The organism is Streptomyces sp. NPDC085927 (assembly GCF_044540975.1).
Classification (GTDB): domain Bacteria; phylum Actinomycetota; class Actinomycetes; order Streptomycetales; family Streptomycetaceae; genus Streptomyces; species Streptomyces hirsutus.
On record NZ_JBITSN010000006.1, the window covers coordinates 64,567 to 122,237 of the forward strand.

The window sequence follows — 57,671 nt, forward strand, 5'->3', positions numbered from 1 at the left end:
GGCCCGCCCGCCGTCTTCGAGATCGGGCGTCCCACCACGCTTTTAACGTCCCGGGGCGCCCCCGCCCCCCCCGCCCCCCCCGGGGGGGCCGGGCCCCCCCGGGGGGGGGGGCGCCCCGTCCCGCGTCTCGTGCGCATACTGAGCCCTGGGGACTGTCTGCCGGGCCCCGACGGGGGCACAGGTACAGCGGAAGTGTCGTACAGGGAGTGCAGCGCAGGTGACGGACGCGGAGGACCGCAAGCCCCGGTCGGACGAGGCGAGGAGCGCCTTCAGCGCTCCGGTCGGGCCGACCGCTCCGGTGGATACGGAGTCGACGACGTCGGAGTTCGCCGTTCCGGAAGGGCTCGCGCTCGTGGGCGCCGGACGAGCCCCCACGGAGTCGGAGACGACGTCGGAGTTCGCCCTGCCCCAGGGCCTGGACGCGCCTCCGCATCCGCCCGCCGAGACGGAGGGTTCGGCGTTCAACCCGCCGCGCACCTACCAGGCCAAGCAGGCTCCGTCGGCGTTCACCCCGCCGAGCGGGATCCCGGCCCTCGCGCTGCACCGGGACGCGCCCTGGCAGGACCGGATGCGCACCATGCTGCGCATGCCGGTGACCGAGCGGCCGGCGCCGGAGCTGGTGCAGCGGCACGACGACGACACCGGGCCCGCCGTGCCGCGCGTGCTCGACCTGACGCTGCGTATCGGGGAGCTGCTGCTGGCGGGCGGCGAGGGCGCGGAGGACGTGGAGGGCGCGATGTTCGCCGTCTGCCGCTCCTACGGCCTGGACCGGTGCGAGCCGACCGTCACCTTCACCCTGCTGTCGATCTCCCACCAGCCGTCGCTGGTGGAGGACCCGGTGACCGCGTCGCGCACGGTGCGTCGCCGGGGCACCGACTACACCCGTCTCGCGGCCGTGTACCAGCTGGTGGACGACCTCAGCGACGACGAGACGCACATCTCCCTGGAGGAGGCCTACCGGCGGCTCGCGGAGATCCGCCGCAACCGGCACCCCTACCCCACCTGGGTGCTGAACGCGGCCAGCGGGCTGCTGGCGGGCTCGGCGTCGGTGCTGGTCGGCGGTGATCTCCTGGTGTTCGTGGCCGCGGCGGTGGGCGCGATGCTCGGCGACCGGCTGGCCTGGAAGTGCGCCGACCGGGGGCTGCCGGAGTTCTACCAGTTCACGGTGGCCGCGATGCCGCCGGCCGCGCTCGGCGTCGCGCTGACGCTGGCGCACGCGGACGTGAAGGCGTCCGCGGTGATCACCGGTGGGCTGTTCGCCCTGCTGCCGGGGCGGGCCCTGGTGGCGGGTGTGCAGGACGGCCTGACGGGCTTCTACATCACCGCGGCCGCGCGGCTCCTGGAGGTCCTGTACTTCTTCACGGGCATCGTGATCGGGGTGCTGGTGGTGCTCTACTTCGGCGTTCAGCTGGGTGCCCAGCTGAACCCGGACGCGGCGCTCGGCCAGTCCGAGCGGCCGCTGTGGCAGATCGCCGCCTCGCTCACGCTGTCGCTGGCCTTCGCGGTGCTGCTCCAGCAGGAGCGGGCCACGGTGCTGCTGGTCACCCTCAACGGCGGCGTCGCCTGGGTGGTGTACGGCGCGATGAGCTACGCGGGCGACATCTCGCCGGTGGCCTCCACGGCCGCGGCGGCGGGCCTGGTCGGGCTGTTCGGCCAGCTGCTGTCCCGGTACCGGTTCGCTTCGGCGCTGCCCTACATCACGGCGGCGATCGGGCCCCTGCTTCCCGGTTCCGCCACGTACTTCGGTCTGCTGGCGATCGCCCAGAACGAGGTGGACGCGGGTCTGGTGTCCCTCTCGAAGGCCGTGGCGCTCGCCATGGCCATCGCGATCGGGGTGAACCTCGGTTCGGAGATCTCCCGGATGTTCCTGCGGGTCGGCTCCGCCGAGAAGCGCAGGGCGGCGAAGCGGACGCGTGGTTTCTGAGACAGGGCCGTCCGGCCCCCGGACACACGGATCCCCGGGGCGCGCGGGTGTCGCGTGCCCCGGGGACGGGTTCGGTGCGGTGGTTCAGTAGCCCTGGTTGTAGGGCTGCTGCCGACGGGGGTCCGGGGCCTGCCCCTGACCGCCCTGTCCCTGGGGGTGCTGCCCCTGGGGGTACTGCCCGCCGTAGTACTGGTCGTAGCCGCCCTGGTCGTTGCCGTACGGCTGCTGGGGCTGCTGGGGCTGCTGCGGGTAGCCCTGGTTGCCGTAGGGCTGCTGGGGCCGCTGGGGCTGCGGGGCCTGCTGCCGGTGCTGCGGGGGCGGCGGCCCGTCCGGGGTGATGCGGCGGAGCTGGGTCGTGGCGTCGTCCATGACCGGCTGGGCGTACTGGGGCGCCTGCTGACCGTACGCGCCGTACCCGCCCTGCTGCGGGGCCTCCGCGTTCTCACCGCCGCGCTTCTTCTTGGCCCGCTCCCGCAGGAACTCGATGATGATCGGGACCACCGAGAGGAAGACGATCAGGATGAGGATCACCCCGAGGTTCTCCTTGATGAAACCGATCTGGCCGAGCCAGTAACCGGCGACCGTGATGCCCGTGCCCCAGGCCACACCGCCGATGAGGTTGTACGTGAGGAAGATGCTGTACTTCATCCGGCCGGCGCCGGCCGTGATGGGGGCGAAGGTGCGCACGATCGGCACGAAGCGGGCCAGGACGATCGCCTTGGGGCCGTACTTCTCCATGAAGTCGTGGGCCTTCTCCAGGTTCTCCTGTTTGAAGATCTTGGAGTTGGGGCGGTTGAAGATCTTCGGGCCGAAGAACTTGCCGATCATGTAGCCGACTTGGTCACCGAGGACGGCGGAAATCGTGATCAGCGCGCACACCAGCCACAGCGGCTGGCTGATGTAGCTGCCCTCGGCCACGAAGAGGCCCGCCGTGAACAGCAGGGAGTCACCGGGCAGGAACGCGAAGAATCCGGACTCGGCGAAGACGATCAGCAGGATGCCGGGAAGGCTGAAGGTCTCGATCAGGTAATCCGGGCTCAGCCACTCCGGGCCGAGCGCAAGGGTGGTCACGGGGCTGTGGCTCCTGCTGGTTGAGGGGGACGGGCGAAGGCTGGTTGCCAAAACTACCAACGCAGCCGTCCCGACCCGGGTTCCACGGGCGTACCCAGGATTGCACCGTTCCCCTTCCCCCACGAAGCTGGGGCCATGGGCATCGAGGAGTACGGCGGTGGACAGGGCCCCGGGACCGACGTCCTGGTGGTCACGACGAACGACGTCCCGGGCCACAGGGTGCAGGAAGTGATCGGAGAGGTCTTCGGGCTGACCGTCCGGTCCCGGCACCTCGGCAGCCAGATCGGCGCGGGCCTGAAGTCGATGGTCGGCGGCGAACTCAAAGGGCTGACCAAGACGCTCGTGCAGACCCGCAACCAGGCCATGGAGCGGCTGATCGAACAGGCACGCGCGCGGGGCGCCAACGGCGTGCTGGCGTTCCGCTTCGACGTCACGGACGCCGCGGACGTCGGCACCGAGGTGTGCGCGTACGGCACCGCGGTGGTGCTCGTACGCGAGTGACCGCGCGGACGGCCGCCCGGCCCCGGGGAAGGGACCGGGCGGCCGTCCGCGCGGTACGGGCTCAGCCGCTGTGCCGGGCCGCGTTGGCGACGATCGCGTCGCGCAGGTAGACCGCCAGGCCGGGACGGATGTTCTCGTACGTCCGCGTGAAGCGCGGGTCGGCGACGTACATCTCGCCCAGGCAGGTGTGCATCTCGTGCCCGCAGTCGTAGTACGCGCCCGTGATGAACAGCCGGTGTTCCTCCGCCGTGTCCATGGCCTCCCCGGAGTCGGCCGGGGCGCCGGCGGACATCAGGTCGGCCATGCGCAGGTGGAGGGAGTCGAGCTCCTCGGTGACGCGCTTCCAGTCGGCCTTGGTGTAGGAGGCGGTCCGCTGCCGGGACTGCCGGCGGGCGTCGGTGTCGCCCCAGCGCTCCCGGACCTCGTCCTCGTGCTGGTCCGGGTCGAAGTCCCCGAACACCTCGAACCGTTCCTCGGGCGTCAGACTGATTCCCATCGTGTGTGCCTCCATGGCGTGCTCCACGGCCGCCGCCATCCTCCGCAACTTCTCGATCCGGGCGGTCAGCAGGTCGTGCTGCCGGCGCAGGTGCGCGCGCGGGTCCGCTTTTCCGGTGGCCCGATCGTCGAGCAGGGCGGCGACCTCGTCGAGCGGGAAGCCGAGCTCCCGGTAGAACAGGATCTGCTGCAGCCGGTCGAGGTCGGCGTCGGTGTAACGCCGGTGACCCGCGTGGCTGCGCTCGCTCGGAACGAGCAGGCCGATGTCGTCGTAGTGGTGCAGGGTGCGCACCGTGACCCCGGCGAAGCCGGCCACCTGTCCCACGGAATGACTCACTTCCGCTCCCTTCTCGGTACGCACTCCACCCTGGGTCCTCACGCCACGTGAGGTGCAAGCCGGATGTCCTCGACCGATTCACGCCGGTCGCCCGTTCATGTCCTCCGTTCGTGCCGTCCGTTTCATGCCCGCCTTTTAGGCCGACCGTTTCACGCTGACCGTTTCATGCCGTTTTGAGCGATTGATCCGTCTATCGTGTGCGCGTGGCCCAGGACAGCGCGCAGCAGGAACCCTCCGCCGCCCCGGCGACCCGGGCACGCGACCTGCTGCCGTCCGTCGTCCCCGCGCTGGTCGTGGGGGTGGCGTGCAGCCTGCTGCTGGTGGGCGTGACCCTGGCGGCCGAGGAACTCCAGGACGTGCTGTGGCAGACCGTGCCGGACGCGCTCGGGGTCGGCAGGTACTCCGTGCTGTGGATGTTCGTCGTGCTGGTCGCCACCGGGATCGTGGTCGGTCTGGTGGTGTGGAAGGTGCCGGGACACGCCGGCCCCGACCCGGCGACGACCGGCCTGGACGCCCCCGTGCTGCCGCCCGTGGTGCTGCCGGGACTGCTGCTGGCGAGCGCCCTGGTACTGGCCGGCGGGCCGAGCCTGGGGCCCGAGAACCCGATCATCGCCGTGAACGTCTCGCTGGCGGTCTGGCTGGGCGTCAGGGCCGCGCCCCGGGCCCCCGAGCGGGGCTGGGTGGTGCTCGCCGAGGCGGCGACGATCGGCGCGCTGTTCGGTACCCCGGTGGCCGCCGCCCTCGTCATCTCCGAGGCCCTGGCGGGGCAGCGGATCAAGGGACGCCTGTGGGACAGCCTCTTCGCACCGCTGACCGCCGCCGCCTCCGGCGCGCTCACCACCACGCTGGTGTCGCAGCCCAGCTTCGACCTGCACCTGCCGCCGTTCGGACGCCCCGGCTGGGCCGACCCGCTGTCGGCGCTCACGGTCGCCTCGGTGGGCGCGCTGCTGGGCATGTGTGCCGTCCGCGCCTTCCCGTACGTCCACGGGGCCTTCCAGCGGCTTCGGCACCCGATGCTGATGCTTCCGGCGGGCGGGGCCGTGCTGGGCGCGCTGGCGGCGCTGGGCGGGCATCTGACGCTGTTCAAGGGGCTCGACGAGCTCGCGGAGCTGGCGGCCGATCCCGGGGGCTGGTCGGCGGGTCAGTTCGCCACCATGACGGTGGTGAAGCTGGCCGCCCTGGTCGTGGCCGCGTCCTGCGGGTTCCGGGGCGGGCGGATCTTCCCGGCCGTGTTCGTCGGCACCGCGCTCGGGCTGTGCGCCCACGCCCTGGTGCCCGGCGTGCATCCGGCGGTGGGTGTGTCGGCGGGGGTGCTGGGGGTGCTGCTGGCCACCACCCGACAGGGCTGGGTGAGCCTGTTCGTCGCCGCCGTCCTGGTCGCCTCGCCGGGCATCCTCGCGCTCCTGTGCATCGCGTCGCTGCCGGCCTGGCTGCTGGTGACGGGACGCCCGCAGATGCAGCTGCGGGCGGACGGGACACCGGTCCGGTGACGCCCGCCCTCCTCGCGCTCCCCGCGCTCCCCGTGGTCCCCGTGGTCCCCGTGGCCGCCGTGGTCCTTCTGGCCCCCACCCGTACGAACTCCCGCACGCATCCCCGTACGCACTCCCGGAGGTCTCCATGCCACTGCACCACGCTCCCCGGCGCGATGAGCGCCCCCTGTCCGTCAACCCCTTCCTGGGCCCGGCCAACCCCATCGGGGACATGACCGAGGCGCCGCCCAAGCACCGGATGCCCGACGCGCCGATGGCGCCCACGACGGCGTATCAGCTGGTGCACGACGAGCTGATGCTGGACGGCAACGCACGGCTGAACCTGGCCACCTTCGTCACCACCTGGATGGAGCCGGAGGCCGGTCTCCTGATGGCGGAGTGCCGGGACAAGAACATGATCGACAAGGACGAGTACCCGCGCACCGCCGAGCTGGAGCGGCGCTGTGTGTCGATGCTCGCGGACCTGTGGCACGCGCCCGATCCGTCCGCGGCCGTGGGCTGTTCGACGACGGGGTCGAGCGAGGCGTGCATGCTCGCCGGGATGGCGCTCAAGCGCCGCTGGGCTCGGCGCAACGCCGACCGGTACCCGTCGAAGGACGCCCGGCCGAACCTCGTCATGGGTGTCAACGTCCAGGTCTGCTGGGAGAAGTTCTGCACCTTCTGGGAGGTGGAGGCCCGTCAGGTGCCCATGGAGGGCGACCGGTTCCATCTCGACCCGCAGGCCGCCGCCGGGATGTGCGACGAGAACACCATCGGGGTCGTCGGTGTCATGGGCTCCACCTTCGACGGGTCCTACGAGCCGATCGCGGACCTGTGCGCGGCGCTGGACGAACTCCAGGAGCGCACCGGCCTCGACGTCCCGGTGCACGTCGACGGGGCGTCCGGCGCGATGATCGCGCCCTTCGTCGACGAGGACCTGGTGTGGGACTTCCGTCTCCCGCGCGTGACGTCCATCAACACCTCGGGGCACAAGTACGGGCTGGTCTACCCGGGCGTCGGCTGGGCGCTGTGGCGGGACGCGGACGCCCTGCCCGAGGAACTGGTCTTCCGGGTGAACTACCTGGGCGGCGACATGCCGACGTTCGCCCTGAACTTCTCCCGGCCGGGCGCCCAGGTGGTGGCGCAGTACTACTCGTTCCTGCGGCTGGGCCGCGACGGCTACCGCGCGGTGCAGCAGGCATCGCGGGACGTGGCCGGCGGGCTCGCCGGACGGATCGGGGAGCTCGACGACTTCCGGCTGCTGACCCGGGGCGACGAACTGCCGGTGTTCGCGTTCACGACCGCGCCCGGGGTGACGGCGTTCGACGTCTTCGACGTGTCCCGGCGGATGCGGGAGCACGGCTGGCTGGTGCCCGCGTACACCTTCCCCGCGAACAGGGAGGACCTGTCGGTGCTGCGGGTGGTGTGCCGCAACGGTTTCTCCGAGGACCTCGCCGACCTGTTCGTCGAGGATCTGGCCCGGTTCCTCCCGGAGCTGCGCCGGCAGCCGCATCCCCTCGTCCACGACAAGAACGCGGCCACCGGCTTCCACCACTGAGCGGACCCGGCTCCGGGCCCGCTCAGTGACGAGGGAGCCCGCCTCCGGGTCCCGGGGGTCCGCTAACGGCTCAGCCGCGCGAACCTCCGTACCGCCAGCGGGAAGAACACCGCGAGCAGCGCCAGGGGCCAGGCGACGGCGGCCCACACGTGCCCCGGCTCCCCGCCGGGGCTGCCGAAGAGGTCGCGTACCGCCGTGGCCGTCTGCGACATCGGGTTCCACTGGACGACCGTGCCGAGCCAGTCCGGCATGGACTCGGGCGCCGCGAAGGCGTTGGACAGGAAGCCGACCGGCCAGACCAGGATCTGCACCGCCTGCACCAGTTCGGGCTTCCCCGCCACCAGCGCCAGGTGGATGCCGATCCACAGCATGGCGAAACGGAACAGCAGGAGCAGGCCCACGGCACCCAGGAAGCCGGCCGGGCCCCCGTCGGCACGCCAGCCCAGCGCGGCGGCGACGGCCAGGAGCACCGCGAGGCCGATCGCCGACTGGAGCATGTCGGCGGCGGACCGGCCCACCAGGACCGCGCCGTTGGCCATGGGCATCGACCGGAACCGGTCGACGACGCCCTTGTTGAGGTCCTGGGTGACGGCGACCATGGTGCCCTCCAGGCCGAAGGCCATGGTGAGCGCGAGCATGCCGGGGACCAGGTAGCCGAGGTACTCACCACTGACCCCCCGGCCGCCGCCGACCAGGTAGCCGAACATCAGCAGCAGCATCACCGGGAAGACCAGGCCGACCACCACCGCGACCGGCTGCCGCCGCCAGCGGGAGAGTTCGCGGCGGGTCATGGTCCAGGAGTCGGTCAGGGCGTGGGCGGTCCGCACGTGGCCGGTCCGCGCGCGGGCGGCCGTCGGGTGCGTGAGCGGTGCGTGGGTGGTCATGCGGCCTCCTCGGCCCGGTCGTCGGGTCCGGTGAGCCGCAGGAACGCCTCGTCGAGCGTGGGCCTGCGCAGGGCGATGTCCTCGGCCCGGATGCCCGCCTCCTCCAGTGCGCGGACGACCCCGGCCAGGGCCGCCATGCGGTCGGTCACCGGGACGCTGAGCAGCCTGCGGTCGGTGTCCACGGTGATCTCGTCCTTCGGTACGGGCAGCAGGGCGACGGCCGCGCCCAGCTGTCCGGCGTCGCGCAGGACGACGTCGATGCGGTCGCCGCCGGTGGCCGCCTTGAGTGCGTCCGCCGTGCCGTCGGCGATGATCCGGCCGGCGTCCACGACCGAGATGCGGTCGGCGAGCTGGTCGGCCTCCTCCAGGTACTGGGTGGTGAGCAGGACGGTCGTACCGCCGTCGACCAGGGTGCGGACCGAGTCCCACACCTCCGCGCGGCCGCGGGGGTCGAGGCCGGTGGTCGGTTCGTCCAGGAAGAGCACCTCCGGTTCGGTGATCAGGGAGGCGGCGAGGTCCAGACGGCGGCGCATGCCCCCGCTGTACTGCCCCACCGCCTTGCGGCCGGTGTCGGCGAGGCCGAAGCGTGCCAGGAGTTCGTCGGCCCGTGCGCGGGCCCGCCGTGCGCCCAGGTGGTACAGGCGGCCGAACAGTTCGAGGTTCTGCCGGCCCCCGAGTTCCTCGTCGAGCGCCGCGTGCTGGCCCAGGAGACCGATGCGCAGGCGCACGGCGTACGCCTCCCGCACCACGTCGTGGCCCGCGACCTCGATCCGGCCCGCGTCGGGCCGCAGCAGGGTGGCCAGGATCCGGACCAGGGTGGTCTTGCCGGCGCCGTTCGGGCCGAGTACCGCGTGCACCGTGCCGCGCCCGACCGTGAGGTCGAGCCCGTCCAGTGCGGGCTTCGCGGTCCTGCCGCCTCTCGTCGCGCCGTACGTCTTCCGTGCGTCCTCGACGGTGATCACTGCATCGGCCATGGAAATGACCCTCTCGCTAGTCAAACTTGACTACACACGTCACGGTAAGCACGGCCGAGTCATTAGTCAAACTTGATTAACACGCGGAGGTGGACGCTCGGTCTGCGCGCGGGCGCCTCAGCGCTCGTCCCCCGGGTGGCGCTCCCCCGTCGCGTACGGGTTCTCCTGGTCCTCGGCCAGGATGCCGACGAACGGATCACCCTCCCCGGCGAAGGTGTAGGAGCCGGCCTCGATCCGTCCGACCAGCCCTCGGGTCCACTCGGCCTCGGCGTCGGCCGTGTGCACCCACAGGTTCATGATCTCGCCGATGTGGCCCAGCGGCTCGGGGCCGCCCTCGGGCACGTAGTGCTCGGTGACCGCGGCCCGCCACTCCTCGATGCGCCGGATCCGCTCCTTCAGCAGCGCCGTCGCCTCCTGCCTCGGCAGGTCGACGACGAAGCCGATGGCCGCCGACTTCACGTCCATCTTCTGGTCGTAGGCGACGAGGGCCTCGCGCAGCAGCGCGAAGTACGCGTCGTTGCCCGCCGCGGTGATCTCGTACTCGGTGCGCGGCGGACCCCCGGCCGTCGAGGGCGCGACCTCGTGCGCGTGCAGCAGCCCTTGCTTCGCCATCTGTTTCAGGGCGTGGTAGATCGAGCCGGGCTTGGCGTTAGACCACTCGTGCGCGCCCCAGAACTCCAGGTCGTTGCGCACCTGGTAGCCGTGGGCCCGCCCGTGCTGGCGCACCGCGCCGAGCACGAGGAGACGGATCGCTGACATGGGCTCCAGCGTAGGCCGCGGGCGGTCACTCCCAGGAGCTGCCCCGCTCCTTCGCGACCAGCTCGAACGCCGTGGCGCCGTCCAGGGACTCGCGGATGATGTCGGCGTGGCCGGCGTGCCGGGCGGTCTCGCGGATCAGGTGGAGACACAGCCAGCGCATCGAGAGCCACTCGTCCTTCGGGTTCCAGGACGTCTTCGCCATCAGGAAGGTGTCGTCGAGGCTGGGCACCGCGCGGATGAACGACTCCGTCCCGGCGGCCACCTTCTCGTAGTACGCGAGGAAGGACTCCACGGTTTCCTCGCCGACCGGCCGGAAGCACTCGTGCCAGTTCGACTCGTCCCGGTGGACGGCCGGCGGCTCGCCCTTGGCCCGGGCGATCCAGCCCTGCTCGACCTCGGCGACGTGCTTGAGGAGCCCGGCCAGGGACAGCTCACTGGCGGTGGGCCGTGACGCGGCCTGCTCGTCGGTGAGGCCGAGCACCGACCGGCGGACGCCCCCGCGCTGCTCCTCGATGAACGCCAGCAGCGCCCCGCGCTCGTCGCCCCGGGCCTCGGCGGAAACGTGAGTGACCATGACGGCCGCCTTTCGTCGGTGAGGGCTTCCGCCCCGGTTTCCCTGACACCGACGACGCTACGGGCCCTTGCGGACAGGAGCTGTCCGCAAGGGCCCGGGAAGGAGCGGCTCGGAAGCGACGGATCAGAAGGGGAACCCGCTGCGGCCGTGCTGCACCGAGATCCACTTCATCGTGGTGAAGGCGTCCAGCATCGCCTCGCCGTTCAGCCGGCCGCTGCCGGAGTTCTTCTCGCCGCCGAAGGGGACGATCGGCTCGTCGTGCACGGTGCCGTCGTTCACGTGGAACATGCCGGTGTCGACCTGCTTGGCGAAGTTGACCCCGCGCTCGATGTCCCCGGTGTGCACCGCACCGCTCAGGCCGTACGGGGTGTCGTTGACGAGGCGTACGGCCTCCTCCTCGCCGTCGAACGGGACGAGGAAGGCGACCGGGCCGAAGACCTCCTGCCGGAGCAGGGCCGAGTCGGCGGGCAGGCCGGTGAGCACGGACGGCTCGACCAGGTTGTCGGTCCGGGCCCCGCGCACCAGGGCGGTCGCACCCTCGGCGAGCGCCTGTTCCACGACCCCGGTCAGCGAGTCCGCCTGCTGGGAGTTGATCACCGGGCCGATGACGGTCCCGGGGTCGCGCGGGTCGCCCGCCTTGAGGGACTTGACCTTGGCGACGAACTTCTCGGTGAACTCGTCGGCCACCGAACGGTCCACCAGCACCCGGTTCGCGGCCATGCAGACCTGGCCCTGGTGGACGTACCGGCTGAACACGGCCGCGTCGACCGCGTAGTCGACGTCGGCGTCGTCGAGGACCACCAGCGCGCTGTTGCCGCCGAGTTCGAGGACCGAGCGCTTGAAGAGGCGCGCGCAGACGGTGGCCACGTGACGGCCGACCGCGTCGGAGCCCGTGAAGGAGATGACCTTCGGGACCGGGTGTTCGAGGAAGGCGTCGCCGATCTCCGCGATGTCGGTGATGACGACGTTCAGCAGACCGCCGGGCAGGCCCGCGTCCTCGAAGATCTTCGCGATCAGCGCCCCGCCGACGACGGGGGTGTTCTGGTGCGGCTTGAGCACCACGCCGTTGCCGAGCGCGAGCGCCGGGGCGACCGACTTCAGCGACAGCAGGAACGGGAAGTTGAACGGGCTGATCACGCCGACGACGCCGACGGGCACGCGGTAGACGCGGTTCTCCTTGCCGTCCACCGGCGAGGGGATGATCCGGCCCTCGGGACGCAGCGCCAGGTGCACCGACTCGCGCAGGAACTCCTTGGCGAGGTGGAGCTCGAAGGCCGCCTTCAGGCGCGTGCCGCCGAGTTCGGCGATGATCGCCTCGGTGATCTCCTCCTCGCGCTCCTCGACCAGGGCGAGCGCCTTCTCCAGCACCGCGCGGCGCGCGTACGGGTTGGTCGCCGCCCACTGCTTCTGCGCGCGGGCCGCCGCCCGGTAGGCCTCGTCGACCTCGTCGACGGTGGCTATCGTGATCGACGCCAGTTTCTCGTCGTCGTACGGGTTGAAGTCGATGATGTCCCAGGAGCCGGTGCCCGGACGCCACTCGCCGTCGATGTACTGCTGGGCCAGGTCGGTGAAGTACGACGACATGTGATCCCTCAACCCCTCAATCCCTCGCTGCCGGACCGGGCCCACCCCGGATCGGCCTCACCACCCGACCGGCCGGACGATCGCGTGCGATCGGCATGCGAGTGGTCGTGCGATCGGTCCGGCCGCACGGCCCGGTGCCGGTCCGCCCCTCGCGCGCCTGATCGACCGTCATCGTACTGATGTTTCAGGAGAGTTGGAGAAGACCTCGCAGAAGGTCCCGGCTCTCCGAAGGGCCCGGGCTGTCCTGCTGGAGCTCCTTGAGCGCCTTCTCGTACTGGGCGACGTCCTCGGCCTTGTCGAGGTACAGCGCGCTCGTCAGCTGCTCCATGTACACGACGTCCGAGAGGTCGGACTCGGGGAAGCTGAGGATGGTGAACGCGCCGGACTCACCGGAGTGGCCGCCGAGCCCGAACGGCATGACCTGCAGCCGGACGTTGGGCCGCCCGGAGATCTCGATCAGATGCTGGAGCTGCCCCTTCATCACCTCGCGGTCGCCGTACGGCCGGCGCAGCGCGGCCTCGTCGAGCACAACGTGGAACTCGGGGGCGTTCTTCGCGACCAGGTACTTCTGCCGCTCCAGGCGCAGCGCCACCCGTCGTTCGACGTCGGCCTCGCTCGCACCCTGCATGCCGCGCCGGACCACCGCGCGCGCGTACTCCTCGGTCTGCAGCAGACCGTGCACGAACTGCACTTCGTACGCCCTGATCAGTGCGGCGGCACCTTCGAGACCCACATAGGTGGGGAACCAGCTGGGCAGCACGTCCGAGTAACTGTGCCACCAGCCCGCGACATTGGCCTCCTTGGCCAGGGAGAGCAGTGAGGCGCGCTCCTGCTCGTCCCCGATGCCGTACAGCGTCAGCAGGTCCTCGACGTCCCTGGTCTTGAAGCTCACCCGGCCCAGCTCCATCCGGCTGATCTTCGATTCGGAGGCGCGGATCGAATAGCCCGCCGCCTCGCGCGTGATCCCCCGAGCCTCACGCAGTCGCCTGAGTTGTGATCCGAGCAGCATGCGCCGCACCACCGATCCCGGCTCTCCCGCGCTCACGTTCGCCAGCCTCCCCAACGTCTGCCAGGGGCCGAAGTCTGCCACTAAAACACTTCGAGCAGTACTCGCCCGGTTACGGAAATGGAACCGGGGTGGAGGTTTCGAGCAGGGAGGAACAGAGAGCAGGCCACGGAAGTGACAGGAGAGGCGTGAATATGGCAGAAAAATTGACCAACAAGCGGTACGGCAGGGTCTATTTCGGTCAGCTGCACGTGCATCTGCCCTTGCATCTGCCGTGCGCATCCGAAACCATGGTCTCCGCACCACCGCCGTATCGCTACGACCGCGAATTCCGGGAGTGCCTCGCATGGGGACGAATGGATCGACCATGCTCGAGCCGTTACGGCAGGGCCTTCCGCCGCTGGACCCCGCGGCCGTGTCCGACGCCGTCTCCTGCTCCCTGCCCACCCGCTACGAAGCGGTCCGCGAGGCGCGGCAGTTCACCCGGAAGACCTGCGACCAGTGGGACCTGGACGACCGCTTCGACGACGTGTGCCTGGTCGTCTCCGAGCTGGTCACCAACGCCCTGCGGCACGGACTGCCGGCCTGCGCACCGCGGCTGACGGGTCAGGAGGCTCCGGTACGGCTGCATCTGATGCGGTGGACCGGACGCCTGGTGTGCGCGGTGCGCGACCCGAGCCACGACAGTCCCGTCACCCGTGACGCGGACGACTTCTCCGCGGAGTCGGGCCGCGGGCTGCTCCTGGTCGAGTCGTTCAGCGACAGCTGGGGCTGGCAGCCGATGCGGAGCGGACGCGGCAAGATGGTCTGGGCGCTGTTCCTGCTGCGGCCTCCCGGCGGCGACTGACGGAAGCGACACCTTGGGGCGCGGCGCTTCTACGCGCGTCGCGCGGCATTCAGGGGCCGCCGGGTGAGGCCGGTGCGGCGGGCGAGGCCGACGCGGCGGGCAAGATCGGTGCGGCGGGCAAGGTCGGTGCCACCGCGGTGGGCGCGGTAGGCGCTTTCCTCAGCCGACGACCAAGTGGTCGAACTCGCCGTCCTTGATGCCGAGGAGCATCGCCTCGATCTCCGCCCTGGTGTAGACGAGCGCGGGCCCCTCGGGAAAACGGGAGTTGCGCACCGCCACCTCACCACCCGGCAGCCGGGCGAACTCGACGCAGGAACCCTGCGAATTGCTGTGCCGGCTCTTCTGCCAGGCCACGCCGTTCAGCCTGGTGGCCGCCATGCCGTTGAACACGCGGGACGCGTCGGCGACGCCGTACACGTCGCCTTCGTACACATCACCGTCGTACACGTCGTGGTCCACAGGTCGCTCCCCGTTGTGCACTGGCTGGTGTTGCCATTGATGCAGTGGTCAACTGACCCGGATCATAGCTTTGTTCAAGTGCAAATGCATGGGCAGATGCACGTGCACGCGGGGTGTTCCCGCAGTTACAGTCCTGCGGCCCGACCTGCCGGGCCCCGTGTGGATTGAGACGCATACGGGGGCCTTCATGTTCCCTCGTTTCCTTCGCCTGTCCTCCCGCACCCCCGTTAGTCCTGCAAGCGGTCTCTTTTATTCGTCAACTACCTATCGTCATAGGGAAGTAGGGACATCCCCCGAGTCCTCCCGACCACCCGCGCGGGCTGCCGCTGCGGAACGCGGCGGGTGCCGCCCTCACCGCCGTGCCGTTCCCTCCCCCCTTCTCATTCCCCTCACCGCGCGGTGACGGCGCGGTGCGAGGTGGGTCACCGGGGCTGGTGGGGTGCCGGGCACGTCCTGTTAGCTGTCTGCGGTCGTTCCGGCCGACGTGGCCGGCTACAGGGCAGGGGGCTTGCGGTGACATCGGTGGATCAGCGCGGTACGGGGACGTCGGTGGGCTCGGTGGGCTCGGCGGTGGCCACGGGGGCGGCTCCGGGGGCGTCTCGGGGCACGGCTTCGGATGCGTCTTCGAAGGGGGCTCCGGAGACGCCTTCGGTAAGGGCTTCAGTGACTGCCTCGTCCGCGCCGTACTCCTGGCGCACCGTGTCACGCCGACGCGTACGGCTCGCGGTCGCGGCCACGGGCCTGGCCGGCGCGCTCGTCCTCACCGGGTGCAGCGGCGACAGCGACTCCGGCGACGACTCCACGCCGTCCGCCGAGGCGTCCGCCTCGGCCGACGCCGATCCCGACGGTGGCACCGGCGGGACGGACGAGACGGGCGGCTCGGCCACGAGCGGCGCCCCGGCGGGCGAGCTGGAGGGCAGCTGGCTCACCACGGTCGACGGCAAGGCCGTGGCGCTGATGTTCACCGGGGAGCAGGCGGCCCTCTTCGCCACGGGCGGCACCGTGTGCAGCGGCACCGCACAGGAGGATGCCGGAACCCCGACGATCAGTCTCCAGTGCACGGACGGCAACGAGGACCGGGCGAGCGGCACGGTCGACTCGGTGAGCGGGTCCACCCTGAAGGTCACCTGGGAGGGCTCCCTCGGCACCGAGACGTACACGAAGGCCGAGGGCGGCCGGCTGCCGTCGGGGCTTCCGACCGCGGGGCTGGGGTCGTAGGGTCCGCTCCTGCCGTGAGGACATCGGCCCTTCGGATGCGCAGGGAGGGGCCCCAGGATGTGATGATCGGTGGGCTGTTCCACGACCCCAGGGGAATCCTCATGCGCACCATGCCGATCACCGTCACCGCTGTCACCGCCCTCCTCCTGCTGACCGCCTGCGGCGGCGAGAGCGGTGGGGACGGGGCGAAGGACGACGCGAAGCAGCAGAGCGGGGCCTGCTCGAGCGCGACGGTGGACATGGAGGCCGGCCCCGCGAGCGAGGCACCGGCCGCCGGTGACACCGGCGAGGTCCCCGTGAACCTCGTCAACCAGGGTGCCTCCTGCGTCCTGGACGGCTTTGCCGAGGCGAATCTGGTGGCCGGGGACGAGCCCGTCGCACTGGCCCCGGTCGAGGGCGCAACGGCGCAGAAGCTGACCCTGGCCGAGGGCGGATCGGTCTCCTTGACGATCACCTACGTGCGCGGGCCGGAGGGCGAGGGCGAGAGCCTGGACGTCAAGACCCTGCAGGTCGGCCTCCCCGGCGACTCCACCACCCAGGACTTCCCCTGGTCGTACGGCCCGGTGGCGGTCAAGGAAAAGACCGAGGCCTCGGCCGACGCCTCCGTGGGCGCCTTCCAGCGGACGGGCGACTGACCGGCGAACGGCCGACCGACGGTCGGTAGCCGGGTGACCGAGCGACAGGCGGGCAACCGACCGGTAGACCGGCGACCGACCGGCAGACGGGCGACCGAGCGCCCTTCCGGCCTTCCGGCAGGAAGACCCACGCCCCACCACCTGCCCCCGCGCGAAGGGCGACCCTCGCCCCACCACCCGCGCGGGGTCGGGCGATCCTCGGCCCACCACCCGCGCGGGCTCCGGGCCACGCGGGGGGGGGCACCACGCGCGGGGGGGCGTCTTAGGGTGCGGCTCCGGTTCAGCCGAGCCGTCGGCGGGCTTCGACCTGGGCATTGTCCGCCGCCCGCGCGCCCTCCTCCCAGCCCGCCACGTCACTCACCCCGCGCAGCCGGGTGGTCGTCGTCTCCGGGAACAGGTGGTCCAGTCGCTCGGTGACCGCGACGTCGCGGGAGGCGAGCACCGGGAGCAGGTCGTCGCTCAGCCCACTCGTCCGGCCTTCGGCGGCAGCCGCGAGGCGCGCGCCCACGCGGTGGGCGTAGGCCGCGAGGAAGGACTGCCGGAAGGTCTTGGTCCGCTTGCGTCCGCCCGCCTTCTGGGCCGCCTCCGCCTTCGTCATGGCCGTACCGGCCTGCACGAGCAGTGAGGTGTAGAGAAGTTCGACCGCTTCCAGGTCGGCGTCGAAGCCGACCACGGTGGAGAAGCCGAGGGATTCGTTCCACACGGCCCGGCAGTGGTTCGCGTCGGCGATCGCGTCGAGCAGGACGGCCTTGGTCTGCTCGTACGGCGCTTCCACCCCGATCCGGCACGCGCCCGGCACCGTCGCCGCGTGTGTCCGTACCGCGAGCAGGGCCTCGTCGACGCTGTGCCGCGCCATCAGCTCCTGCGCCTTGGCGGTGAGCGCCTCCGCCTCCTCCGGGAATCCGGTCGCCTCCGCCTTGGCCAGCAGCGCGCGGATGCGGCCGAGCATGCGGGACTCCGGACGCCGGTCCCGCCCGTCCGGTCCCGCCGCGCCGGCGGCCTCGGCCGCCGCCTCGTCGAGGGGTTCGAGCGCGGGCAGGCGCAGCAGCAGCCGGTACAGCTCCAGTACGGCCGTGGCGTGCGAGAAGCGATCGGTGCGGGGCGCGGGTGCGGCGCCGGGTTCACCGGGGGCGCCGAGAGCGTCGAGCTGGGCGGTCCAGCGGGGCCCTCGGGGCCGGTCGTGCGGCGTCTGCGCGCGGATCAGTCCCGTGACGAGCCGTAGGTGCACGTCGTCCAGTTCGCGCCGGACGATCCGTACGAGGTCGGCGGGCTGCCAGCCGCGCCGCCGGGCGTTCGCCACGAACTCCTCGCCCCGCCGGGCGAGTTCGGCGTCCGCCGCCGGGTCGACGGCGAGCAGGGACGCGCCGGTGTCGAGGGCGTCGTCGGTGGTGGCGTACAGGGCGGCCCGGAAGGCGCGGTCGACGGTGCTGGACGTGCTCACGGGCCGATGGTGCCATGCCACGGGAATTCACCCCCAAGTGTCAACTCGCGGTTGACACTCTCCCGCTGTCAACCTACCGTTGACACATGACGACGAATCCCGGCATCAAGTCATCCGTCCGTCTCGACGACCTCATCGCGGCCATCAAGAAGGTCCACGAGGAACCCCTTCAGCAACTTCAGGACGCGGTGCTCGCGGGTGAGCACCTCGGCGACGTGGCGGACCACCTGATCGGCCACTTCGTGGACCAGGCCCGGCGCTCGGGCGCCTCCTGGACGGACATCGGCAAGAGCATGGGCGTCACCCGGCAGGCGGCCCAGAAGCGTTTCGTGCCCAAGGAGTCGGCCGCCCTCGACCCGAACGAGGGCTTCAACCGCTACACGCCCCGCGCCCGCGCCGTGGTGATGGCCGCGCACAACGAGTCCAAGGCCGCGCGCAACGCCGAGGGCCTGCCCGCGCACCTGGTCCTCGGCCTGCTGGCCGAGCCGGGCGGCCTGGCCGCGAAGGCGATCACCGAACAGGGCGTCACCCTGGACGCGGTCCGCGCTGCCGCCACCGCGGCCCTCCCGCCGGCCGTCGAGGACGCCCCCGAGCTGGTGCCGTACGGCCCGGCGGCCAAGAAAGTCCTGGAACTCACCTTCCGCGAGGCCCTCCGCCTCGGCCACAACTACGTCGGCACCGAGCACCTCCTGCTCGCCCTCCTGGAGCACGAGAACGGCAAGGGCGTCCTCAGCGGCCTCGGCGTCGACAAGACGACCACCGAGCGGTACGTCGCCGACCTGCTGGCACAGGTCGTGGAGACGCGGCAGGAGGAGGACCGGGAGAAGGAGGACGGCCGGGAGAAGAAGGGCGGGGACGGCGACCGGGAGCAGGAACCCTCGCCGGAGAGCTGATCCGGGTCGTCGCCGGACCCCGCGTCGGGCCCGTTCCCGAACCCCGCTCCCGAACCCCGCTCCCGGGCCCCGCTGTCAGACCCCCCTGCCACACTCACCTCATGGCCGACCGGTGGGCACTCTCTTTGGCCGAGGACGGTGGCGTCGACGTCGCCCCCCTCGGCCCGGAGGGGCTGCCCGCCGCTCCGGTGCGGCGGGAGGCGGATCCCGCCGAGGCCGTGCGGAGCCGTCCCGGCGTCACCCGGTGGGTGTGGCGGTCCACCGCCGAGGTCCATCCGCGCCTGCTCGCCACGGGGGTGCGAGTAGAACGGTGTTACGACGTCGAGGCGGCCGAGACGCTCCTGCTCGGCCACGAGGGCCGGTACGGGCAGCCCCGTTCGGCCGCTGCCGCCCTGGCGCGGCTCCGCGGGGGCCCCGTACCGCCCGATCCGCCGCAGCGTTCGGCCGAGCCGGGCGCGCAGTCGCCGCTCTTCGAACCCCGGGGCACCCACGTCCCGCTGGCGGACCTCCTCGCGGTCTACGCCGGACAGCAGCGCCGGATCGAGGCCACCGCGCACCCGGACCGGATGCGGCTGCTGGTGGCCGCCGAGTCGGCGGGGATGCTCGTCGCCGCCGAGATGAACCGCGCGGGGGTGCCCTGGCGGGCGGACGTGCACCGCGCGGTGCTGCACGACCTGCTCGGCGAGCGGTACGCGGGCGGCGGCGAGCCCCGCAGACTCGCCGAGCTCGCCGACGAGGTGTCCGCCGCCTTCGGCCGCCGGGTCCGGCCCGACCTGCCCGCCGACGTCGTCAAGGCGTTCGCGCAGGCCGGGATCAAGGTCTCCTCGACCCGCCGCTGGGAGCTCGAGTCCATCGACCATCCGGCGGTGAAACCGCTGATCGAGTACAAGAAGCTGTACCGCATCCGGGTCGCCCACGGCTGGTCCTGGCTCCAGGACTGGGTGCGCGACGGCCGCTTCCGGCCCGAGTTCCTGGCGGGCGGGACGGTGACCGGCCGCTGGGTGACCAACGGCGGGGGCGCGCTGCAGATCCCCAAGGTGATCCGCCGCGCGGCCGTCGCCGACCCGGGCTGGCGGCTCGTCGTCGCCGACGCCGACCAGATGGAGCCGCGCGTCCTCGCGGCGATCTCCCGCGACCCCGGGCTGATGGAGGTGGCCGGCCGGGAGACCGACCTCTACCAGTCGGTGTCCGACCGCGCCTTCTCCGGCGACCGCGCGCAGGCGAAGCTCGCCGTCCTCGGCGCGGTCTACGGCCAGACGTCCGGCGACGGCCTGAAGAACCTCGCCGCCCTCAGACGCCGCTTCCCCCGGGCCGTGGCCTACGTCGACGAGGCCGCCCGCGCCGGGGAGGAGGGCCGGCTCGTGCGGACCTGGCTGGGCCGCACCTGCCCGCCCGCGGCCCGCACGACGGACGACGCGGTGGAGGAGGCGGGCATCCCGCTCGCGGAGGAGGAACCCGACGCCGCCCGGCAGTGGATACCGGGCTACGCCTCGACCGACGCCCGCGCGCGAGGCCGTTTCACCCGCAACTTCGTCGTCCAGGGCAGCGCCGCCGACTGGACCCTGCTGCTGCTCGCCGCGCTACGGCAGGCGGTGAGGGACATGGCGGCCGAGCTGGTCTTCTTCCAGCACGACGAGGTGATCGTGCACTGTCCGGAGGAGGAGGCGGAGACGGTGGTGACGGCGATCCGGGAGGCGGCGGAGCTGGCCGGGCGGCTGACGTTCGGCCCGACCCCGGTGCGGTTCCCGTTCACGACGGCGGTGGTGGAGTGCTACGCGGACGCCAAGTGACCCCGGAGACCGGCCTCCCCGGCGCCCCCGGCGCCCCCGGAGAGAAAAGTGGGGATGGCTTCGGAGACGGGGACCTGCTCGGAGACGGGGAGGGGTGCAGAGGCGGGGGCCGGTTCGGAGACCGGGGCCGGCTCGGAGGCGGGCCCCCGAACCGGCTCACGGGCGAGTTCGCGGGCGAAGTCGCGGACCAGGTCGTGCAGGGCGTAGCGGCCGTACGCGGTCTCCTCCAGCAGCGACACCTCGACGAGCCGGTCCAGTGCGGCCTCCGCGCGGCGCACGTCGATGCCCGCGAGGCGGGCCAGCCGGGCGGCACCGTAGCCGGACAGACCGTATCCGGACAGATCGAGCGCGCCGATGTGGCGCAGGACGAGGGCCGCGTCCCGGTCGGCCTCGCGCACGGAGGCGGCGAGCGCGTCGTGGGCGACCGCCAGGGAACGGCGGACACTGAGATCGTCGTACTCCAGCTGAGCCAGGCGGCTGTCGGCGGCAGCCAGCCGGCCGGCCAGCACGTCGGGGGTGAGGGCCCCGCGCGCGGCCAGCCGGGCGGCGACCACGCGCAGGGCGAGGGGAAGCCGGCCGGTGAGCGCGACCAGGGGGTGCCCGGCGTCGAGACCGTCCCGGCCGGAGACCGCGCGCAGCAGCGCGGCACTGTCCTCCCCGGTCAGCGGGGCGAGCGGGAAGCGGACCGCCCCGTCGAGCGCGGTGAGGGGCGAGCGGCTGGTGACGATCACCGCGCACCCCGGCCCGGCGGGCAGCAGCGGCCGGACCTGCGCGGCGTTCGCGGCGTCGTCCAGCACCAGGAGCGTGCGGGTCGGTGCGAGCAGCGAGCGCAACAACGCGGCGGCGGCGTCCTGGCGTTCGGGGACGTCCCGGGGTGCGATGCCGAGGTCGCCGAGCAGCGTGGTCAGCGCCCGGGCGGAGGTGAGGGGCGTCCGACCAGGGGTGGCGCCGTGCAGGTCGACGTAGAGCTGACCACTGCGGAAACGTTCCAGCAGCCCTTGCGCGACATGCAGCGCGAGCGCGCTCTTGCCGACACCGGCCATCCCGCTGATGACCACGACGGAGGGTGCGGAGGAGCCGAGGACACCGGAGGAGCCGGATGAGCCGGGCCCGGGGGCAGCTGCCGTCGTCGGCCGCGCCCCAGGGGTGAGCACCCGCCGCAGTTCGTCGACCACTTCCCCGCGACCGGTGAAGTGGGCGGGTGCCGCCGGAAGTTGGGCCGGCCGGAGCACCACGGGCGACGCGCCCGGTACGCCCGTCGGCACACTGCGCCGAGGACGGTGTCCCGGCACAGGCTCGTCGGTCCCCCGCAGCACCTCCACATGCGCCTCCCGCACGCCCGGCCCCGGTTCGATGCCGAGTTCCTCGGCCAGCCGGGTGCGCAGATCACGGTGGACGGCGAGGGCCTCGGCCCGGCGGCCGACGCGGTGCAGGGCGAGCATCAGCTGCCGGTGGTAGGCCTCCCGCAGCGGATGCCCGGCGGCCAGCGCCGCCAGCTCCGGCACGAGCCCGGCCGCCGACCGCCCGCCGCGGAGGGCGAGTTCGGCGTCGTAGTGACACTCGAGGAGCAGCAGCCGCGCCTCCTGCAGCCGCCGTATCAGCGCGTACCCGCCCACCTCGGGCGGCAGCCCGGCCAGCGGTGCGCCCCGCCACAGCGCGAGCGCGTCGGCGCAGGAACGGACGACGCGCTCCCAGTCCCGGCCGGTGTGCGCGGTGCGCGCCGAAGCGACCAGGGCGTCGAAGCGATGGACGTCCAGTTCTCCGTCGTCGACCCGCAGGAGATATCCGGTCGGTACGGTGACCAGCCGGCCGGGGTCGTCGAGCAGCCGGCGCAGCCGGGCCACGTGGTTGTGCAGCGAGGGGTGCGCGGAGACGGGCGGGGCCCCGCCCCAGAGCGCGTCCTTCAGCCCGTCGACGGAGACGACGCGCCCCGCGTCGAGCAACAGCGCGGCGAGCAGGATCCGCAGCTTGGGACTCCCGACGGCCCGGACACCGGGCCTGGCGGAACACGTCCCCTCACCGCTCTTCTCCCCGCCGTACAGAACCGGTGCTCCCAGAAGCCCGAACCGCAACTCCCGCCGCATCACTGCCTTTCCGACCGCCCGCCGCCCGCTCACCCTCCGACCCGCTCACCAGCGGAGAGTCACCGGCCACATGTTAGCGATCCGTTGGCAAGTCCTGATGTGATCACTACAACGGATCCGGCCCGGGTGGTGCGCGCGTCGTACGCGCAACTCGGGGGAGTGTCACCACCGCGGCCCGATCCGCAGGCGAGGGCCCCGGTCGGTGAAGGTGAAAAACCGGGCCCTCGCCCCTTCCTTTCCGCCCTTCTCCCTGCCTTCCGGGTCAGCTGTCCGGCGGCCGCCCCAGCTGCGCCGGACACCTCCCGTCCCCAGCGGGGCCTGTGCCCTGGTGACAACAACGCGGCCCGCCCCGTGTGCAAGACCCGCGACAGGGTCCAAGACCTGCTGCCGGCCTGGAAGAGGAACGGACCGTGACGACCATCGCGGTGACCGGGCACATCAACCTGACGGAGGGCAGCATCCCCCTGGTCCGTGCCGCCCTGGACGATCTGCTCAAGCCGTACGCCGAGGACGGCGAGCTGGTCGGCGTCTCCTGCATCGCCAAGGGCGCGGACTCCCTCTTCGCCGAGGCCGTCCTCGCCGCCGGCGGACGGCTCACCGTGGTCGTCCCTTCCCAGGACTACCGCCGGAACAAGGTCGGGCCCGACCACGCCCCCCTCTTCGACCGCCTCGTCGAAGCCGCCGAGGAAGTCCTCGTGCTCCCCGTCGAGACGGCCGACCGGCAGGCGTACGAGGCCGCCAACGCCGTACTCGTCGAACGCGCCGACCGCCTCGTCGCCGTGTGGGACGGCGAACCCCCGACCGGCTGGGGCGGCGGCACCGCCGACACCGTCCTCGAAGCACAGGCCGCAGGTGTCCCCGTGGAGGTGGTGTGGCCGGAGGGCGCCGCTCGCCGGAGCAGAGCGAGGTCCAACGGGAGGCCGCGGCAGGCGAGGCCGCTCGCAGCGGGGCGAAAGCCGCCGAGAAGGCCGAGGTGAAGGTGAGGACCGAGTGGAAGAAACTCGCTGAACAGGGCCCGGAGCCCTCCGCTCACCACCGCTCGCCCAAGTCGCTCCACGGCGTCTCAGACGTGCACCTCGTTCCGCCCTGTCCGCCCCCGAAAAAGCAAAAGCCCCAGGTCACGGCGAGTGAGTCCTGAGGCTTTCACAGAGCCGCCTTCGGGATTCGAACCCGAGACCTACGCATTACGAGTGCGTTGCTCTGGCCATCTGAGCTAAGGCGGCGCGCTGACGGCACCATGGTGCGATCAGCAACGACGGTAAGTCTACACAGTTTCGGATGGTGCTTCGTACCTGCCCCGGAGGCGGGCCCGAGGGCCTGCCTCCGGGGTGGGTGCACCCGCTATGAGCAGCGCTTTCCGTCCGCGGGCGGGGTGCCCTCGACGAGGTAGGTGTTGATCGCGGAGTCGATGCAGTCGCTGCCCCGGCCGTAGGCGGTGTGGCCGTCGCCCTCGTAGGTGAGGAGGCGGGCCGAGGCGAGCTGGCCGGCCAGGGCCTCCGCCCAGCGGTAGGGGGTCGCGGGGTCGCGCGTGGTACCGACGACGACGATCGGTGCCGCGCCCTCGGCCTCGATGCGCTGGGGCTCACCCGTGGCGGCGACCGGCCAGTACGTGCAGTTCAGGGCGGCCCAGGCGAAGCCCTCGCCGAAGACCGGGGACGCCTTCTCGAAGTCGGGGAGCGCGTCCTTCACCTGGTCCGGGGAGTCGAAGGCGGCCGGGAGGTCCAGGCAGTTCACGGCGGCGTTGGCGAACATCAGGTTGGCGTACTCGCCGTCGGCGTCACGTTCGTAGTAGCTGTCGGAGAGGGCGAGGAGTCCGGCGCCGTTGTTCTCCTTCATCGCCGCCGTCAGGGCCTTGCGCAGGAGCGGCCAGGCGCTCTCGTCGTACATCGCGGCGATCACCCCGATGGTGGCCAGCGACTCGGTGAGCTCACGGCCGTCGGCGTCACCGGTGGGGATCGGCTGGGCGTCGGTCTTGACGAAGAACTCCTTCAGGTTCCTGCCGGCCTCTTCGGGACTGGTGTTCCGGCCGCCGAGCGGGCAGTCGCTCTGCCGTACGCAGTCCTTCGCGAAGGCCGTGAACGCCGTGTCGAAGCCCGCCGTCTGCTCGATGTTGAGCTGCCGCGCGGACAGGGAGGGGTCCAGCGCGCCGTCCAGGACCAGCCGGCCCGTCCGGTCCGGGAACAGCCCCGCGTACGTCGCCCCGAGGAAGGTCCCGTAGGAGGCGCCGACGTAGTTCAGCTTCTCGTCGCCCAGCGCCGCCCGCACGATGTCCATGTCCCGGGCCGCCTCGATGGTGGACACATGGCGCAGCAGCTTCGGCTCGTCCGCCCCGCAGCCCTCGGCGAACTTCCGGTACGCGGCGACCAGTGTGTCCGCCTCCTTCTCGTCGTCCGGTGTGAAGTCCGTCTGCGTGTACGCGTCCATCTCGGGGCCGTCCAGGCATTCGACGGGCTCGCTGCGGGCCACGCCCCGCGGGTCCACGGCCACCAGGTCGTAGCGGGCGCGCACCTCCTTCGGGTAGCCGATGCCCGCGTACGCCTGGAGGTAGTCGATCGCCGAGCCGCCCGGTCCGCCGGGGTTGACCAGCAGGGAGCCCAGCCGCTCCCCCGGGCCCGTGGCCTTCTTGCGGGACACGGCGAGGCGGATGTCGCCGGCGGACGGGTCCGCGTAGTCGAGCGGCACCTTCAGCGTGGCGCACTGGAAGCCGGGCACTCCGCAGTCGCGCCAGGCGGGCTTCTGCTCGTAGTAAGGCGTGAGCGCCTTGGGCGTGGAGCGGGGCAGGGCGGCCAGCACCGCAGCCTCCTCCTTCGTCGCCGAGCTCGCGGAACTCGTGGTGCTCGTCGTGCTCCCGGAGGAGCAGCCGGAGACCAGGAGCGCGGCGGCGGCGAGCAGCGTGGCTCCGGTACGGGTCCTGCGGAGGATGCGCCTTGTGTACATACTGCGAGCGTAACTCTGCGCGACGGGGCGAGTGCCTTGTGTGCGTGTCGCGCGTCGCGCGAGTCGTGATTTTTGGGGCTATGGGATTCGGTTTTCGGATTCGGACCGGGGTGGGTCGGACCGGGGTGGGTCGGGTCGGGTCGGGTCAGCCTGCTCTGAGGGCCATCGTCATCGCTTCCACCGCCAGGAGCGGGGCCACGTTGCGGTCGAGGGCGTCGCGGCAGGCGGCGATGGCCTCGATGCGGCGGAGCGTGGATTCGGGGGAGTTGCCCCGGGCCAGGCGCTCCAGGGCGTCCTCCGCGTCCGTGTTGGCGATGGCCACGCGGGAGCCGAGCTGGAGGGCGAGGACGTCACGGTAGAAGCTGGTGAGGTCGGTCAGGGCCACATCGAGGCTGTCCCGCTGGGTACGCGTTCTGCGGCGCTTCTGCATGTCCTCCAGTTCCTTGACCACGCCCGCGGTGCCGCGCGGCAGCCGGCCGCCCTGGGCCGCGCCGAGTGCCGCCTTCAGCTCGTCGGTCTCCTTGGTGTCCCTCTGCTCGGCCAGCTGTTTGGCGTCCTCGGCGGCGGCGTCGACGAGTTCCTGGGCCGCCTTGAGCGCGCTCCCGATGTCCTCGACGCGCAGCGGCAGCTTCAGTACGGCGGCACGGCGCTCGCGGGCGGCCGGGTCGGTGGCCAGGCGGCGGGCCCGGTCGACGTGCCCCTGGGTGGCGCGGGCCGCGGCCGCGGCGACATCCGGCTCGATGCCCTCACGCCGTACGAGCAGATCGGCGACGGCGTCCACGGAGGGCGTGCTCAGGTTGAGGTGGCGGCAGCGGGAGCGGATCGTCGGCAGGACGTCCTCGACGGAGGGGGCGCAGAGGAGCCAGACCGTGCGGGGTGCGGGCTCCTCGACGGCCTTGAGGACGGCGTTGGCGGAACTCTCGTTCAGCCGTTCGGCGTCCTCGACGAGGATCACCTGCCAGCGGCCGTTCGCCGGTGCGGTGAACGACTTGCGGACGGTGTCACGCATGTCGCGCACCAGGATCATCGCGCCGACGGCGGCGATCGTGCTCACGTCGGCGTGGGTCCCGATCAGGGCGGTGTGGCAGCCGTCGCAGAATCCGCAGCCCGGGGACCCGCCGAGTGCGCGGTCGGGGCTGACGCACTGCAACGCGGCGGCGAAGGCGCGCGCCGCCTGGTTGCGCCCCGCGCCGGGCGGGCCGGTGAACAGCCACGCGTGGGTCATCTTCGACGCCGCCGGTGGCGGGGCGCCGGTCGACGCGGCTGTGACGAGGGCATCGGCGTCCCGCGCGGCGGCGGCGAGCTGGTCGCTCACCCGCTGCTGCCCGACGAGGTCGTCCCACACGGTCATGGGTCACGCCGCCCTTCCGTCACGTTCGCCAGTCATTGTCCACCGGCCGCTTCGTCGGCTGATTCACCGGTTGATTCATCAACTGCTTCATCGGCTGCTTCGTCGGCTGCTTCGTCGACCGATTCACCGACCGATTCATCGGTCGGATCCACCGCCCGGATCCATTGTGGGGGTGACCACCGACAGTCCCGGACCAGTCCCGGCCGGTCCGGGACTGGTCCGGGCCGGTCGGGGGCCCGGAACCGGGGGAACGGCGCTGGGCGGGGGCCGTCGTTCCGCCCCCGCCCAGCACCGGTACCTCGGTGGACCGCCGCTCGTGTCAGCGGCGCCGTCCCTTGCCCTTGCCCCGGCCACCCTCTTCGGGTTCACCCGGTTCGCCGTGCTCGTCGTCACGCGGGCCCAGCAGTTCGTCCGCCAGGGTCGGCAGGTCGTCCAGCGGGGTCTCCTCGGCCCAGTCCGAGCGCTGCCTGCGCCGGTCCGGCATGTTCTCGAGGTCGACCCGGGGCAGCTCGCGCGTGCTGGCCACCTCGTCGTCCTGGGTGATCGCGGGGAGGACCGCCGTCTCCTCCGTGGCGCTCGGCGGCGGCACGGCCGGCAGCACCTCGGTCTCGTCGGCCGCCCCCGGCGGCACCGACACCTGCGGCAGTTCGGTGGTCACCTCGGCCTCGGACGGCTGCGAGGACCTGGTCCAGCCGGCCTGCCCTCCGCCCCCGGTCCCGGTCCCGGTCCGCTCGGAGTCGTGCGGGTCCTTGCGGAACCGGCCCGAGGGCTCGCCGGAGCCCGGCCGGTCCTCTCCGGCCGCGTCGCCCGTCACCCTGGGCAGCGCCGCCGTCCCGTCCGCCGGAGCCGATCCGCTCGCGCCCGACGCGTCCGGCTCCCGTGAAGCGTCCGACGACCCGCTCGACGCGTTCGCGGCACGCGCCGCGTCGGCCCAGCTCACCGTGGAGGGCCCCGCCTCCGCCGCGGCCGCGGCCTGCTCCGCGAGGCGTCGGGCCTCCTCGGCCCGCCGCAGCGCCTCCTCGGCCTTGCGCTGCTTCTCCAGGCGCAGTGCCTCGGCCTCGGCGCGCAGCCGCTCCTCCTCCTCGGCCTGCTTGCGGCGGCGCTCCTCCTCCGCCTTGCGGCGGGCTTCCGCCTCCGCGCGCGCCTTCTCCTCGGCGAGGAGCCGCTGCCGCTCCTCCTCGGCACGACGGGCGGCCTCCTCGGCGCGCTGCCGGGCCTCCTCCGCCTGCCGTTCGGCCTCGCGCCGCTGCGCCTCCTCCAGCTCGCGCCGCTTGCGCTCCTCCTCCTCGGCACGCAGCCGCGCCAGCTGTTCCTGGCGCTCGCGCTCCAGGCGCTCCTCCTCGGCCTTGCGCGCCGCTTCCTCCTCCGCCTTGCGGCGGGCCTCCTCCTCGGCCTTGCGCCGGGCTTCCTCGATGGCCTTGATCTCGGCCTCGGAGAGCGGCAGCACCTGGTCGAGCCGGTGCCGGACGACCGTACCGACCGCGTCCGGCTCCTGGCCGGCGTCGACGACCAGGTACCGGCCGGGGTCGGCCGCGGCCAGCGTGAGGAAACCGGCCCGCACGCGCGCGTGGAACTCGGCGGGCTCCGACTCCAGCCGGTCCGGCGCCTCGGTGAACCGCTCGCGCGCGGTCTCCGGCGCCACGTCGAGGAGCACGGTGAGGTGCGGTACGAGGCCGTCGGTGGCCCAGCGGTTGATGCGGGCGATCTCGGTCGGCGACAGGTCGCGTCCGGCACCCTGGTAGGCCACCGAGGAGTCGATGTACCGGTCGGAGATGACGATCGCGCCGCGCTCCAGGGCGGGCCGTACGACCGTGTCGATGTGCTCGGCGCGGTCCGCCGCGTACAGCAGGGCCTCCGCGCGGTGGGACAGTCCGGCGCTCGAGACGTCCAGCAGGATCGACCGCAGCCGCTTGCCGACCGGCGTCGCCCCCGGCTCACGCGTGAGCACGACCTCGTGGCCCTTGCCCCGGATCCACTCGGCGAGCGCCTCGGCCTGGGTGGACTTCCCGGCCCCGTCGCCGCCTTCCAGGGCGATGAAGAAGCCGGCGCCCGCCACCGCGGGCTCGGGGTCGTCGCCGCCGAGCAGCGCGTCCCGCAGGTCCTGGCGCAGCGGCACCCCGGAACGGTCGTCGACCTTGGCCAGGACCAGCGCGGCCACCGGCAGCAGCAGCGCGCCCACCAGCATCAGCGTGAACGCGGCACCACCGTGCGCGAAGACGAACCGGCCGCTCTCCAGCCGGTGCGGTCCGATGCCCGCGGCCACCAGGGGGGCGATCACCACGCCGAGGGCCACGAAGACGTGGACGACCGCGTGCAGGTGCTCCGTCGTACGGGCCCGCCGCTGGTCCTCGGTCTCCTGGTCGAGCAGGGTGTGCCCGGTGTTGGCCGCCGTGCCCGCGCCGACACCGGCCAGCGCGGCGATCAGCAGCACGCTGGTGACGTCCGGTACGAGTCCGGCGGCGAGCAGTGCGACGCCGGTGCAGGCGAGCGCCAGCGCGAGCAGCCGGCGCCGCGACAGCGACGGCAGCAGGGCCGGCGCCGTCCGTATGCCGACGACGACGCCGCCGGTCAGCGCGGCCACCAGCAGGCCGTACAGCACGGGCCCGCCGCCCAGGTCCTTGGCGTGCAGCACGAACACGGCGACGGCGGCCGAGACCGCGGCGGCCACGGACGCGCAGGCGAGCACCAGCAGCGGCGTGGCGCCGGTGCGGCCCTTGTCCGAACCGGAACCGGAGCCGGTGGCGCTCTTCGGGCGGCGCAGCCCCTCCAGCGGCGACCGCGGGCGCGGGGTGCGCGTACCGGGCAGTTCGAGGAACGTCACCATGGACAGCGACGCGGCGAACAGTCCGGCCGCGACGTACGAGGCGAGCGCCGCCTGGTGCTGTTCGAACCAGTCGATGCCCGTGCCCAGCAGGTTGTTGAGGAGTCCCGCGACGACGAGGACGAGGGCCGCGGCCGGCACCGCCACGAAGCCCGTACGCAGCGACAGGCGGCGCAGCGCGTCCAGGTGGTCCGGCAGCGGCCGCACCGTCGCGCCCTCCAGGGGCGGGGCGGGCAGCAGCGCGGGCGCCGCGCTCTCGCGGCAGACCGTCCAGAACCGCTCGGCGACCGACGTCACGAAGGCGGTGACGAGGAGCAGGGCGAGTGCGTCGTCGGGCGTCCAGTCGATCCACAGCGGCGCGACGATGAGCAGGGCCGCCCGCAGTCCGTCCGCGGCGATCATGGTCCAGCGGCGGTCCAGGGGGCCGCCCGGGGAGGTGAGCGAGGTGAGCGGGCCGAGGAGGACGGCGCCGAACAGCAGCGTCGCGAGGATCCGCACCCCGAAAACGGTCGCCACTGCGAACGCGACGCCCCGGTAGCCGCCGCCGAACGATCCCTCGGCGATCGCCGCCTGGAGAGCGAGGAGCACCAGCACCAGGAGGGCGAGGACGTCGCCGACACCACCTACGAGCTGTGCGCTCCAGAGGCGTTTCAGCTGCGGGCGACGCAGCAGGGCGCGGACCGCGCGCTCGCGGGAGTCCGCGACCAGGGCGTCGTCGGGGGCCGTTTGAGGGGCCGTTGGCGGCTCGGATCGCGTCATGCTTTCAGCCTATCGGCCCGCACCGATACCTCGGGCCTCTGCCCTGACATGCGCACGTCCCGACACCGAAGTGTTGCCGGGAGGTTCGCATTCCGAACCCTCGCGAAGATCCACACCGGGGAACGGGCAGGTCCTGAGGCTTCCGCGGAAGCTTTGCGGGAGCTGCGCCGGAGTTCCCGGAGCCACCGGGGGTCCAGGAGCCCGGGGCCGGGGCCCCGAGAACTCCCGCACCCTCATCAGACCCTGAAGGTCCCTCAGTCCTCGGCGCCGGTGCCGTTCGAGGCGGCCGTCGCCTTCTTCGCGGCGGCGGACTTCGTCGCCGTGGCCGTGGACGTGGACGTGGACGCCGTCGTCTTCCGCGCCGCCGTCGTCTTCGCGGCGGTCGTGGTCTTCTTCGCCGCGGTCTTCTTGGCGGCCGCCGTCTTCTTCGCCGGAGCCTTCTTGGCAGCCGTCTTCTTGGCGGCCGTCTTGGCCGGGGCCTTCTTGGCCGTCTTCTTGGCGGGTCCCTTGGCGCGCTTCTCGGCGAGCAGCTCGAACCCGCGCTCCTGGGTGATCGTCTCGACACTGTCGTCGGAGCGCAGGGTCGCGTTGGTCTCACCGTCGGTGACGTACGGGCCGAAGCGGCCGTCCTTCACCACGACCGGCTTGCCGCTGACCGGGTCCTCGCCCAGCTCCTTCAGCGGCGGCTTGGCCGCGGCCCGGCCACGCTGCTTGGGCTGGGCGTAGATCGCCAGCGCCTCCTCGAGCGTGATCGTGAAGAGCTGCTCCTCGGACTGCAGCGACCGCGAGTCGGTGCCCTTCTTCAGGTACGGCCCGTACCGGCCGTTCTGCGCGGTGATCTCCACGCCCTCGGCGTCGGTGCCGACCACACGCGGCAGCGACATCAGCCTCAGCGCGTCGTCGAGCGTCACCGTGTCCAGGGACATCGACTTGAAGAGGGAGGCCGTGCGCGGCTTGACCGCGTTCTTGCCGGTCTTCGGGGTGCCCTCGGGGAGGACCTCCGTGACGTACGGGCCGTAGCGTCCGTCCTTGGCGACGATCGGATGGCCCGTCGCCGGGTCGGTGCCCAGCTCGAAGTCACCGCTCGGCTTGGCGAGCAGCTCCTCGGCGAACTCCACCGTCAGCTCGTCGGGCGCCAGGTCCTCGGGGACATCGGCGCGCTGGTGGTTCTCGGAGTCCTTCTCGCCGCGCTCGATGTACGGGCCGTAGCGCCCGACCCGCAGCACGATGCCGTCACCCACCGGGAACGACGACACCTCGCGCGCGTCGATCGCGCCCAGGTCGGTCACCAGCTCCTTGAGACCGCCGAGGTGGTCCCCGTCGCCGTTGCCCGCCTCGGCCGCGCCGCTGCCGCCCGCGGGGAGGTCGCTGCCGGGAGTGCCCTCGCCGAAGTAGAACCGCTTGAGCCACGGCACGGACCGCGCCTCGCCGCGCGCGATGCGGTCGAGGTCGTCCTCCATGCGGGCGGTGAAGTCGTAGTCGACGAGCCGGCCGAAGTGCTTCTCCAGCAGGTTGACGACGGCGAAGGAGAGGAAGGACGGCACGAGGGCCGTGCCCTTCTTGAACACGTAGCCGCGGTCGAGGATCGTGCCGATGATCGACGCGTACGTCGACGGGCGGCCGATCTCCCGCTCCTCCAGCTCCTTGACCAGCGACGCCTCGGTGTAGCGGGCCGGGGGCTTGGTGGCGTGGCCGTCGGCCGTGATCTCCTCGGCGGTGAGGGCGTCGCCCTCGGTGACCTGCGGCAGCCGGCGCTCGCGGTCGTCGAGTTCGGCGTTCGGGTCGTCCGCGCCCTCGACGTAGGCCTTCAGGAAGCCGTGGAAGGTGATGGTCTTGCCGGACGCGGTGAACTCGACGTCCCGGCCGTCGGCCGCCGTGCCACCGATCTTCACGGTGACGGAGTTGCCGGTGGCGTCCTTCATCTGGGAGGCGACGGTCCGCTTCCAGATCAGTTCGTAGAGCCGGAACTGGTCGCCGGTCAGGCCGGTTTCGGCAGGGGTGCGGAAGCGGTCGCCGGAGGGGCGGATCGCCTCGTGCGCCTCCTGCGCGTTCTTCACCTTCCCGGCGTAGGTGCGCGGCTGCGGCGGCAGGTAGTCGGCGCCGTACAACTGCGTGACCTGGGCGCGGGCGGCGGCGACCGCCGTCCCGCTCAGCGTCGTCGAGTCCGTACGCATGTAGGTGATGTAGCCGTTCTCGTACAGCTTCTGCGCGATCTGCATCGTGGCCTTCGCGCCGAAGCCGAGCTTGCGGCTCGCCTCCTGCTGCAGCGTCGTCGTACGGAACGGGGCGTACGGCGAGCGGCGGTACGGCTTGGACTCGACGGACCGCACGGAGAACCGGGTGTTCTCCAGGGCGGCGGCCAGGGCGCGGGCGTTCGCCTCGTCGAGCTGGAGGGTGTTCGCGTTCTTCAGCCGGCCCAGGGAGTCGAAGTCGCGGCCCTGCGCGACGCGCCTGCCGTCGACGGTCTGCAGGCGGGCGAGCAGCGAGGACGGGTCGGAGGCGTCCCCGGCGCGGCCCGATGGGGGTCCCCCCGCCGGAGCGAAGCCGGAGGTGGGGGAGAAGGTGCCGGTCAGGTCCCAGTACTCGGCGGAGCGGAACGCGATGCGCTCGCGTTCCCGCTCGACGACGAGCCGGGTGGCGACGGACTGGACACGGCCGGCGGACAGCCGGGGCATGACCTTCTTCCACAGGACCGGCGAGACCTCGTAGCCGTAGAGACGGTCGAGGATGCGGCGGGTCTCCTGGGCGTCGACCAGCTTCTGGTTGAGCTGGCGCGGGTTGGCCACGGCCGCGCGGATCGCGTCCTTGGTGATCTCGTGGAAGACCATCCGCTTGACCGGGATCTTCGGCTTGAGCACTTCCTGCAGGTGCCAGGCGATGGCCTCGCCCTCGCGGTCCTCATCGGTGGCGAGGAAGAGTTCGTCGGATTCCTTCAGCAGGTCCTTGAGCTTCTTGACCTGGGCCCGCTTGTCGGCGTTGACCACATAGATCGGCTGGAAGTCGTGTTCGACGTCCACACCGAGGCGGCGGACCTCACCGGTGTACTTCTCGGGCACCTCCGCGGCGCCGTTGGGAAGGTCGCGAATATGCCCGACGCTCGCCTCGACGATGTAGCCAGGGCCGAGGTAGCCCTTGATCGTCTTCGCCTTGGCAGGCGACTCGACGATGACGAGTCGGCGGCCGCCCTTCGCGGTCTCGCTGGTCGGGGACAACTTCGCTCTTCTCTCCGGATCGACGCTGGGGCCACCCCGGGCTGTCGTCCCGGGGTCGGGTCTGCATTCACGGTTCGTGACGCTGCGGAGTGTGACGGTACATCCCGCCCCCGTGTCAAACGGGAAAAGCCCGCAACGGCCACTCGAACGGTAACCCGACTTGCACCGTTCCTGCCGCCCGGACTGTCCAGACCCTGCCCGCCCCTATGCGGAGCGCGACCTCCCGGTTACCGGAATCCCCTGTTCGCCCGCGATGCTCAGAGCCAGGTGAAGCACCACACCCCGACGACGAGGGAGGCCAGCGAGACGAGGCTCGCGACGGTGACCGAGGCGGCCTGACTCACCCCCTGGGCCACGGGGCGATGCCGGTGGACGCTGGCCGCGATCCAGGCCAACAGCCCACCTCCGAACAGGCAGAACACCATCCCCGCGAAGATCGCCGGTCCGTTCTCCATGGTCTCCCGAGCCCTTCTTCCCGGCAGCTGATGCCGGGTCCGGGGTGAGGCTGGCACGCGCGAGCGGCGGGAAGACGAACCGGAAGTGAACGCAGGGGCGACGTGGGCGGGGGCGACGGCGGCCGGCCCTCGGGGAGGTGTCCGAAACAACTCCAAAGTTGGCGAACCCGCCACCCTCCCGAGCCCCTGCCACGCCTGTGGCGGCCTCCGGACCCACGCGCTCCCGCCGGTCTCAGGCCCCACGCGCCCCTGTCGTCCTCCAAGCCCCACGTGTCCCTGTCACCCTCCAGGACCCGCACGCCCCTGTCACCCTCCAGGACCCACGAACCCCTGTCGCCCTTCAGGTCCCACGCGCCCCACCGGCCTCAGGACTCACGTTCCCCCGGGCCGAGCCCGGGACCGGCAGCCCCGCCCCGTCACTTCACCGGCTCCAGGAAGCCCTGCTCCACGAGCAGCCGGATCTGGGCCGGTGTGCGGTCGCGCAGCAGGACCGGGTCCTCGCCGAGCAGCTGGGCGATGGCGTCGAGGATGCGGCCCGCGCTCATCGTGCCGTCGCTCACACCCGCGAAGCCGGCGCCGATGGTGTCCACCCGGGTGGCCCGGCGCATGCCGCGGTTCTGGCGCAGCACCACATGCTCCGGGTCCTCCGCGCCGGGCAGCCCGACCTGCTCCTGCACCACTTCGGCGGCCAGCCTGAAGCGCGCTTCGAGCAGTGCCGCGTCGTCGTGCGTACGGAGATGGTCGAGCCGCTCGAAGTGGGCCCGCACCGTGTCCCCGAGCGGCTGCTCGACCGGATGCGACCATTCCTCCACCGTGACCGACGGCCGGTCGCTGCCCGACCTGCGCAGCGTGATCCAGCCGAAGCCGACCGCCTTCACGCCGCGCGCCTCGAACTCGTCCAGCCAGGCGTCGTACCGCGCCCGGTACTCGGCCGTGTCACCGCGGTGGTCCCCGGCGTCCCGCAGCCACAGCTCGGTGTACTGGTTGACGTCCTGCACCTCGCGCTGCACGATCCAGGCGTCGCACCCACGAGGCACCCATGACCTGAGCCTGTCCTGCCAGTCCTCCCCCTCGACGTGCTGCCAGTTGGCGAGGAACTGCGCGAATCCGCCGTCGCCGAGCCGTTCCCCCGCCTCCTGAACGAGCGTGCGGCACAGATCGTCCCCGCCCATTCCGCCGTCGCGGTAGGTGAGCCGCGCGCCCGGCGAGATCACGAAGGGCGGATTGGACACGATCAGGTCGTACTTCTCGTCCGCGCGGACCGGTGCGAACAGCGATCCCTCCCGCAGATCGGCGGCCGGGACCCCGGAGAGGGCCAGGGTGAGCGCGGTGATGTGCAGCGCGCGCGGGTTGACGTCGGTGGCCGTCACGCGCGTGGCGTGCCGAGTGGCGTGCAGCGCCTGGATGCCGGAGCCGGTGCCGAGGTCGAGCGCGGAGGCGACGGGTGTGCGGACGGTGATGCCGGCCAGGGTCGTGGACGCCCCGCCGACGCCGAGGACGACACCCTCGTGCGCACTGCCGATGCCGCCCGCGCCGCCGACCGCGCACCCGAGGTCGGACACGATGAACCAGTCCTCGCCCGCGGGCCCGCCGTACGGCCGTACGTCCACGCTCGCGACGACGTCGCCCGCGCCCGCGCGCGTCAGCCACCCGTCCTCCAGACAGACATCGACGGGCAGCACGTCCGCCACGCGCGCGTGCGGCACGGGTTGCTGCAACAGGAACAGGCGTACGAGTGTCTCCAGCGGGGTGTCCCCGCGCGTGGCCCGGAAGGCGGGCACGGTCTCGCTGCGGGCCAGCGCCGCGTACGCGGGGGCGCCGAGCAGTTCGAGCAGTCCGTCAGCGGTGAAGGAGGCCTCGAGCAGCGCGTCCCGGAGGCGGGCGGCGGTGTCGGGACGGTCGGACGAGGGCAGGGGCGGCAGGCCGGGGTTACTCACGCCCTCCATTGTGGCCGCCGCCCCCACCCCGCGCGTGTCGTGGCCGCCGCGACTGCCGCTGCGGTCACGGCGGTGGCGGCCGTCGAGACCGCAGCGACCGCCGCGGCGGGCTCCGGGGGTCGCGGGGGTGAGGGCGGCTGTGCGCTGTCGCGCCGTCAGCCCGTCGTGGCCTGCGCCGAACCGGTGGCCGTCTTGCAACTGGCCTGCCGGGCCATCGCCTCGCCGACCTCGCCCTCCTCCAGCGTCTTGAGGGCGTCGTTGCCGCTCTTGCTGAGCTTGTCCAGCTCGGTGGCGATGTCCTTCAGGCCGTCGGCGAACTTCGCCTGGTCGTCCGTGTCGAGCCCGTCGACCTGCTTCTTCAGGGAGGCGTACGACGAGGAGATGCTGTTGAGCTCCTTGACCGCGTCCGTCTGCTTCTTCTCGCCGTTCTCGACGTCCGGCGCTCCCGCCTTGGTCACGGCCGCACCAATCGCCTTGTAGGCGTCGGACATGTCCTGGAAGGCTTTCGAGTCGGTCTTCTGGACCTCTTCCGGGGTGCTGTTGTCCGAGGTCTCCTTCTGGATGGCGGCGTTGGCGGACTGGATCTTCTTCGCCTGCGGCTGCACCGCGCCGCAGACCTGGTCCGCCCAGGAGTTCAGCTTCTCGTTGTTGTCGTCACTGCTGCCGCATCCCGTCAGCGCCAGTACCAGTACCGCGCCGCCGGACAGCGCGGCCGCGAGCTTCTTGTTCACCGGATCGGCCCCTTCCATGGCTCCCGGCCCCGGAACATACACGCCAGATGCGCGACATCTCCCCGCCGAACGTCCGTTAAGATCACCTTTGAAGCCATTTGCACCATCGAGAGAAGGCTCACGACGGGGGCGCGCGTCGCACGGCGCGGGCGGGCGACGCGTCGTCAACACGCGCCGCCCGCCCGTACCTTGAGCCAGTTCGGTGGCTGGTCTACGAAACCACCGCCGGATCGGCCGATGTGGAGTCCGGTTCGGCATCACCTTCGTCACCCATGGCGATCCCGCGCCGTTTGGACACGTACACCGAGCCGACGATCACCGCCAGGGTGAGAACCGCGATCAGCACCCGCACGCCGACGTTCTTGTCCGCGCCGTAGGAGAACTGGATGACCGCGGGCGCGATGAGCAGCGCCACCAGGTTCATCACCTTCAGCAGCGGGTTGATGGCCGGCCCCGCGGTGTCCTTGAAGGGGTCGCCGACGGTGTCGCCGATGATGGTCGCCTCGTGGGCCTCGCTGCCCTTGCCCCCGTGGTGGCCGTCCTCGACGAGTTTCTTGGCGTTGTCCCACGCGCCACCGGAGTTGGCGAGGAACACCGCCATGAGCGTGCCCGAGCCGATCGCGCCCGCCAGGAAGGCGCCGAGCGCCCCGACGCCGAGCGTGAACCCGATGAAGATGGGTGCCATCACGGCCAGCAGACCGGGTGTGGCGAGTTCGCGCAGGGCGTCCCTGGTGCAGATGTCGACGACCTTGCCGTACTCCGGCTTCTCGCTGTAGTCCATGATCCCGGGCTTCTCGCGGAACTGCCGCCGCACCTCGAAGACCACCGAACCCGCCGACCGCGACACCGCGTTGATCGCCAGCCCCGAGAAGAGGAAGACGACCGCCGCGCCCGCGATGAGTCCGACGAGGTTGTTGGGCTGCGAGATGTCCATCATCAGACTCAACGGCGCGCCCTCACCGCTGAGCCGTTCGCCCACGTCCCGCGCACCGGTGGTGATGGCGTCACGGTACGAGCCGAACAGGGCCGCCGCCGCGAGGACCGCCGTGGCGATGGCGATGCCCTTGGTGATGGCCTTGGTGGTGTTGCCGACGGCGTCCAGGTCGGTGAGCACCTGGGCGCCGGCGCCCTCGACGTCGCCGGACATCTCGGCGATGCCCTGAGCGTTGTCGGAGACCGGCCCGAAGGTGTCCATCGCGACGATCACACCGACCGTGGTGAGCAGGCCGGTGCCGGCCAGCGCCACCGCGAACAGCGCCAGCATGATCGACGTACCGCCGAGCAGGAACGCCCCGTACACGCCGAGGCCGATCAGCAGGGCGGTGTAGACGGCCGATTCGAGCCCGAGGGAGATCCCGGCGAGGACGACGGTGGCCGGGCCGGTGAGCGAGGTCTTCCCGATGTCCTTGACGGGACGCCGGGTGGTCTCGGTGAAGTAACCGGTGAGCTGCTGGATCAGGGCGGCGAGCACGATGCCGATGGCCACCGCGACGAGCGCGAAGATCCTCGGATCGCCGTCCTTGCCCTGGATCGCCGCGTCGGTGACGCCGTCGAGGCCGGCGTACGACGACGGCAGATAGCTGTACACGGCGATCGCGACCAGGACGAGTGAGATCACCGCGGAGATGAAGAAACCGCGGTTGATCGCGCTCATGCCGCTGCGGTCGGCGCGTCTGGGGGCCACCGCGAAGATGCCGACCATCGCGGTGAGGACGCCGATCGCGGGCACGAGCAGCGGGAAGGCCAGTCCGGCGTCACCGAACGCGGCCGAGCCCAGGATCAGCGCGGCCACCAGCGTCACGGCGTACGACTCGAACAGGTCGGCCGCCATGCCCGCGCAGTCGCCGACGTTGTCGCCCACGTTGTCGGCGATGGTCGCGGCATTGCGCGGATCGTCCTCCGGAATGCCCTTCTCGACCTTGCCGACCAGGTCGGCGCCGACGTCGGCGGCCTTGGTGAAGATGCCGCCGCCCACTCGCATGAACATCGCGATCAGCGCGGCCCCGAGCCCGAAGCCCTCGAGAACCTTCGGCGCGTCGGCCGCGTACACGAGCACCACGCAGGCGGCGCCCAGCAGGCCGAGCCCGACGGTGAACATGCCGACCACGCCGCCCGTACGAAAAGCGATCTTCATCGCTTTGTGCGAGACCGCGGTGAGATCCTTTTCCGGCTCCCCGGGAGCCGGTGTCGCCTCGCGGGCCGCCGCGGCGACTCGCACATTGCTGCGGACGGCGAGCCACATACCGATGTATCCGGTGGCCGCCGAGAACGCCGCTCCGATCAAGAAGAACACCGATCGTCCGGCACGCTGATTCCAGTCGTCCGCGGGCAGCAGCAGGAGCAGGAAGAACACGACCGCGGCGAATACGCCGAGCGTGCGCAGCTGGCGGGCCAGATAGGCGTTCGCGCCCTCCTGGACCGCCGCGGCGATCTCCTTCATTTTGTCGGTGCCCTCGCCGGCCGCGAGGACCTGGCGCACCAGGACCCCTGCGACGGCCAGTGCTGCCAGTGCTACGACCCCGATGAGCACCACGAGCACACGGTTGCCGTCGGTCAGCACGGCAGCCGCGAGGGAGATGGGTTGGCCCGGCTGATGTGAGAGGGAAAGCCCCGCCATTCGTCCTCCTTGACGCTTGGGCTGAGCTCAAGATGTGGACGGGATTGTAGGTACCAGGAACCTGATCAAAACAGAGTGCGTTAAATGTAAATAGCCGCACATGCTCTTCGCACAATGATCGCCGGACGACCCAGGAACCGAAATCCGTAATGCCACTGGGGCATTCGACGGGATCATTCACCTGATCAGGCGAATGATCCTTTCAGTGATCGCACAAAAATCTTTTCGATCATCCGTCTGATCGTGAATCAATTCACGCGGTGAACGGTACCGCGGACCGCTCGCACCGGGGCTGCTCCCACCGGGGCCGCTCGGCGGGGACGGCCGGCACAGGGACCACTGTAGGCGCGGGCGATGACACCCGCACACGCCGAAGGGCCCCACAGGTGGGGCCCTTCGGTATGGGTCGCCATTCGGGTGAAGCGAGCGAATCGGGTGATTCCGGCGCACTCAGGTGAAATGCGTGCAATCGGATGAGACCGGCGCAGCCGGGTGAGCCGGATACGTCCGGTCGGCCGAGTCAGACGGGGAAGGTGGCCGGCGGCGTGGTGGACCACCTCATGCGGATCGATCCGCCGTGCTCCCCGGCACTGACCTCGACATCGTCGACGAGCCCGCTGATGACCGCGAGGCCCATCTCATCCTCCTCGATCTCGGCCTCGGTGGCCCCGGACCCGCCGGGCGTGCGCCCGCCGGGAGTCGCGTGGGGCGCCTCGTCGCCGACCTCGATGGAGAACTGCTTCTCCTCCTCGATCAGCAGCACCTTCACAGGGGCCGAGATTCCGCTGTGCTGGTGCAGTCCGACGGCACGTGTGCACGCCTCACCGACGGCGAGCCGGACCTCGTCGAGGACCGCCTCGTCCACTCCGGCCCTGCGCGCCACCGCTGCCGCCACCAGTCGGGCGGTCCTGACATGCTCGGGCAGCGCGCTGAAGCGGAGCTCAACGGTGGCCATGCATCCCCCTCGCAGACTTCGGGCGTGCTGTGGGGGAGGCACCGGGCCGCCGAAGAGCCCGGTCCTCCTCGTACTTCACTGCTCTCCCGGGCGCGGACGCCCGGGACCGGTGATCAGTCGGTGGCCGCCACCGCTTCCTCGACCGAGGTGTGAATCGGGAACACCTTGGTGAGGCCGGTGATACGGAAGATCTTGAGAATGCGCTCCTGGTTGCAGACCAGGCGCAACGAGCCCTCATGGGCACGCACACGCTTCAGGCCGCCGACCAGCACGCCGAGTCCGGTTGAATCGAGGAAATCCACACCCTCCATGTCGACGACAAGGTGGAAACTGCCGTCATTCACCAGCTCGACCAGCTGCTCGCGCAGCTTGGGCGCGGTATATACGTCGATTTCGCCACCGACCCTGACGATCGTGCGATCGCCCATGGTCTCGGTCGACAGGGACAGGTCCACGGATCCTCCAGCACCTAGCTATCGAGCGGTCGCCCTTGGGGCATCTCGGCTCAGCCCCCGGGACGGTTCGCCAGCCGCGATGGCATTCAATCACTTACCGGCAGGCGTGCACGACGCCTTGGCCCCATTGTCCGTCATGCCGGTGACACACTCGGTGCCGATGGCCAAGAATCTCCGACCCGATCGGCCCCCGACGGACAGCGCTCCCCAGCCCTCGCCGGGAGCGCTCCTCGACCGGCTCGCCGCCGGGCCGAGCAGGGCTTCGCGCATTACTCATACGGAGCACTTGCCCCCGCGCGCGGGTCGCCATGCCGTCTGGCCGGACCGGATCCGGGCGGAAGTGCTCGCCGCCGTGCAGGCCGCGGGCATCGACCATCCGTGGGCCCACCAGGCACGCGCCGCGGAGCACGCCCTGGACGGCGAGTCGGTCGTGGTCGCCACCGGTACCGCCTCCGGCAAGTCCCTGGCGTATCTCACGCCGGTCCTGTCGGCGCTCCTGGACGGCTCCGAGGCCCCGAACGGCCGCGGTGCGACCGCCCTCTACCTGGCTCCCACGAAGGCCCTGGCGGCCGACCAGTGCCGTGCTGTGAAGGAACTTTCACAACCTCTGGGCCATTCGGTGCGCGCGGCGGTCCACGACGGCGACACTCCGTTCGAGGAACGCGAGTGGATCCGCCAGTACGCCAACTACGTCCTGACCAACCCGGACATGCTGCACCGGAGCGTCCTCCCGTCCCACGCCCGCTGGTCCTCCTTCCTGAAGTCGCTGAAGTACGTCGTCGTCGACGAGTGCCACACCTACCGGGGCGTCTTCGGCTCGCACGTCGCCCAGGTGCTGCGCCGGCTGCGCCGCCTCTGCGCCCGCTACGGGGCCTCGCCCGTGTTCCTGCTCGCCTCCGCGACCGCCGCCGAGCCCGCGGTCGCCGCCCGCCGCCTCACCGGCCTGCCGGTGGTCGAGGTCGCCGACGACGCCTCCCCTCGCGGCGAACTGGTGTTCGCCCTCTGGGAGCCTCCACTGACCGAGCTGCACGGCGAGAAGGGCGCCCCCGTCCGCCGTACCGCCACCGCCGAGGCCGCCGACCTGCTGACCGACCTCACCGTGCAGGGCGTCCGCTCGGTCACCTTCGTACGCTCCCGGCGCGGCGCCGAGCTGATCTCGGTGATCGCCCAGGAACGCCTGGCCGAGGTCGACCGCTCGCTGGCCCGGCGGGTGGCCGCCTACCGGGGCGGCTATCTCCCCGAGGAGCGCCGTGCCCTCGAACATGCCCTGCACTCCGGCGAACTCCTCGGACTCGCCGCGACGAACGCCCTGGAACTCGGCGTGGACGTCTCCGGCCTGGACGCCGTGGTGATCGCCGGCTACCCGGGCACCAGGGCGTCCCTGTGGCAGCAGGCGGGCCGTGCGGGACGGTCAGGGCAGGGTGCCCTCGCCGTCATGGTCGCCCGCGACGATCCTCTGGACACCTTCCTCGTCCATCACCCCGAAGCCTTGTTCGACCGGCCCGTGGAATCCACCGTCCTCGATCCCGACAACCCCTACGTGCTCGCCCCGCACCTGTGCGCGGCGGCCGAGGAGCTGCCGCTGACGGACGAGGACCTGGAGCTGTTCGGTCCGGCCGCCGCGGGGCTCCTGCCGCAGCTGGAGGCCGCGAAGCTGCTCCGCCGCCGGACGAAGGCCTGGCACTGGACCCGCCGGGAACGGGCCGCCGACCTGACCGACATCCGCGGGGAGGGCGGTCGTCCCGTCCAGGTCGTCGAGGACGGTACGGGGCGGCTGCTCGGCACGGTGGACGCCGGCGCCGCGCACACGACCGTCCACGAGGGCGCGGTCCATCTGCACCAGGGGCGCACGTATCTCGTCCGCTCCCTCGACCTGGAGGATTCCGTCGCCCTGGTCGAACAGGCCGCCCCGGCCTACACGACGGTCGCCCGCGACACGACGTCGATCTCCGTGCTGGAGACGGACACCGAGATCCCGTGGGGCGACGGCCGCCTGTGCTACGGCTCCGTCGAGGTCACCAACCAAGTGGTCTCCTTCCTGCGTCGACGTGTCATCACGGGCGAGGTGCTGGGCGAGACGAAACTCGACCTCCCGCCCCGTACGCTGCGCACCCGCGCGGTGTGGTGGACGGTCACCGAGGACCAGCTGGACCGGGCCCGGATCAACCCGGAGGTCCTCGGCGGCGCCCTGCACGCCGCCGAACACGCGTCGATCGGCATGCTGCCCCTCTTCGCGACCTGCGACCGCTGGGACATCGGCGGGGTCTCCGTGCCCCTGCACCCCGACACCTTGCTGCCCACCGTCTTCGTCTACGACGGTCATCCGGGCGGGGCCGGCTTCGCGGAGCGCGCCTTCCACACCGCCGGCGACTGGCTCACCGCCACCCGGCAGGCCATCGCCTCCTGCGAGTGCGAGGCCGGCTGCCCGTCCTGCATCCAGTCCCCCAAGTGCGGGAACGGCAACGAACCGCTGCACAAACGAGGTGCGGTACGGCTTCTCACGGTGCTGCTGGAGGGTGCGCCGGCGAAGGAGAGCGAGGCGGAGGCGGACCGGACGGGGGCGGACCGGACGGGCGGCACGGCGGCGGAGGCCGGCCAGGGGTGAGCGCCGGCCGGCGGACCGGCCGGCCCCGCCCGCGCCCTGACCTCTGCCTCGAACGGTCCTCGTCCCGCGGCCACCGACACGTCCGAGACCTCGCCCTCGACCGTGCACCGCACCAGGCGCGTGCCCTGCGCCCCGGCCACTTGGCCGGCCCGCGCACAGGCCTCCGCCGTACCGTCCATCCACCGGTCCGCCGCCGCCAGCGCGGCGAGGTCCGCACCACCGGCCGCCCGGTGCCGGACCACGACGGCCTGCCCCAGGGTGAGGACGACGCCGAAGACGACACACAGCACGGCGATGGCCCCGACGCTCCAGACGGTCGCGGAGCCCCGGTCGGGGCCCTGTCCGGAACACCGGTGCCGACCTGGACCCCGGGCCGGGTTCCGACCACCGTCCCGGTGCCGGCAGCCGTCCCGGCGGAGGCCGCGCCCGGGTCCGGCCTCCTGCCCGGCCGGTGCGGCGCGCGCCCCGTCGCACTCCCCGCCGGCATGGCGCTCGTGCCCCCGGTCCGGCGGACCGGCCCCACGCCCACTTTCATGCCCTCGTCCGGACACCGGGCCGCTCTGCCGTCGCCGCCGGTCGCGGATCCCGTGCTTCACGTGTCCGCCCCCGCCGTCTCCTCCACGGCCGCCACCGCCTCCTCCCGTACCTCGAAGGGCAGCCCGCGCAGTAACGGGGGTTCGGCCACGACGACCACGCGCACCTGCGTCGCCTCCCGGCTCACGGTGACCTCCGCGCCGGACGGCGCCGCCCGGCGGGCCACCTCGACGACCGCACCGGGAGAATCCTGCCGGGCCGCCGCGCGGGCACCGGTGCGGGCCGCGTCCACGCACCGGATCTGTGCCGCCACCACCAACAGCCCCCACACCAGCGCCATCGCGAACATCACCAGCACGGGCAGCACCATCGCCGACTCCGCCGTCACGAAGCCACGGTCCGAGCGCCGTTCACATCCGGCCATCGAGCGCCTGCTCCACGATCTTCGTCAGCGCCGCGTCGACCGGGCCGCTCGTGACCACCTTGTAGAGCACGACGGCGAACGCCACCGCCGCCACGATGCCCATGGCGTACTCGGAAGTGACCATTCCGGCGTCCTTCCGTGCCGCGCGCATCCTGCACACCAGGGCACGCAACCGCGCCCGTACCACCTGATACATCTCAACCCCCTCAGGGAAAGGTTTTGTTGAAACACCACTCGACTGTCTGTCCGTGCGTCCGTGCGTCCGTTGTCCTGCCGCCGTTTTCGGTTCTCTCCCGTCATCGACCACCTCCTCCCAGCACCCCGCCGGCGAGCCCGATCACCACGGGCAGCACGCCGACCGCGACGAAGGCGGGCAGGAAACACAGGCCCACCGGCGCGGTGACCATGACGGCGGCCCGCCGCGCCCGCGCCGTCGCCTCGCGGGCCCATCGCGCGCGGGACTCCGCGGCGAGCCGCGCGACGGGCGCGGCCATGGGGAGCCCGGACACGTCGGCCCGTTCCAGCAGCCGGGCCAGGGCCGCGGTTCCCGGAACGGCGGCCAGCCGGCGCCAGGCCGCGTTCGGTTCCCCGCCGAGCCGCACCTCCGCCGCGCCTCTGGCCAGCGCGTCCCCGACCGGCCCGCCCAGGGCCTCGCCGACCGCCTGCGCGGCGGGCACGGGCCCGGCGCCGGCCGCGATGCAGGCGGCCAGCAGATCGGCGGCAAGGGGGAGTTGTCGCGCCGCGCGGGCCGCGGCACGTTCCCGCTCGTGCGTCCCGGCCGCCGTCTGCCGCAGGCGCCACCGCCACAGTCCGGCGGCTCCGGCCAGCCCCACCAGCACTCCGGCGGGACCGCCCAGCAGCACCCAGCCGGCGCAGGCCGCTCCCGCCGGGGGCAGCCACTCGCGCGCGCCTCTCGGCACCGTGAGGCGTGGCCGGGCCGCCGCCTGTTCCACGGCCAGCGTCTCGGCCAGTCGTCGTCGCAGCCGGCGCTCGCACCGCGCGTGGCGCAGCCACCAGGCCGGCCAGCCGAGCGCGGACGCCGTCCCCACGACGATCCCCAGCCCGTGGAAAACGTCGCCGTTCATGCCGACGCCTCCTCGGCACCCCGCATGATCCGCAGCACCCACCACAGCCCCAGGCCTTCCAGGACCCCGCCGGCTCCAAGGCAGCCGAGCCCGGACGGGGTGTGCAGGAGGATGTGCAGGGGGTCGGCCCCGAGGGCCGCGCCGAGCCCCAGCCCCAGGACGGGGAGCCCCGCGAGCATCACCGCGGTGGCGCGGGCGCCGGCCAGCTGGGCACGCAGGTCGGCACGCTGGTCCCGTTCGGCACGCAGCGCCGCTTCCAGCCGGTCGAGTCCGGCCGCGAGCCCCGCCCCCTGGTCCACGGCGACCCGCCAGCACGCCGCGAGCCCGCGAAGCCCTTCGGCGCCCGGCTGGCGCGCCGCCACCACGAGTCCGTCCGGGACGTCCCCGCCGAACCGTGCGGCCGTCAGCACCGCCGCCTGGGCGTCACCGAGCCCGCCGGAGTCACGCGCGGCCGGTGACAGCGCCTCACCCGGCTGCCGCCCTGCGCGCACCTCCCCGGCGAGGGCCCCGCACAGCGCGATCACCGCGTCGCCCCTGCGTTCACGGACCCGGCGCTCCCCGGCGGCCAGCCGCACCCGCCGCAGCAGCGGCACCCCGGCCGTGCCCGCGACGAGCGGCAGTACCGACGTGCCCAGCAGCGCCAGCACCGCCCCGGCGGCCAGGGCCCACCATTCGGCCCGCAGCCGTCCCCGGATGCGTCCCCAGGCACGGATCGCCCGGGGCCGTCCCGGCGGTCCGCTCCCGGCCGGTGCCCCACCGGCCAGCAGCAGCCGTGCCCGCCTGGCTCCGGCCCGCCGGCCGGCCAGCAGCCACGCGGCGGCCCCGAGGCACGCCGTGGCCGTCCCCATCGACATCCCGGCAGTCCCGTTCACCCTCGGTCCCCTCTCGCCGTCCGCCGCGCCCACCGGTCGAACGACCGTTCGTCAACGGGCTGACCGCCCCGAGGCCGCCCTTCTGCGACCCGGCCTCCCACGAGCCGCCCCCTCACGGTCCGCCGCCGTCACCGGCGTTCCGGAGCAGTTCCCGCAGCCGCTCCCACCCCCGCTCGGGGACGAACGCGTCGGGGCTCCAGCGCAGCGCGGGCACCGTCCGCACCAGCCCCGACGGGTCCCGTTCCAGCACGTGCACCTCAGCGATCCGCCGTCGGCCGGTCCGGTCGCGGACGAGGTGCAGCACCACGGACAAGGCGGCCGCCAGCTGGCTGTGCAGCCCGAAACGGTCGAGTCCGGCCGCCGTGCCGAGCGCTTCCAGCCGGGCGGGTACGTCCGCGGCGGCATTGGCGTGGACGGTCCCGGCGCCTTCGTGTCCGGTGTTGAGGGCTGCCAGCAGATGGACCACCTCGGGGCCGCGCACCTCACCCACGACCAGCAGGTCCGGCCGCATCCGCAGCGCCTGGCGCACCAGGTCCTCGAGCGTGACGAGTCCGGCGCCCTCCTGGTTCGCGGGCCGGGTCTCCAGGCGTACGACGTGCGGATGGTCGGGCCGCAGTTCGGCCGAGTCCTCGGCGAGGACGATCCGCTCGTCCGGACCGACCAGCCCCAGCAATGCGCTGAGCAGGGTCGTCTTGCCGGTCCCGGTACCGCCGCTGACCAGGAAGGACAGCCGCGCGCCGAACAGCGCGCGCAGGATCCGGTCGCCGCCCGGCGGCACCGTTCCCGCCGTCGTCAGTTCGTCCAGGGTGAAGGCGCGGGGCCGTACGACGCGCAGCGACAGGCAGGTGCAGCCGACGGCCACCGGGGGCAGCACGGCGTGCAGCCGCGTCCCGTCGGCCAGCCGCGCGTCGACCCAGGGCCGGGCGTCGTCCAGGCGCCGGCCGGCCACGGCGGCGAGCCGCTGGGCGAGCCTGCGTACGGCCGCCGCGTCCGGGAAGGAGACGTCCGTCAGCTCCAGTCCGCCGCCCCGGTCCACCCAGACCCGGTCGGGTGCCGACACGAGTACGTCGGTGACCGACCGGTCGGCGAGGAGCGGGTCCAGCGGGCCGCTGCCGATCAGTTCGGACCGCAGCTGTTCCGCGGCACCCAGCACTTCGGCGGCACCGAGCACCCGCCCCTGCTCCCGCAGGGCCTGCGCCACCCGCGCGGGCGTCGGTTCGGACCCGCTCTCCGCGAGCCACCGCCGTACCCCGTCGAGCAGTCCGGCGGGCATTCCGGACCCGCCTCCCGACGTCCTCTCCGGCGTAACGGACATCGCTCCCGCCCCCGGCGCCCCGGCCTCGTGCCCGTGCCCCGCCGCCACTGCGTCACGGAAACCCACGGCGGCCACACCGCCGCCCCCGACGATCCCGGCACCCATCGGAACCATGCCCCTGAGCCCCGCCCGAGGCGCCCCGCGCGTCTCCACGGGCACCGTGCTGTCCCGGCCGCCCACCGGCATCCCACGCGGCCCGTGCGGCCCGTGCGGCCCCTCAGGCCTCTGGCGTCCTCCGATGTTCATGCGGCCCTCGCCTCCACCAGCGCCCGCTCCCAGAACTCCTTGCAGAACCGGGCCAACGGGCTCCGGCCGGACGCCCCGGGCGGCCGGCCCGAGCCGGGCGGGTGCTGCAGGCCGGGCTCGACGGGCACGTCGCCGACGAGGGGCAGTCCGAGCAGCCGGGCCACCTCGCGGTCGTCGAGACCGGGTGCGTACGGCCCGCGTACCGCCACCCGCAGGTCGCGCAGGACCATGCCGACGGCGGAGGCGACGCGTCCGGCCGCCGCGACGGCACGCAGCTCGGCGGGGACCACCAGGACCCCGAGGTCGAGTTGCGCGAGGATCTCGGCCACCCCGCTGTCGACGCGCCGCGGCAGGTCGACCACGACCGCGCCGCCCCCGCGCCGGGCCGCGGCGAGCACCGCGCGTACGGCCTGCGGCGGCACGGTGACGCAGTCGCCGCGGTCCCAGCTGAGCACGCGCAGGGAGTGCAGTTCGGGCAGCGACTCCTCCAGGGCGCCGCCGCCGACCCGCCCCCGTGAGGCGGCGAAAGCGGGCCAGCGCAGCCCTTCCGCCGTTTCGCCGCCGAGGACCACGTCGAGTCCGCCGCCCAGCGGATCCGCGTCCACCAGGAGAGTGCGCAGCCCCTCACGCGCCGAGGTGACGGCGAGCGCGCACGCGAGCGTGGAGGCGCCGGCCCCGCCCCGGCCGCCGAGGACACCGACGGTCAGGGCCGGCCGGCCGACGCCCTCGGCCACATCGGCGATGCGGTCGACCAGCCACTGCTCGCCGTCGGGCAGCATCAGCACATGGTCGGCGCCGATCTCGACGGCCCGGCGCCAGACCCCGGAGTCGTCCTGGTCGCGGCCGACCAGCACCACTCCGCGACGCCGCGCGGCACCGCGCACCCGCCGCGCGGCGTCGTCACCGACGAGGACGAGCGGTGCGGCCTCCCAGCTGCCCCGCCGTTCCGGCACCCCGTGATGGACCTCCGGGGTGGCACCGGCCGCCGCGCACAGGCGCAGCAGGTCGTCGAGAAGCCCGGCGTCCTCGGTGACGATCAGCGGTCCGCCCTGCCTGCCTCCTCCGGCGGCGGGCGGCGGATCGTGTGTGACGGTTCCTGCCATTTCCTTCCCCCTTCGCTGCATCTCGCGATGCCTCTGCGGCCCCGCGATTCCCACACATGTGAGAACCGGCGAGCGGCCTCGATATGCACGGCCGGCGGAAACCGGCCGTACGCGACCCGGCAAACGGAACGAGTGGTGAACTCGCCGCAGGCGGACGCGTCGGAATCACGGTGCAGCGATCCGGGAAATCGTGTGGATCTTGGTCAAAAACTGTGGACAGGTTGACGCTTGTGAATATCGCCGTCACCCATACCGGTGAGCCCCGAACAACCCGTGCACGAATCCCGCAGAGCAGCCTTACGGCTACACAGGGTGATGAATCATGGGCATGACAAAGAAGCCGAGACCCGGTCGACGGGCGGCGTCCCGGCCGTACCGAGAAGGAGGAAAAACCCACCTGGACATGCGACGACCCCCGCCGGGGGGGAGAGCGGGGGTCGTCCCCACGGCCGACTCGGGGGGGGAGGAGCCGGACCGGGTTAGCACGGTCGCGAACGATCCGTGACTTCCATGGTGTACCCGAGAGCCTTCTCAGGCAAACCCACACGCCACACCTTACGCCGAATGGGCTGCGCCTATGCTCAGGGCGTGGAAAACCACTCACTGCCCCGCGCAGCCGCCTTCTTCGATCTGGACAAGACGGTCATTGCGAAGTCGAGCACGCTCACGTTCAGCAAGTCGTTCTACCAAGGCGGCCTGATCAACCGCAGGGCAGTCCTGCGTACCGCATATGCCCAGTTCGTCTTCCTGGCCGGCGGCGCCGACCACGACCAGATGGAGCGGATGCGCAAGTACCTGTCCGCGCTGTGCCGCGGCTGGAACGTCCAGCAGGTCAAGGAGATCGTCGCCGAGACCCTGCACGACCTGATCGACCCGATCATCTACGACGAGGCCGCCACCCTCATCGAGCAGCACCACACCGCCGGCCGGGACGTGGTGATCGTGTCCACCTCGGGCGCCGAGGTGGTCGAGCCGATCGGCGAACTGCTGGGCGCGGACCGGGTCGTCGCCACCCGCATGGTCGTGGGCGACGACGGGTGCTTCACCGGAGAGGTGGGGTACTACGCGTACGGCCCGACGAAGGCCGAGGCGATCAGGGAGCTGGCCGAGTCGGAGGGCTACGACCTCTCCCGCTGCTACGCCTACAGCGACTCGATGACCGATCTGCCGATGCTGGAGTCCGTGGGCCACCCGCACGCCGTGAACCCGGACCGGGCGCTGCGCCGCGAAGCCGTCACGCGCGAGTGGCCGATCCTGGACTTCCACCGGCCCGTCCGGCTCAAGCAGCGCCTCCCCGCGCTCTCCGTCCCGCCCCGCCCGGCCCTGGTGGCGGTCGCCGCCATAGGAGCCGCCGCGGCCACCGCGGGCCTGGTCTGGTACGCCAGCCGACGCCGCGTGACGGTGGCCTGACCGCCCTCACGAAGGCGCACCGGCCGGGCCGGTTTCCGTCCAGCGCACCGGCGCCCGATTGGCATGCCTTTGAACCCAAAAGTAAAGAAGCAGGCCTCCCACTTCCGCTTGCTTGGAACCTGGAGTACAAAGGACTCAACGGCCCGCGAGACCAAGGACATCCGAGAGGATCACCTTCACAACGCATTTGGCCCCACGGACCGAGCATGGTCACAGGGCACCCACGCGACGTCGACCCGTCGATTACGGGCCAGCCGCACCAGGAACGGGCAAAGTTCCCGGCCTGATGGGCATATATCGAGGACGCTTGGTAACCAGGTGGACGTGCCAGCGGCGGTACGAGAATTCGTACCGCCGCATCTCTGCGCGACTGCCGCGCAAACGCCTCTCGAATGATTTACCGCTTCACCGCTTTACCTCTTTACCGCCTTCGCGTCTTCGCTCCGCGCGCAGGCCGGCCCCGCGCGTTATGCCGCCCCGCGCTGCAGCGCCTCGCACACCGCCATGGACTCCCGCGCCCCCAGCTCGACCGCCCGTCCGCAATGGGCGATCCAGGCGGCCACGCCCTCGGGGGTGCCGGAGACATAGCCCTCCAGAGCCGTCAGATAGGCCTCGCGGCCCAGTTCTGCGTGGCCGACCTCGGCCGGGCAGACCGACTTCGGGTCCAGTCCGCTGCCGACCAGCACGATGCGCTCGGCCGTACGCGCGAGAAGGCCGTTGGAGGAGGTGAAGGGGCGCAGCGCGAGCAGCTCGCCGTGCACGACGGCGGCCGTGACCAGCGCCGGGGCGGAACCACCCCCGATGATCAGCTCGGCCAGGCCTTCCAGCCTGCCGTGCGCCTCCGCCGCGCCGGGCAGCGGGAGGCCGATCAAGGGCTCGTCGACCGGCTCGCCCTCCTTGCGGGGCCGCCCGACCTGGTCGGCGCGGTCGGCCGCCGCCACCAGGTGCAGCCGGGCGAGCACCCTCAGCGGCGACTGCCGCCAGATGGTCAGCAGCTGGCCCGCCTCGGCGGACAGCCGCAGCGCGGCGCCCATCGTGCGTGCCTCGTCGTCGGTGCCGAAGTCGCTTCGCCTGCGCACCTCCTCCAGCTCCCAGTCCGCGCCGGACAGCGCTGCCGAGCCGCGGGCGCCGCGCAGCGCCGCCTCGGAGGTGATCTCGTTGCTGCGCCGCCGCATGACCCGGTGTCCGTAGACCCGGTCCACGGCCTTGCGCACGGATTCCACGGAGTCGGCCACACCGGGCAGCGAGCCCAGGGCCGCAAGGGGGTCTCCCCCGCTCGAGCTCTTCCGAGAGCTTGGGGGAGGATCGGCGGTCGCTCCTGTCGTACTCATGAGTACGACATTACGCACCCCGGGTGTCCGCTCCCCGACGGAGTGGCCTTCTTCACGCCGGGCCTCCGGCGGAAGCCGCGCCGAAGGCCGCCGCTCACCCCTTCGGCGCGGGCGCCCCGGGCACGCCCTTGGGGGCCGGAGCGGGGGCGGCGGACAAGAAGGACTTCCAGCCCTGCTTCGGGCTCTCGCCCACGTTCAGGGTGCGCAGCTTCTCCAGGGTCTGCGGGTCCTGGGCGTCCAGCCAGTCCGCGAGCTGCCGGAAGGAGACGCAGCGGACGTCGGGCTTGGTGCACACCGCCTCGACGGTCTCCTCGACGGCGCGCATGTAGGTGCCGCCGTTCCAGGACTCGAAGTGGTTGCCGATGATCAGGGGCGCCCGGTTGCCGTCGTAGGCCCGCTGGAAGCCCGCGAGCAGGCCGTCCCGCATCTGGTCGCCCCACAGGTCGTGCTTCGCGGGGTCGCCCTGGGTGGTGGTGCCGGACTGGTTGACCATGAAGTTGTAGTCCATGGTGAGCTGCTCGAAGGAGTGCCCGGGGAACGGCACCAGTTGCAGCGACAGATCCCACAGACCCTGCTTCTTCTTCGGCCACACCTGGTTGTTGACGCCACTGGTGTCGTAGCGGAAGCCCAGTTCGCTCGCGGCCTTCGTGAAGTTCTCCTGGCCCTCCAGACAGGGGGTGCGGGCGCCGATGAGCTCCTTGTCGTAGTCGAAGGGCAGCGGGGCCTCGTTCTTCATGCCGGTGTGCGTCTTCCAGGCCTTCACGAACCACTTGGCCTGGGCGATCTCATCCTTCCACTCCGCCACCGACCACTCGCCGACCCCGCCGTCGGCGCCGCAGAAGTGGCCGTTGAAGTGGGTGCCGATCTCGTTGCCCTCCAGCCACGCGAGGCGCAGCTGCTCCACGGTGGCGGCGATGCCCTCCGCGTCGTTGAAGCCGATGTCGGAACGGCCCGGCGAGTGCTGCGGCGGGCGGTACAGGTCGCGCTTCTCCTCCGGGAGCATGTACACGCCGCTCAGGAAGTACGTCATGGTCGCGTTGTTCTCCTTGGCGACCGTGCGGAAGTGCGAGAAGAGCTTCTGGCTGTCCTCACCCGCACCGTCCCACGAGAAGACGACGAACTGCGGGGGCTTCTCACCCGGCTTCAGCCGCTCGGGCTTCGTCAGGTGCGGCTGCGCCCCGGTGTACGCGGTGGAGCCGTCGCCGATCAGCCGGACCGCACTCTCCGGTGCCGGCGCCGGGTTCACCTTCTCGACACCGGACGACTCCTTCCCGGAGCCGTCGGTGCCGGTTCCGCAGCCGGCGAGCGAGGCGGCGCAGACCGCTGTGATCACGGTGCCCACGGCGATCCTTCGGGTGGCGGCCATGCCCGCCCACCTTCTTCCTTCTCTCGGGCCAACCCTGGCGGGGATGTCAGGTGCTGTGCCGGCCCGCGCCGGCAGCGCCGCCAAAGTCGCACGGGGGCCGAGAAGGAATTAATACGACAAGCCGATGAAATAGCTGCTTCACCCACGAAGGTGATTCATTACCCCATTTGCCGGGAAAGTCTATGCCTGCCCTTTACTCTGAATTACGATCCGTTTACTGACAGTTGGGATCCCTCGTCATCGAGACGCCTCATCGCCGTTGACCGGTCCCGTCCGCCCTCTGATCCCATCCTCGATTTCGCCCCTGATTCCGCCGCTACCAGACCTCGCAGTTGCCACACCCGTCGTTGCCGGATCCCGCCGTCCCGACGCCGTCCCGACGCCGTGCCGACGCCGTGTCCCCGGCCACGTCCGCCCCCGCTCCCGCTCCCGAGCGGGGCGCCCCTTTCCCCGACCGCGCAGCCCCGGAGGAGACGGGAAGCATGCCAGCCTGTGTTCCCACCCATACCGCCGAGCCGAACCGGCCCGAACGCGCCCATCCGCCCCACAGTCCACCGCACAGTCCGCCAGGCCGGCCCCGCCGCCTGCGCATCGCGGGCGCGGACCTGTCGGCCGCCGTCGCGGTCTTCCTGATCGCCCTGCCCCTGTCCCTCGGCATCGCCCTCGCCACCGGCGCGCCGCTCCAGGCCGGCCTGGTCGCCGCCGCCGTGGGCGGGGTCGTCGCCGGACGGATCGGCGGCTGCCCGCTCCAGGTCAGCGGTCCGGCCGCGGGGCTCACCGTCGTCACCGCCGATCTCATCCAGCAGTACGGATGGCGGACGACCTGTGCCATCACCGTCCTCGCCGGGCTCGCCCAGATCGGGCTGGGCTGCCTGCGAGTGGCCCGCGGCGCGCTCGCCGTCAGCCCGGCGATCGTGCACGGGATGCTCGCAGGCATCGGCGTCACCATCGCCGTCGCCCAGGTGCACATCGTCCTCGGCGGCACCCCGCAGAGCTCCGTCCCCGACAACCTCCGGGCGCTGCCCGCCCAGTTGGCGAACGTGGACCCCGCGGCCGTCGCGGTGAGCGTGCTCACCCTCGCCCTGCTCCTGCTGTGGCCGAAGCTGCCCGGGCGGGCCGGGCGCCTGCTGCGCACGGTCCCTGCCGCCCTCGTCGCCGTCGCCGGGGCCACCGCGACGGCCGCGGCGACCGGTCTCGTCCTGGCCGAGGTCGACCTGCCGTCCTGGCGCAGCCACGCACTCGCCGGGCTCCCCGAGGGGCCCGTGCTCGGGCTCGTCGCCGCCGTGCTCACCACCACGCTGGTGTGCAGCGTGCAGTCGCTGCTGGGCGCGGTCGCCGTGGACAAGCTGGTGTCCCGCCGCCCCGGCCCGGGCCACGTCCCACGCTCCGACCTGGACCGCGAACTGCTCGGCCAGGGCACCGCGAACATCGCCTCCGGCTGCCTCGGCGGCCTGCCCGTGGCCGGGGTGGCCGTGCGCAGTTCCGCGAATGTGCGTGCCGGTGCCGTGAGCCGGAACTCCACGATGCTGCACGGCGTTCTCGTAGTGGTCGCCGCGCTGCTGATGGTTCCGGTCCTGGAGTTCATCCCGCTGGCCTCACTCGCCGCCCTGGTGATGGCCGTCGGCATCCAGATGGTCTCCCTGCACCACATCCGTACGGTGACCCGCCACCGGGAAGCCCTGGTCTACGCCGTGACCGCCGCCGGCGTGGTGTTCGCGGGGGTCCTGGAGGGCGTCGCCCTGGGGATCGCCGTCGCCGTGGGCGTGGCCCTGCACCGCCTCACCCACACCCGGATCACGCACGAGGTGAAGGAAGGAGTCCATCACGTACACGTACGAGGGCAGTTGACGTTCCTCGCAGTGCCGAGACTCAGCCGGGCCCTGCATCTCGTGCCCCAGGGGGCCACCTGCGTCGTGGCGTTGGACGGCTCGTTCATGGACCACGCGGCGTACGAGGCGCTGCAGGACTGGCAGAACACGTACACCGCCCGGAGCGGAGCGGTGGAGATCACCGGCCGTCGGCCCGGAGCCGGCGTCCGGATCGCCGAACCCACGGCCCTCACCTCTTCTCCCACGCCGGACGGGACCGACGAGACCGGCATGCCGTCCGGCGCCGGGTGCCGCTGCCGGCCCTGGACCGCCTGGCGCAACCACCAGTGCGAGCCCCCGCTCTCCGCACCGGACGACGACCGGAGCGGCCACGGCAGCCGGACCGCCGGTGGCACCGGTGCCACCCCTGAGGTCGACGCCGCCGATGACACCGGTGGCAGACAGGGCGGTCACGAGGGGCGGCCGACCCGGCCCGGCACAGGGGACGGTCCGTCGGACACGGACACGGACACGGGCTCGGGCACGGGCACGGGACCTGCCTCCCGCGCCGGGAGCGTGTCGAGTGCCGGTGGGCCGGAGGCGTCCCGGACCGGGACCGACCTGGTGCGTGGGCTCAGTACGTTCCAGCGGAGCACCGCTCCTCTGGTACGCGGTGAGCTGGCCCGGCTGGCGCGCGAGGGACAGCGGCCGACGCAGCTGTTCCTCACCTGCGCCGACTCGCGACTGGTCACCTCGATGATCACTTCCAGCGGTCCGGGGGACCTGTTCGTGGTCCGCAACGTCGGCAACCTCGTGCCGCCACCCGGTGAGGAGAGCGGTGACGACTCGGTGGCGGCCGCCCTCGAATACGCCGTGGACGTGCTGGCGGTGCGGTCCATCACGGTGTGCGGGCACTCGGGCTGCGGTGCGATGCAGGCGCTGCTCGACCCCCGGCCGGACGGCACCTCCAGTGCCCGCACACCGCTGGGACGGTGGCTGCGGCACGGGCTGCCGAGTCTGGAGCGTGTGCGGGACGGGAGCGGGCCCGGGGTGCGACTGGCCGGGCGGGAACCGGCCGACACCGCCGAGCAGCTCTGCCTGGCCAACGTCGTCCAGCAATTGGAGCACCTGCGCGCCCACGAATCGGTGGCCCGCGCCCTGAAGGACGGGCTCCTGACGCTCCACGGCCTCTACTTCCACGTGGGGGAGGCGCAGGTGTATCTCCTCACCGAGGCGGCCGGAGAGCGGGTGTTCGACCGGGTACGGGCCGAGGACCTGGCGCTGTGAGAACCCGCCCTGCGGGCATACGAGGCACTGCCGGGGGTGAACCGCGCAGCGCCGGCGTCCGTGGGTAGGGATGACCCCTGGCCACGGAAGCGGCCAGCCAACTCAAAAGGTCTAAACCACTTTGCCGAGGACCCTTGTCAGCGCACCCCTGGGTCTGATGAGCTGTGGCCTGGGACACAACGGACACTCCGGGAAAGGCAGATGCCGTGAGCAACGAAAGCCTGGCCAACCTGCTCAAGGAAGAACGCAGGTTCACACCCTCCGCCGACCTGGCCGCACACGCCAACGTCACCGCGGAGGCGTACGAACAGGCCAAGGCTGACAGGCTCGGTTTCTGGGCCGAGCAGGCCCGCCGACTGACCTGGGCCAAGGAGCCCACCGAGACCCTCGACTGGTCGAACCCGCCGTTCGCCAAGTGGTTCAAGGACGGCGAGCTCAACGTCGCCTACAACTGCGTGGACCGGCATGTCGAGGCCGGGCACGGCGACCGGGTCGCCATCCACTTCGAGGGCGAGCCCGGCGACAGCCGCACGATCACCTACGCCCAGCTCAAGGACGAGGTCTCCCAGGCCGCCAACGCCCTGCTGGAGCTGGGTGTCCGGAAGGGCGACAGGGTCGCCGTCTACCTCCCGATGATCCCCGAGGCCGCGATCGCGATGCTGGCCTGCGCCCGTATCGGCGCCGCGCACTCCGTCGTCTTCGGCGGCTTCTCGGCGGACGCACTCGCGACCCGCATCCAGGACGCCGACGCCAAGGTCGTCATCACCGCCGACGGCGGCTACCGGCGCGGCAAGCCGTCCGCGCTCAAGCCCGCCGTGGACGAGGCGGCCGGTCGCGTCGACAACGTGCAGCACGTCCTCGTCGTCCGCCGCACCGGCCAGAACGTCGCCTGGACCGAGGGCCGCGACGTGTGGTGGCACGACCTGGTGGGGCGCCAGAGCACCGAGCACGCCCCCGAGGCGTTCGAGGCCGAGCAGCCGCTGTTCATCCTCTACACCTCCGGCACCACGGGCAAGCCGAAGGGCATCCTGCACACCTCCGGCGGCTACCTCACCCAGACGGCGTACACCCACTGGTCGGTCTTCGACCTCAAGCCGGAGACGGACGTGTTCTGGTGCACGGCCGACGTCGGCTGGGTCACCGGGCACTCGTACATCGTCTACGGGCCGCTCGCCAACGGCGCGACCCAGGTCATGTACGAGGGCACGCCCGACACCCCGCACCAGGGCCGCTTCTGGGAGATCGTGCAGAAGTACGGCGTGACGATCCTCTACACGGCGCCCACCGCGATCCGGACGTTCATGAAGTGGGGCGACGACATCCCCGCGAAGTTCGACCTGTCCTCGCTGCGGGTCCTCGGCTCCGTCGGCGAGCCGATCAACCCCGAGGCCTGGATCTGGTACCGCAAGAACATCGGCGCGGACCGCACGCCCGTGGTGGACACCTGGTGGCAGACCGAGACCGGCGGGATCATGATCTCGCCGCTGCCGGGCGTGACCGCCGCCAAGCCGGGCTCCGCCCAGACCCCGCTGCCCGGCATCGCCGCGACCGT

42 protein-coding genes, 1 tRNA gene and 2 pseudogenes (1 of these 45 running past the window's edge) are annotated in these 57,671 nt (G+C 72.1%); 14 read left to right on the plus strand and 31 right to left on the minus strand.

Annotated elements, in window-relative coordinates:
* Positions 1-217: 217 nt before the first annotated feature.
* Complete coding sequence (locus ACIF80_RS17555; RefSeq protein ID WP_399805438.1) at positions 218-1,924, plus strand: threonine/serine exporter family protein; 1,707 nt, start codon at positions 218-220, stop codon at positions 1,922-1,924.
* Positions 1,925-2,008: 84 nt separating this feature from the next.
* Here ACIF80_RS17555 and ACIF80_RS17560 read toward each other — a convergent pair whose 3' ends face one another.
* Positions 2,009-2,995: a DedA family protein gene (locus ACIF80_RS17560; protein WP_399805440.1), complete on the minus strand. Its 987-nt coding sequence runs from the start codon at positions 2,993-2,995 to the stop codon at positions 2,009-2,011.
* Between the two features lie 135 nt (positions 2,996-3,130).
* On the opposite strand from ACIF80_RS17560, the gene ACIF80_RS17565 reads away from it, so the two are divergent.
* Positions 3,131-3,496, plus strand: coding sequence for a YbjQ family protein (locus ACIF80_RS17565; protein ID WP_399805442.1), 366 nt, complete (start codon positions 3,131-3,133; stop codon positions 3,494-3,496).
* 61 nt (positions 3,497-3,557) lie between these two features.
* Here ACIF80_RS17565 and ACIF80_RS17570 read toward each other — a convergent pair whose 3' ends face one another.
* Complete coding sequence (locus tag ACIF80_RS17570) at positions 3,558-4,328, minus strand: MerR family transcriptional regulator (RefSeq protein WP_399805444.1); 771 nt, start codon at positions 4,326-4,328, stop codon at positions 3,558-3,560.
* A 203-nt stretch (positions 4,329-4,531) separates the two neighbouring features.
* On the opposite strand from ACIF80_RS17570, the gene ACIF80_RS17575 reads away from it, so the two are divergent.
* Together ACIF80_RS17575 and ACIF80_RS17580 are read left to right on the plus strand one after the other, a co-directional pair.
* Positions 4,532-5,818 carry an ion channel protein gene (locus ACIF80_RS17575; protein WP_399805446.1) on the plus strand — a complete coding sequence of 429 codons (1,287 nt, stop codon included), beginning with the start codon at positions 4,532-4,534 and terminating at the stop codon, positions 5,816-5,818.
* Positions 5,819-5,945: 127 nt separating this feature from the next.
* Entirely contained in the window at positions 5,946-7,355 is a 1,410-nt protein-coding gene (locus ACIF80_RS17580) for a glutamate decarboxylase (RefSeq protein ID WP_399805448.1), read from the plus strand.
* Between the two features lie 62 nt (positions 7,356-7,417).
* Here ACIF80_RS17580 and ACIF80_RS17585 read toward each other — a convergent pair whose 3' ends face one another.
* The 6 genes from ACIF80_RS17585 to ACIF80_RS17610 form a co-directional block, all read right to left on the minus strand.
* Complete coding sequence (locus ACIF80_RS17585) at positions 7,418-8,239, minus strand: ABC transporter permease (protein WP_399805450.1); 822 nt, start codon at positions 8,237-8,239, stop codon at positions 7,418-7,420.
* Positions 8,236-9,213: an ATP-binding cassette domain-containing protein gene (locus tag ACIF80_RS17590; protein ID WP_399805452.1), complete on the minus strand. Its 978-nt coding sequence runs from the start codon at positions 9,211-9,213 to the stop codon at positions 8,236-8,238. The genes ACIF80_RS17585 and ACIF80_RS17590 overlap by 4 nt, the downstream gene beginning before the upstream one ends.
* A 117-nt stretch (positions 9,214-9,330) precedes the next feature.
* Positions 9,331-9,972, minus strand: coding sequence for a PadR family transcriptional regulator (locus ACIF80_RS17595; protein ID WP_399805454.1), 642 nt, complete (start codon positions 9,970-9,972; stop codon positions 9,331-9,333).
* 25 nt (positions 9,973-9,997) lie between these two features.
* A complete protein-coding gene (locus ACIF80_RS17600) occupies positions 9,998-10,546 on the minus strand; it encodes a DinB family protein (protein ID WP_399805456.1) in 549 nt (182 codons plus the stop codon).
* Between the two features lie 123 nt (positions 10,547-10,669).
* The gene (locus ACIF80_RS17605) at positions 10,670-12,130 is read right to left on the minus strand and encodes an aldehyde dehydrogenase family protein (RefSeq protein WP_399805458.1); all 1,461 of its coding nucleotides are present in this window, start codon (positions 12,128-12,130) and stop codon (positions 10,670-10,672) included.
* Between the two features lie 184 nt (positions 12,131-12,314).
* Entirely contained in the window at positions 12,315-13,139 is an 825-nt protein-coding gene (locus tag ACIF80_RS17610) for a helix-turn-helix domain-containing protein (RefSeq protein WP_399806113.1), read from the minus strand.
* Positions 13,140-13,503: 364 nt separating this feature from the next.
* Here ACIF80_RS17610 and ACIF80_RS17615 point away from each other — a divergent pair, with 364 nt between their 5' ends.
* Positions 13,504-13,983, plus strand: a complete 480-nt coding sequence (locus tag ACIF80_RS17615) for an ATP-binding protein (protein ID WP_399805459.1) — start codon at positions 13,504-13,506, stop codon at positions 13,981-13,983.
* Between the two features lie 159 nt (positions 13,984-14,142).
* On the opposite strand, the gene ACIF80_RS17620 is transcribed toward ACIF80_RS17615, so the two are convergent.
* Positions 14,143-14,442, minus strand: coding sequence for a DUF397 domain-containing protein (locus tag ACIF80_RS17620; protein WP_055572505.1), 300 nt, complete (start codon positions 14,440-14,442; stop codon positions 14,143-14,145).
* 663 nt (positions 14,443-15,105) lie between these two features.
* On the opposite strand from ACIF80_RS17620, the gene ACIF80_RS17625 reads away from it, so the two are divergent.
* Both ACIF80_RS17625 and ACIF80_RS17630 read left to right on the plus strand, forming a co-directional pair.
* Complete coding sequence (locus ACIF80_RS17625; RefSeq protein ID WP_399805462.1) at positions 15,106-15,660, plus strand: hypothetical protein; 555 nt, start codon at positions 15,106-15,108, stop codon at positions 15,658-15,660.
* Positions 15,661-15,761: 101 nt separating this feature from the next.
* Positions 15,762-16,295, plus strand: coding sequence for a DUF4232 domain-containing protein (locus tag ACIF80_RS17630; RefSeq protein ID WP_399805464.1), 534 nt, complete (start codon positions 15,762-15,764; stop codon positions 16,293-16,295).
* A gap of 280 nt (positions 16,296-16,575) precedes the next feature.
* Here the strand turns inward: ACIF80_RS17630 and ACIF80_RS17635 are convergent, their stop codons facing one another.
* On the minus strand, positions 16,576-17,736 hold the full coding sequence (locus ACIF80_RS17635; protein ID WP_399805466.1) for a DUF2786 domain-containing protein: 1,161 nt from the start codon (positions 17,734-17,736) through the stop codon (positions 16,576-16,578).
* Between the two features lie 86 nt (positions 17,737-17,822).
* Between ACIF80_RS17635 and ACIF80_RS17640 the strand changes: the two genes are divergently transcribed.
* Both ACIF80_RS17640 and ACIF80_RS17645 read left to right on the plus strand, forming a co-directional pair.
* A complete protein-coding gene (locus tag ACIF80_RS17640) occupies positions 17,823-18,629 on the plus strand; it encodes a Clp protease N-terminal domain-containing protein (RefSeq protein WP_399805468.1) in 807 nt (268 codons plus the stop codon).
* Positions 18,630-18,730: 101 nt separating this feature from the next.
* The gene (locus ACIF80_RS17645; protein ID WP_399805470.1) at positions 18,731-20,419 is read left to right on the plus strand and encodes a bifunctional 3'-5' exonuclease/DNA polymerase; all 1,689 of its coding nucleotides are present in this window, start codon (positions 18,731-18,733) and stop codon (positions 20,417-20,419) included.
* Here ACIF80_RS17645 and ACIF80_RS17650 read toward each other — a convergent pair.
* On the minus strand, positions 20,401-22,503 hold the full coding sequence (locus ACIF80_RS17650) for a BTAD domain-containing putative transcriptional regulator (RefSeq protein ID WP_399805472.1): 2,103 nt from the start codon (positions 22,501-22,503) through the stop codon (positions 20,401-20,403). The genes ACIF80_RS17645 and ACIF80_RS17650 overlap by 19 nt on opposite strands.
* Positions 22,504-22,913: 410 nt before the next feature.
* Here ACIF80_RS17650 and ACIF80_RS17655 point away from each other — a divergent pair.
* Positions 22,914-23,399, plus strand: a pseudogene (locus ACIF80_RS17655) (hypothetical protein); the annotation flags it as partial.
* A gap of 253 nt (positions 23,400-23,652) precedes the next feature.
* Here the strand turns inward: ACIF80_RS17655 and ACIF80_RS17660 are convergent.
* The 11 genes from ACIF80_RS17660 to bldG all read right to left on the minus strand — a co-directional run bounded on the left by ACIF80_RS17660 (position 23,653) and on the right by bldG (position 40,733).
* Positions 23,653-23,726 (minus strand) — tRNA-Thr (locus ACIF80_RS17660).
* A 118-nt stretch (positions 23,727-23,844) separates the two neighbouring features.
* Complete coding sequence (locus ACIF80_RS17665; protein WP_399805474.1) at positions 23,845-25,440, minus strand: alpha/beta hydrolase; 1,596 nt, start codon at positions 25,438-25,440, stop codon at positions 23,845-23,847.
* Positions 25,441-25,585: 145 nt separating this feature from the next.
* Positions 25,586-26,791, minus strand: coding sequence for a DNA polymerase III subunit delta' (locus ACIF80_RS17670; RefSeq protein WP_399805476.1), 1,206 nt, complete (start codon positions 26,789-26,791; stop codon positions 25,586-25,588).
* Positions 26,792-27,110: 319 nt separating this feature from the next.
* Positions 27,111-30,371, minus strand: a complete 3,261-nt coding sequence (gene tmk, locus ACIF80_RS17675) for a dTMP kinase (RefSeq protein WP_399805478.1) — start codon at positions 30,369-30,371, stop codon at positions 27,111-27,113.
* A gap of 254 nt (positions 30,372-30,625) precedes the next feature.
* Positions 30,626-33,583: a type I DNA topoisomerase gene (topA, locus tag ACIF80_RS17680; protein WP_399805480.1), complete on the minus strand. Its 2,958-nt coding sequence runs from the start codon at positions 33,581-33,583 to the stop codon at positions 30,626-30,628.
* Positions 33,584-33,840: 257 nt separating this feature from the next.
* Complete coding sequence (locus ACIF80_RS17685; RefSeq protein ID WP_399805482.1) at positions 33,841-34,038, minus strand: hypothetical protein; 198 nt, start codon at positions 34,036-34,038, stop codon at positions 33,841-33,843.
* Between the two features lie 416 nt (positions 34,039-34,454).
* The gene (locus ACIF80_RS17690; RefSeq protein ID WP_399805484.1) at positions 34,455-35,984 is read right to left on the minus strand and encodes a methyltransferase; all 1,530 of its coding nucleotides are present in this window, start codon (positions 35,982-35,984) and stop codon (positions 34,455-34,457) included.
* Positions 35,985-36,130: 146 nt separating this feature from the next.
* Positions 36,131-36,724, minus strand: coding sequence for a small secreted protein (locus ACIF80_RS17695; RefSeq protein ID WP_399805486.1), 594 nt, complete (start codon positions 36,722-36,724; stop codon positions 36,131-36,133).
* A gap of 193 nt (positions 36,725-36,917) precedes the next feature.
* Positions 36,918-39,323 carry a sodium-translocating pyrophosphatase gene (locus ACIF80_RS17700; RefSeq protein WP_399805488.1) on the minus strand — a complete coding sequence of 802 codons (2,406 nt, stop codon included), beginning with the start codon at positions 39,321-39,323 and terminating at the stop codon, positions 36,918-36,920.
* A 520-nt stretch (positions 39,324-39,843) separates the two neighbouring features.
* Positions 39,844-40,278, minus strand: coding sequence for an ATP-binding protein (locus ACIF80_RS17705; RefSeq protein WP_399805490.1), 435 nt, complete (start codon positions 40,276-40,278; stop codon positions 39,844-39,846).
* 113 nt (positions 40,279-40,391) lie between these two features.
* A complete protein-coding gene (gene bldG, locus ACIF80_RS17710; RefSeq protein WP_003991900.1) occupies positions 40,392-40,733 on the minus strand; it encodes an anti-sigma factor antagonist BldG in 342 nt (113 codons plus the stop codon).
* 79 nt (positions 40,734-40,812) lie between these two features.
* Here bldG and ACIF80_RS17715 point away from each other — a divergent pair, with 79 nt between their 5' ends.
* Positions 40,813-43,338, plus strand: a complete 2,526-nt coding sequence (locus ACIF80_RS17715) for a DEAD/DEAH box helicase (protein ID WP_399805492.1) — start codon at positions 40,813-40,815, stop codon at positions 43,336-43,338.
* An 80-nt stretch (positions 43,339-43,418) separates the two neighbouring features.
* On the opposite strand, the pseudogene ACIF80_RS17720 reads toward ACIF80_RS17715, so the two are convergent.
* From ACIF80_RS17720 to ssd, 7 genes and pseudogenes are all read right to left on the minus strand, one after another.
* A pseudogene (locus ACIF80_RS17720) lies at positions 43,419-43,934 on the minus strand (Rv3654c family TadE-like protein); the annotation flags it as partial.
* The gene (locus tag ACIF80_RS17725; RefSeq protein ID WP_399805494.1) at positions 43,931-44,296 is read right to left on the minus strand and encodes a TadE family type IV pilus minor pilin; all 366 of its coding nucleotides are present in this window, start codon (positions 44,294-44,296) and stop codon (positions 43,931-43,933) included. The pseudogene ACIF80_RS17720 and the gene ACIF80_RS17725, both read right to left, overlap by 4 nt.
* Entirely contained in the window at positions 44,283-44,492 is a 210-nt protein-coding gene (locus ACIF80_RS17730) for a DUF4244 domain-containing protein (protein ID WP_399805496.1), read from the minus strand. The genes ACIF80_RS17725 and ACIF80_RS17730 overlap by 14 nt, the downstream gene beginning before the upstream one ends.
* Before the next feature lie 100 nt (positions 44,493-44,592).
* The gene (locus tag ACIF80_RS17735; protein WP_399805498.1) at positions 44,593-45,381 is read right to left on the minus strand and encodes a type II secretion system F family protein; all 789 of its coding nucleotides are present in this window, start codon (positions 45,379-45,381) and stop codon (positions 44,593-44,595) included.
* Positions 45,378-46,229: a type II secretion system F family protein gene (locus tag ACIF80_RS17740; protein WP_399806115.1), complete on the minus strand. Its 852-nt coding sequence runs from the start codon at positions 46,227-46,229 to the stop codon at positions 45,378-45,380. Before ACIF80_RS17740 ends, ACIF80_RS17735 begins: the two co-directional genes overlap by 4 nt.
* A gap of 136 nt (positions 46,230-46,365) precedes the next feature.
* Positions 46,366-47,568, minus strand: coding sequence for a TadA family conjugal transfer-associated ATPase (locus ACIF80_RS17745; RefSeq protein WP_399805500.1), 1,203 nt, complete (start codon positions 47,566-47,568; stop codon positions 46,366-46,368).
* A 242-nt stretch (positions 47,569-47,810) separates the two neighbouring features.
* Positions 47,811-48,917 (minus strand): septum site-determining protein Ssd, encoded by a 1,107-nt coding sequence (gene ssd, locus ACIF80_RS17750; protein ID WP_399805502.1) that lies wholly within the window; start codon positions 48,915-48,917, stop codon positions 47,811-47,813.
* 564 nt (positions 48,918-49,481) lie between these two features.
* On the opposite strand from ssd, the gene ACIF80_RS17755 reads away from it, so the two are divergent.
* On the plus strand, positions 49,482-50,327 hold the full coding sequence (locus ACIF80_RS17755) for an HAD family hydrolase (protein WP_399805504.1): 846 nt from the start codon (positions 49,482-49,484) through the stop codon (positions 50,325-50,327).
* A gap of 467 nt (positions 50,328-50,794) precedes the next feature.
* Here the strand turns inward: ACIF80_RS17755 and ACIF80_RS17760 are convergent, their stop codons facing one another.
* Entirely contained in the window at positions 50,795-51,658 is an 864-nt protein-coding gene (locus tag ACIF80_RS17760) for an oxidoreductase (protein WP_399805506.1), read from the minus strand.
* Between the two features lie 94 nt (positions 51,659-51,752).
* Positions 51,753-53,024 (minus strand): hypothetical protein, encoded by a 1,272-nt coding sequence (locus tag ACIF80_RS17765; RefSeq protein ID WP_399805508.1) that lies wholly within the window; start codon positions 53,022-53,024, stop codon positions 51,753-51,755.
* 482 nt (positions 53,025-53,506) lie between these two features.
* On the opposite strand from ACIF80_RS17765, the gene ACIF80_RS17770 reads away from it, so the two are divergent.
* Both ACIF80_RS17770 and acs read left to right on the plus strand, forming a co-directional pair.
* Positions 53,507-56,119, plus strand: a complete 2,613-nt coding sequence (locus ACIF80_RS17770) for a bifunctional SulP family inorganic anion transporter/carbonic anhydrase (RefSeq protein WP_399805510.1) — start codon at positions 53,507-53,509, stop codon at positions 56,117-56,119.
* 164 nt (positions 56,120-56,283) lie between these two features.
* Positions 56,284-57,671, plus strand: partial view of an acetate--CoA ligase gene (gene acs, locus ACIF80_RS17775; RefSeq protein WP_399805512.1) — the 5' portion only. It continues 610 nt past the right edge of the window; the window shows 1,388 of its 1,998 coding nt (coding positions 1-1,388); its start codon is at positions 56,284-56,286; the stop codon falls past the right edge of the window.

What these genes read in the sequence shown, in the direction of transcription:
- ACIF80_RS17730 (WP_399805496.1), bottom strand. Translation starts at nt 44,492, where the DNA reads ATGTATCAGGTGGTACGGGCGCGGTTGCGTGCCCTGGTGTGCAGGATG.
- ACIF80_RS17665 (WP_399805474.1), bottom strand. Translation starts at nt 25,440, where the DNA reads ATGTACACAAGGCGCATCCTCCGCAGGACCCGTACCGGAGCCACGCTG.
- ACIF80_RS17640 (WP_399805468.1), top strand. Translation starts at nt 17,823, where the DNA reads ATGACGACGAATCCCGGCATCAAGTCATCCGTCCGTCTCGACGACCTC.
- ACIF80_RS17670 (WP_399805476.1), bottom strand. Translation starts at nt 26,791, where the DNA reads ATGACCGTGTGGGACGACCTCGTCGGGCAGCAGCGGGTGAGCGACCAG.
- ACIF80_RS17770 (WP_399805510.1), top strand. Translation starts at nt 53,507, where the DNA reads ATGCCAGCCTGTGTTCCCACCCATACCGCCGAGCCGAACCGGCCCGAA.
- ACIF80_RS17745 (WP_399805500.1), bottom strand. Translation starts at nt 47,568, where the DNA reads ATGTCCGTTACGCCGGAGAGGACGTCGGGAGGCGGGTCCGGAATGCCC.
- ACIF80_RS17765 (WP_399805508.1), bottom strand. Translation starts at nt 53,024, where the DNA reads ATGGCCGCCACCCGAAGGATCGCCGTGGGCACCGTGATCACAGCGGTC.
- ACIF80_RS17735 (WP_399805498.1), bottom strand. Translation starts at nt 45,381, where the DNA reads ATGAACGGCGACGTTTTCCACGGGCTGGGGATCGTCGTGGGGACGGCG.
- ACIF80_RS17605 (WP_399805458.1), bottom strand. Translation starts at nt 12,130, where the DNA reads ATGTCGTCGTACTTCACCGACCTGGCCCAGCAGTACATCGACGGCGAG.
- tmk (WP_399805478.1), bottom strand. Translation starts at nt 30,371, where the DNA reads ATGACGCGATCCGAGCCGCCAACGGCCCCTCAAACGGCCCCCGACGAC.
- ACIF80_RS17630 (WP_399805464.1), top strand. Translation starts at nt 15,762, where the DNA reads ATGCGCACCATGCCGATCACCGTCACCGCTGTCACCGCCCTCCTCCTG.
- ACIF80_RS17695 (WP_399805486.1), bottom strand. Translation starts at nt 36,724, where the DNA reads ATGGAAGGGGCCGATCCGGTGAACAAGAAGCTCGCGGCCGCGCTGTCC.
- ACIF80_RS17580 (WP_399805448.1), top strand. Translation starts at nt 5,946, where the DNA reads ATGCCACTGCACCACGCTCCCCGGCGCGATGAGCGCCCCCTGTCCGTC.
- ACIF80_RS17725 (WP_399805494.1), bottom strand. Translation starts at nt 44,296, where the DNA reads ATGGCCGGATGTGAACGGCGCTCGGACCGTGGCTTCGTGACGGCGGAG.
- ACIF80_RS17685 (WP_399805482.1), bottom strand. Translation starts at nt 34,038, where the DNA reads ATGGAGAACGGACCGGCGATCTTCGCGGGGATGGTGTTCTGCCTGTTC.
- ACIF80_RS17690 (WP_399805484.1), bottom strand. Translation starts at nt 35,984, where the DNA reads ATGGAGGGCGTGAGTAACCCCGGCCTGCCGCCCCTGCCCTCGTCCGAC.
- ACIF80_RS17600 (WP_399805456.1), bottom strand. Translation starts at nt 10,546, where the DNA reads ATGGTCACTCACGTTTCCGCCGAGGCCCGGGGCGACGAGCGCGGGGCG.
- ACIF80_RS17615 (WP_399805459.1), top strand. Translation starts at nt 13,504, where the DNA reads ATGCTCGAGCCGTTACGGCAGGGCCTTCCGCCGCTGGACCCCGCGGCC.
- ACIF80_RS17585 (WP_399805450.1), bottom strand. Translation starts at nt 8,239, where the DNA reads ATGACCACCCACGCACCGCTCACGCACCCGACGGCCGCCCGCGCGCGG.
- ACIF80_RS17650 (WP_399805472.1), bottom strand. Translation starts at nt 22,503, where the DNA reads ATGCGGCGGGAGTTGCGGTTCGGGCTTCTGGGAGCACCGGTTCTGTAC.
- ACIF80_RS17755 (WP_399805504.1), top strand. Translation starts at nt 49,482, where the DNA reads ATGGGCTGCGCCTATGCTCAGGGCGTGGAAAACCACTCACTGCCCCGC.
- ACIF80_RS17590 (WP_399805452.1), bottom strand. Translation starts at nt 9,213, where the DNA reads ATGGCCGATGCAGTGATCACCGTCGAGGACGCACGGAAGACGTACGGC.
- ACIF80_RS17740 (WP_399806115.1), bottom strand. Translation starts at nt 46,229, where the DNA reads ATGGGGACGGCCACGGCGTGCCTCGGGGCCGCCGCGTGGCTGCTGGCC.
- ACIF80_RS17700 (WP_399805488.1), bottom strand. Translation starts at nt 39,323, where the DNA reads ATGGCGGGGCTTTCCCTCTCACATCAGCCGGGCCAACCCATCTCCCTC.
- ssd (WP_399805502.1), bottom strand. Translation starts at nt 48,917, where the DNA reads ATGGCAGGAACCGTCACACACGATCCGCCGCCCGCCGCCGGAGGAGGC.
- ACIF80_RS17715 (WP_399805492.1), top strand. Translation starts at nt 40,813, where the DNA reads ATGGCATTCAATCACTTACCGGCAGGCGTGCACGACGCCTTGGCCCCA.
- ACIF80_RS17645 (WP_399805470.1), top strand. Translation starts at nt 18,731, where the DNA reads ATGGCCGACCGGTGGGCACTCTCTTTGGCCGAGGACGGTGGCGTCGAC.
- ACIF80_RS17595 (WP_399805454.1), bottom strand. Translation starts at nt 9,972, where the DNA reads ATGTCAGCGATCCGTCTCCTCGTGCTCGGCGCGGTGCGCCAGCACGGG.
- ACIF80_RS17760 (WP_399805506.1), bottom strand. Translation starts at nt 51,658, where the DNA reads ATGAGTACGACAGGAGCGACCGCCGATCCTCCCCCAAGCTCTCGGAAG.
- ACIF80_RS17705 (WP_399805490.1), bottom strand. Translation starts at nt 40,278, where the DNA reads ATGGCCACCGTTGAGCTCCGCTTCAGCGCGCTGCCCGAGCATGTCAGG.
- ACIF80_RS17565 (WP_399805442.1), top strand. Translation starts at nt 3,131, where the DNA reads ATGGGCATCGAGGAGTACGGCGGTGGACAGGGCCCCGGGACCGACGTC.
- ACIF80_RS17610 (WP_399806113.1), bottom strand. Translation starts at nt 13,139, where the DNA reads ATGCTGCTCGGATCACAACTCAGGCGACTGCGTGAGGCTCGGGGGATC.